Raw genomic sequence first — 48,139 nt, 5'->3', positions numbered from 1 at the left:
ATTCCGATATATTAAGGACCTACCATCAGATTGTAAGTGAGTGTATTGGCGAGTTCCCATCGTATTTTAGTGGTTAAGTTGCCGTGTAATCGGGTAAGGGCGGGTGTTTAGCCCGCCCTCCCCACACCACCTGGCATGCGGGTCCGCACCAGGCGGTTCATAAGAAGGGAGCACACGACGATTTCAGGTATAACCATGCGCTTTCATCCATTGATCGCGGATGCTGATCAAGCCTTGGCATTGCAGCCAGTCATTGGTCATCCCGGTCTGGGTGCCGAGGGATCGGGACAGGTGCCAGTAGCTTTTGGAGCTCATGCCTGTCCAGGTGGCGGCACGTTTTGGCGTTCCCAGGGCCAGCAGGTGGCGGATACGGTTTCGCACCCCGCGCCACTGTTTCCAGTAACACATGCGGATACGTCGTCGCAGCCAGTGGTCCAGCTCGGGGATAGGCCGATAGTAGTCCGAGATGCCGAAGTAGCCCATCCAACCACGGACATATTCCGTCAGCGTCTTGAGCCGGTAGTCCATGGACACGCCCCAGCTCCGGCCGGTGAGCTTTCTCAGCCGGTAACGGAAGTCCTGATAGGCGCGCTCGGACCATCGCAGCTTTGCTCCCCGGAAGGTGAATCCCAGGAATTGGCAGTCGTTGGTCCTGACCACGCGGCTCTTGTGCGGATTGACCACCAGCTTGAGGGTGCCGGTCAGGAAGCGAGACACGCTCGCCATGACCCGTTCCCCGGCGCGGTGGCTCCGCACGAGGATCAGCAGGTCGTCCGCATAGCGGACGAACCGATGCCCTCGCGCTTCCAGTTCCTTGTCCAGGTCATCCAGAAGGATATTGGCCAGCAAGGGCGACAGGGGACCACCCTGGGGTGTCCCGATCACCGTTGCCTCAAGGGTATCTCCGACCCGCACACCCGCCCGCAGATACTCGCCGATCAACGCCAGCAGCCGCTTATCGCGCACCTTGCGGCCCACTCGGGCCATCAGGATGTTGTGCTGGACCGTGTCGAAGAACTTCGCCAAGTCCAGATCGACGGCGATGCGGTAGCCATCAGCGATATGGGTTTGTATCCGCCTCAGTGCTCCATGGGCGGAGCGTCCAGGTCGGAAGCCGAAACTCGAATCCGAGAATCCTGGATCGAAGATCGGCCCCAGAGCTTGCGCCATGGCCTGTTGAATGACCCGATCCGTCACCGTCGGGATGCCAAGCAGTCGCTCGCCCCCATCGGGTTTGGGAAGGGTCACTCGTCGCACCGGTTGTGGCCGGTACGTGCCATCACGCAAGGCTTGGCGGATGACCGGCAGGTTCGAACGTGCGAACTCAGGGAAGTCCTCGATGTGCATCCCATCGACACCGGGGGCGCCCCTGTTGGCTTTCACCCGCTTCCATGCCCGTCGCATGTTCTCGCTTGCCAGCCCCCGCTCCATCAGGTCGTCGTGCAAGGCTGGCTGCGTGGTATCACGCCGCGACGCGTCTCCCCCGGACGGGTTCGACGACGCGTGCGAGCAATCCACGGCTCCGCCTTGTCTTCTCATGTTCGGCCCTTCACCGCGAGGCCCGTCCACGGGCGTGCGATTACTATGGCTTCGGCTGACCTCTGCGCCGTCACGTCGAACGTTGCCGTTGGACGCGCTGCCCGGGTCGCGGTAGGGTCCGGTGGGATGCCCAGCCCTTTCGGGCTGGCCCTCAGTCCGGCTCCCATGGCGACCACAGCCACGGTAGGGTTCGATGGCGTATCCAGTCCTTTCGGACTGGGCCTCAGTTCGACTCCCATGGCGGCACTGGCCGCATGCGGAACAGATCTCCCCGGATAAGGACATGAACTTTCAGTGCACAACCGCCGCATTTACCCTATCCCCTGCACCTGATGGGCTTTGTCACCTTGTGCTGACTCGCCCGGGGACTGAGCCTTCTATGCGGTTTACTCGCCCCATCCCTGGGGCTCGCCCTTCGGGCCAGCCTGCGGCTGTTCAAAATCGCTCCCGGCGATTTTGTCTGTCCGTCGGCTCGCACCTTTGCGCTCGGGCTTCCTCCAGACAGACCCTCACGGGGCTGCCCTTGCCGTCGGCTAGTAGTTACGTTGGTCCACAGAGTGGACATCACAGGTACTCCTACAGGGGACTTTCACCCCATCGGTTCATGCCCATGCCGGGCGTACACAAGCGCTTCCAGCCGACGGGCCAGAGGCCCGCGGCTGATGCGTAACGTTAGCCCTTTAGAACTTGCCCTCTGCTTACAATAATTACCGGTTATCCAATGGCAGACATTTTCGACTCAATTTGTCCGATCTTTTTGGACCGCAACGAAGAGGTTGTAGAGCAAGTAGGCTCAGGAGTTCTTGTCACGATTGCAGACACAATTTTCCTGCTTACTGCTGCTCACGTAGTAGATTGGTCTAGTCAAGGCGTGCTATGCATACCAAGCAACGCTGGCATTGTCCCAATAGATGGATCTTTCGTATCCATAGAAACACAAAAAGGCGTAGCCAGATCAAAAGACAAAATTGACCTGGCGTATTACAATTTGACCAAATCTCTTGGTGCAAATCTACATCAATCACTTCGCCCAATAGAAAGAAATGATTTGTGGCTAACAGATAATACTCTTGATGATGATGTTTACACTTTTTCTGGCTTTCCAGTAAATAAATCCAGAAATAAAGCGAATACCGTATCAACTGAATTGTTTTCTTACTCTGGACATGCTGCAGTTGATAAGAAATACGAAAACCTAGGCTATGACAAAGACACCAATATCGTCATAAATTATCGCATCAAAAAATCAGTATCACCCGACGGAGTGAAGCTCAACCCACCCCATCCCCGTGGGATCAGTGGTGGGGGTGTTTTTCGTTGGCCCAAAGATGTAGGCCACAGGCCACAAGAGCTCCGACGCTCACTCGTTGGTATTGCACATACTTACCTCAAGACACAGAATTGTTTGGTCGGAACGAGGCTGGACTTATACTATCAGCTTATTCAGCAAAACAATCCGCATTTATTCCCAGCAGCATCCGGACATACCGAGAGTCCAGAACGAACAATCCCACTATTTCTTTCAGTAGTTTGTTATCGCAAGGAAGAATGGCCTCTGCTCATGTCGCAATTTGCGGATGCAGACCATATGCAGAATTCTTGGAACGAATGGCGCCAAGCTGTCGAGAACGGTATAGAGCAAATGCAGAGAAAGAATGTTCTCATGATACCAATCGAGCTTACCGCAGATGAAATTATGAAACACTGCGCAAGTGAAAACATACCAAACACAGGGCGAACAAGAGCAGACTTGGCTGGCCGTAGACTTGCAGAGATGCTCAAAGAAGAAAAGGTTAGTTAACAAGCAATAGGGGCTAATCGGGTAAGGGCGGGTGTTTAGCCCGCCCTCCCCACACCACCTGGCATGCGGGTCCGCACCAGGCGGTTCACAAGAAGGGAGCACACGACGATTTCAGGTATAACCATGCGCTTTCATCCATTGATCAGCGGAACAATGTTGAGTAGCCCAGCGACTCTGGACATCTAGCGCGTGCTGCTCATTCATCTTGTTTTCACAAATACTTCTTGAACGTTGAAGCCGTCACTGCCAATGCCACTGCCGTCAGCAACGCAAACGGCAGCACCACATAGTTCGGATGCACCGACACCGGCATGCCCAGGTACACCACCCAGGTGAGGATGATGCTGGGCAGGATCAGGCGCTTGGCGTGGTGATAGACGAAGCTGGACTCGCGCCCGCCACTCCAGCGGCGCAGATCGCGCTGCACCAGGCCATCGACGATGGCTACCAGGCCGAACAGCACGAACACCGGCATGGCCAGGGTCAGCACCGCCAGGCGCACGGCGAAGACCTGCGTGATGGTCATCGCGGCCACCACATGGGCTTCGATGACGCCGTACCCTTGTCTCAGGGTGGCCTGCAGCGTGGATCCCCGGGGATCGATCGGCTGGCTCAGCCATTGGATCGCAATCTCCACCCGCGTCATCTCGAACAGCAGGCGATAGCTGGTATCCGCGAACTGACGCACATAATCAGCCGGCTCCGAGACCAGCAGCGAGCGACCAAAGTCCTGGTTCACATAGCGGATTTCCTGCTCCAGCATCTGCCGACTGTGATCCACGCCTTCATCTGGCCACCACAGCCACATCCCCGCCCATTCGGCCAGGATGGAGAACAGCAGCGCCACGAACAGCCAGAACAGGATCGACGACACGGCGGACAGGGTGCGGCTCAATAGGCCCTGCTGGACCGGATACCGGGTGTCACGGGCCTGGCGGGTAGCAGTACTCATCCGCGCTCACCCTCATCGGTCGGGAGGGCGCCGCTGTGCGAGGCCGGCGGGGTGCTGGAGGTATGGGGGGCAGCATCCGGTGTCCCCGAGACCTGCGTGCGCGGCACGGGCTCATGCACCCACCAGTGATCCCCGGTGCTGTAGTGACGGGCCATGTCGTTGGCGATGTGCTGCAGGGAGGCTGGCATCTGCGGGTCGCGGCGATGGTCCGGCAGCGGCATGCGGATCTTGAACAGCTGCCCACCCTCGATGAGCGCAAAGGCCTGGCCTTTGGGCAGGGTCACCAGGTCCGCTGGCGTCAGCAATGGCACCTCGCTGACCGAGATACGGTCCTCGTTGCGGCTGGTAAAATGCTGCTCCGAGCCCGGGTCGGCCGAGTCATTGGTCCCCGAGACCTGCATCAGGGCGTTGATCTCCACCTGCGGCAGCTGCTCGGTGAGCATCTCGGCCGTGGCAAACTCCTTCACCCGCAGCATGATCAGGGTGTTGAAGTTCCCCGCCACCTGGCCGGCCTTGGGCTTGGAGCCGATACGGGCCTCCACATCCGACCAGGTCTGGGTATAGGCGGTGACCTGAAAGCCCGAGCCACCGGCCTTGTTCAGCAGCGGGATGAACTCATCGCCGATCAGCTCGTTGAACTCATCCCCGTGCAGCGACACCGTGGGCATCCGCGGCGGTGCCTGATCGTCGCTGGGCAGGCCATGCTCGGTGCCGAACTTGTACAGCTGCCCGGCCACCGACACCAGGTCCGCGAACATGGAGTTGCCCACGGCCGTGGCCACGGTCATGTCGGACAGGGCATCCAGGCCCACGTAGACCACACATTGTTGCCGGATCACCTGCATCCAATCGAAGATCGGCCGGGGGTCGTCCAGGTCGAAGTAATCGGGGCTGATCAGTTCAGCGCTCTGGCCGGTGGTGAGCTTCTCCAGCAGCGGCAGCAGGGAGGCGACGATCTTGTCGAAATAGGTCTTGTCGTACTCCACCGCCGAGCGCAGGCCATCGGCGATGGGGTCGAACAGGGCGTTGTCCTTGAGGTACTGCACCAGGGCCACCAGGCGCCGGGAGCGGCCCTTCATGGCAAAGGGCAGGTTGCGCTCGTTGATCTGCTCCTCGCGCCGGGCCACCTCGTGCCCCCAGTCCTCGGGGGCCACACCCGGCAGCCAGTGGTTGCAGTAGTCGATGAACAACTGCTCGATGTGGGTGATGTGGCGCACGATCTGCTGATAGTCCGGGCGCCGCCCCAGCGCCACCAGGGCCTGGGCGATGATGTTGGTGAACCGCCAGCCAAACTCCTTGAAGGCCGCCGAGTTGCCCTGGTCGGGCAGGGGGTTGGTGACCCGGGTGGCCACCTCGGTGATGCGGTTGAACGAGCCGATGGCGTTGTAGCGGGCCGAGATGTCCGGATGACCCAGATGGAACATGTAAAACTGCTGCTCCCGGCCGGCCCGCTTGCACTCGGCATACATGCGCCGCAACAGGTCGGCATCCCCCTTGGGATCGAAGACGATCACCACATCGCCGCGACGGATGTCCTGGGTGATCAGGATCTCCGCCAGGCGGGTCTTGCCCACCCGCGTGGTCCCCAGGACCAGGGTATGGCCGACCCGCTCCCCCAGGTCCATGTACACCGGCGCCTCGTCCGGCTCGACGCCATGCAGGGCCGGCTTGCCACCCACCGGCGGCAGCGGCGCCAGCGGGTTCCACCAGGCCCGGATCCCGAGCAGGGTGGCGATCCAGGACAGCCCCGGGGTGTTCTCCCAGGCGACTTCCCGGGACCGGGCCCAGCGATACAGCCGACCGGGCCGGATATAGTGCTGGACCTCCGGGCGGATGGTGTCGCGCAGGCGCTGGGTATGCTTCTGGGTCCAGGCAAAGCCCAGTCCCAGGAACAGCTTGCGCCGGCTCACTGGGATGCGGTCGGCCCCCAGCCGGTATTCACGCAGGCGCCTGAGATTGCGCTGATAGTGCAGCACCTTCCAGCCTTGCCAGCCCCGGACCAGGGCAAAACCACCCAGTACCGCCGCCGCCACCCAGGCCACCGCCGGCGTCATCATCAGGGCCCAGGGGGCCACCAGGGCGATCACGGCCGCCGTGCCGGCCACAAAGGCCGACCACAACTCCACCGCCGGGCGCAGCAGGGCCTCGACCGGGTTGCGGTTCATTGCTCAAAGCCCTCGCGGGTGATCAGCACCGGGTAGACCGACAGCCCGAACTGCGCCGCCAGGTCCTCGCCGGGGATCGGGGTCAGGGGCACCCCCTCGGCTGCCTGTTGCAGCCGCTGATAGGCGGCCTCATCGGGCACTTCCACCACCAGGCAGGCCACCTGTTCACGGCGCAGCACCGCCCGATGGGTGACCAGCCACTGCAGTGAGAACCGATCAGTACCCAGGACACAGAAGGGCCGGGGCAGGTACTGCAGACGCTCCAGGACATCGCCCCGGGCATCCTCGGCCAGGCGGCCGGGGCGCAGCGCCGGCGTGGTCAGGGGCAGCCTGGATGCCAGATCGACGACACCCCCGGGTGATTGCCCGGGTGAGACTGGCGAGGTCGTCAAGCCCGGGCCCGAATCGGCCTCCTCGGCCTCCAGGGGGGCGCGATAGGGCGCGAGGGGGACGGTCTGGCCGCTATCGAAGATCACCACCGGCCCAGCCGACACGGGCAGTGAGGGCAGGCCCCACAGACAGACCAGCGTCAGCAGGCAGAGCCAGGGTCGCCGGGCAGGGGAGGGATCATTCATGGGGAGACAGCCTCTGCAGACGTTCCAGCACCCGGGCCCGGTAGCGCTCGGCACGGGCGCGGGCCGCCGGGGTATCGGCCGGGGCGTGATAGCGGCCCACGACCACGATCCAGTCCCCGTCCTCCTGGTACAACTCGTGAAGGATCTGTGCCCCCACCCGCAGGTTGTGATGGGGGTCCAGGGCCCGCCAGGGATCCTGCAGACGCTGGGCATGCCAGTGCCAGTTCACCTGCATCAGGCCGATGTCGATGGAGGTGCGCCCGGCCGCCAGGTGGCGCTGAATGGCCTCATGGGCCTCGCGCCGATTGCGGTAACGCTCCGGCTGGCCTGCCACATTCAGGGTCCAGGGCCAGGGCAACACGCGCCGGGAGGTGAGCAGCATCTCGCTCTCGGCCAGGGCCACGGCAAAGACCACCTCGGGAGGCACCTGGTAGGCCCGGGCGGCCTCCACGTAGGCGGGCGGGATGGTCGATGGCCACACGGGGCCGGCGACCAGCAGACTGCCCACCAGGGTCGCCATGCGCAGCTTTTCAGCGCAGATCCTTAAGCCCAATGGCATGGGTGGCCCCCTCGCGAGTCCGATGCAGCAGGGCCGGGGCACTGGTGCGTACTCCCAGTCGCCGCGCCGTGCCGTTGTCATGGTTCAAAGTGATGCGGCGCTGCTGCACGCGCCGGGTGGGAATCTCATGGTGAGCGGCCCAGGCCCTGACCACAGTCTCATCGCCGGGCTCGGTGTCCAGCAGATAGATGTCCAGGCCAAGGTCACGCGCGTCGGCCCTTGCCATGACCTCATCTAGCAGAGCATCACAGCGACTGCAGCCCTGGGTGCGGGTGAACAGCAGCAAACGGTCGCCCCGGCTCGGGCCTTCACTGGCCAGAGGCTGCAGGGGGGCAGGGCTGGAGGCCAGGCGCGCCACATCAATCAGCGCCTCATCGGGGTAGAGGCGCCGCCAGGCATCATCGTAGGCGCGCTGGAAGGCCAACTCCCCCTCGACCCGGGCCCGCTCCTGGGCCACGGCCCTCTCGGCATAGCGGCGCCGCTCCGATTCGCTGCGGGCATGAATACCCAGGACCATGATCGGGTCCAGGTCGGGAGACCACAGGCCCCGCTGACCGGCCATCAGGGACTCGTAGCGTTCCCATTCCTCGACACTCAGCCCCCAGGCCTCGGCGAGGCGCTCGATGCGCGTGTCGGCGCCTTCGGAGGCCGTGCGCTCGGTCTCCTGTGCCTGTGTATCACCCAGGGCCGGGCCGGCCGTGACGGCCAGGCTGGCGACCAGCAGTGACCGGATGATCAAGCGGATGGGGTGTCTCATGGCGCTGCCTCCGACCGGGCGCCCGGGACGCACCGGCGCCCATCGGGCAGCCAGTAGGTGGCAGCCTCTGCGGAGATGGTGAGGTTGCGGTACACCACGGGGCCCTCGCACGCTGGCCAGAGCGGGGCCGGCACGGGCGCGGAAGCCGGTGATTCGTGTGGATCCGAAGCCTCGGGCTCGGCAGGGTATTCAGCCACGATCACCGGCTCGGCTCGTGCCTGTTCGATGCTGAAGGCCGCCCCTGCCAGAACCACAATCAGAAACCATTCCATGCCTCAGCCCTCCACCGACAGGCTGACCATGCGCCCATCAGGCCGGATGAAACGGGCCTCACGGGTGCTCGGGTCCAACCGGTGCAGCTGCCAGCCGGAGAGATGATCCCCCTCGCTGAGCCGGGCATGACGCCCATCGCTCTCCAGGGTGGCATAAGGCCGGTTGTCCCAGTAGTCGATGGCCACCAGGGTGAACGGTGGGCGATTGGCCCGGGCCCGGGTGGCGGCCCGATGGGCGGATTCCAGACTGGCGATGCGGCGATCCAGTGCCTTCAGGGTGTTCGGCGTTCCCTGCAGGGCGGCCACCTGCTCGGAGAGGCTGGCCAGTTTCTCGTTGTTCAGGGGCGCCTGGCCGTTCCCGGCCGCTTCCCAGGGGGCCTCGTCCAGCAAGTGATCGACCGAGGTGATGAGCGTCGACATCCGCTCATCCAGGTCTGCCACCCGATCTTCGGTCGTTGACAGGCGGCGTCCCAGGTCATCAAGGCGATCGGCTTCCGGCCGGTCGGCAGATAGATCGACAGGGAGCGGGGGCAAATCGTCAGCCTCGAAAGACTCGGCGTGTGCGTCCCTGATGGAGGCCTCCTCACCGGCCTCTACGTCCCCGGCCAGGGCACCGGCGCCGTTGCCCTCATAGGTCACCGGATCGGCATCACCACCCCCGCCGAAGAGCATGACCGCACTCACCACCAGCAGCACGATGATGGCGCCACCGCCGATGATCAGGGCCTTGGGTGGGGGATGCAGCTGAGGGGGTTCACTGCCGGATGCCTCGAGGTCATCCAGCGGCGGCAGTAGGCGCGGATGCTCAGTGGACTCAGCGCCGGACACCTCGGGGCGCGGGGGGTGGTCATATGTTTCCTGGGACTGTGGATCGTTCGCCATGACGGGTCTCCTGGGGATCAGTCATCGGTCTGAGCGGATTTGGTCGCTGGACGCCACCGGCCGAATTGCGCGCGGATGATGGCCTCGGCGTCGGCCGGCGGGATGGAATCGACAGTGGCCGAGTCGGGGACACGCAACCACACCCCCTCACGCAGCAGGTTCATGTTGGGCTCGCCGCCCAGATGCAGGAAGGCCTCGGGGTTGGCCTGCCAAAGGGCCACCAGCCCCTGGCGTGTGAGGGTGCGATGGCCCGGCCACAATTCGGTGGCGATATCCAGGAGGGTCTGCTGCGGCCGAACGGGACCGTAGTCACCGGCCGTCGCCGGGGCGTCCACCCAGCGGGGCGCATCTCGTGGCTCGCTACGCTCTGGCGGTTCCCGGAGCGCCGCGGGCGGGGTATCGCCGTAACGCTCTACATACCGGGCTTGGTAGTCCGGTCTCAGCTCGAACGACACCAGGCGATGAACCGGGTCCAGGCTCACCTGCCAGGCCTCGCCGGCCAGGGTGGCCAGGGCTTGATTCAGGGGCAGGGGCCCCAGATGACGATGCACCTCGGGCAATGGCTGATTCAGCAACACCGGCCGATAGGGATCTGCATGGGCCGCATCAGCCAGGGCAAACCCGCTGGGCGATAACAGGTGGCGCACCGCGTCCCCCACGGTCTGCACGCTACGCCGTGGGAAGCGCACATCCACGATGACCGAAAGCGGCCGCACCTGCTCTGCTGTGGGGATCGGTGCCAGGGTCTGATAGCGACCGACACGCACATCGCCGCTGGCCTCAGCCGTCGCGGCCCCGAGGGTCGCGGTGATCACCAGGGTGGTCAGGAACCGTTGTCGCATGTCCATCTCCGGGTAAGAGGCGGGCCCGCGCCCAGGGCAACAGGCCCGCCGTAGAGGCAGTCCATGGCTGGCAAACCGTGGACGCCACCATCTTTCCGAAGGGGTAGGGCAGGGACAATGGAAAACCGTTTATCCGGCGGGGGGTGGTTTTTTTACCCGGGCATGCGGTTGGGAAGTCGTCCGCTTCGAAGCGTTGGCTCATAGAGCCTCAAGGGCCGCTTCGCTCAGGGATTTGTCTTTTCTCAAAAGGTTATTTCGAGTCCGATGGCGAGTCCGGGGATGTCATCTGGGATTCAAGGGGGTCTGGCACCATCGACCAAGACATTCGATAAGCGAAGGGCTAAACTGCCGTTGAAATTCCGCTATGGAAATTGGGTGGCAAGGTGCTCCTCCTGGGTTGAGATGAGGCCGAGCTGCTCCAGTACGCCGAGGAGAAGGTATGGTAATCGGGGAATCGCATCCGTTGGCGCGCACATTGTCGCGTCTGCCGTCGATGATCTTTCAATATCGAGTGGAACCGGATGGGGCCTGCCGGTATGAGTATGTCAATCGGGCCATTGAGGCGATTTTCGGGGTGACACCCGATCAGGCCCTGAATGATCCGATGACGATCCGCGGCCGAATGCATCCTGACGATGCCTCTCAGGTGCAGCGCTACTATGAGCATTGCGCCGCTTCCCGAACTCCCTTGCGGCTCCAGTACCGCATTCAGCATCCGGGTCAGGGTCTTCTTTGGGTCGAGGAGTATGCCGAGCCAGAGTTGTTACCCAATGGGGCCATGCTCTGGCACGGGCAGGTCTTTGAGATCACGGATTACAAGATCCTTGGTTCCGAGTTGTCCCTCAGCCGCGCCCGGCTCCGTGAAGCCTGCGACATGGCGAAGCTGGGGCACTGGGAAGTGGATCTGCGTTCCGATGACGTGTGGTGGTGTCATGCCACGTATGAAATGCTCGGGTGTGACACCTCAGACTTCAACCCCACGTCGGAGGAATACTGGGGGCGCGTGCATCCCGATGATGTGGATCGGGTGAAAGCAAACCACGAGAGAACCTTGAAGGCCAAATGGCCTGACATTCCTACGATCGAATACCGTATCCGCCGATCCAATGGAGAGTTTATCTGGGTAATCCACAGGGCACGGGTTCGTTTCGACGACGATGGCGAGCCCGTGCAGATCTTTGGCACCATCCAGGACATTTCTGATCGCAAGCAGCTTGAAGAGGCCCTCGTGGAATCCAAGAGCGCAGCGGACCGGGCCAACCAGTTCAAGTCGGATTTCATTCTGGGGATGAGCCATGAACTGCGTACACCCCTGAATGCCGTGCTGGGTTTTGGGCAACTGCTCCAGTACGATCCCGATCTGACGACCGAGCAGGCCATCTGCGTGGAAGAGATCCGCGCAGCCGGACAGCATCTGCTGGGGCTGATCGACGAGATCCTCGATCTGTCGAAGATCGAAACGGGCCGTGTGGAACTCACCATCTCCACCGAGGATTGTCGGGCCCTCGCCGAGGAGGCCATCAGTCTGGTGACCTCCCTGGCCGAGGCGCGGCAGGTCAGACCGGAGTTGAAAGTGCAGGACGAACTCCAGGTGGATTGCGATCCCATGCGACTGCGTCAGGTAATGGTCAACCTGCTGTCGAACGGCATCAAATACAATCGCCCGAATGGTGCGGTCACGCTCACTGTCAGTCACGATACCGATGGGACGAAGGACAGTGTCAGGATCGATGTCCAGGATACAGGCATCGGCATACCCGAGGACCGGATCGCCGATGTCTTCCGGCCCTTTGAGCGGCTGGGACGCGGGCATGTGGAGGGAACCGGTATCGGCCTGGCCATCAGCAAAAAGCTGGTGGAGACCATGGGCGGGACGCTGTCGGTGGAGAGCAAGCGGGGGGTGGGCAGTCGATTTTCCATCCTGCTGCCGCCGGGGAATGACGTTCAGTCTGCGGAGCCGTCAACGCCATCGGTCGCCCTCAACGCGGAAAGGGCCCGCGGACTGGTGCTGCATATCGACGACAGCATGACCAACCTGAGGCTATTGCAGCGTGTGCTCTCACGTCTGAATGACGTGGATTACATGGGATCACCGACGGGCTCCCTGGGGCTGGACCTGGCCACCGCCTACAAGCCCCGCTTGATCTTTCTGGATCTCGAGTTGCCTGACATGCACGGTTTTGAGGTGCTGGAGCGACTCAGGTCCATGGCATCGACCCGCCATATCCCCGTGGTGGGCCTGACGGCCCGGGCCTCGGCCAAGGATGTGTCGAAGGGGATTGAAGCGGGCTTTGACCGTTACATCGGTATGCCCTTCGATATCGATGAAGTGATGGCGGCCATCCAGGCGTACATGGTCGATCATGACGGAGACCGCCCCTGAAGAGAAGTCGCGGTGCAAGATCGGAGTAGGGGGCGGCACGACAAACAACCCGATGGTGGAATTCGGCGGGTGCCCTGCTGGGTCGGGACTGTGCCGATGGGATAGAATGGCACCTTCCCCCGGAATAGGGACGTTGAGGTGGTGTGGGCTCCGTGATGATGCTTGAGCGACGTCAGTGGGCATTCGCCGGCGGGTCGGCTCTTGTCATCCTGAGCATCCTGTTGATGTTCTTGTGGTCCTGGCCGGGCGCGACCGGCCTTGGCTGGCCGGAGGCCATTGATGTGGCTGGCCAGGAGCGGGTGCCGCTGGCGCCTTACAGCGCGGTGTATATGGACACGGCTCGGCGAACCACCCCCGAGGCCTTGCTGGACAGGGATCCGCCCGATTTTGTGGAGCTGGATTCGCGCTCCTTCAACCAGGGCATGTCGCCAGGGGTGCTCTGGGTGGCGTTTGCCTTGCAGGAACTGGATGCCCGTCCGCGCCTGCTCTCGCTGGACAACCCCCTGTTTGATTCCGTGACCCTGTTCGCACAGGAGGAGGGCGGGCAATGGCGAGAGGTGCCCCGACACCAGGCGGTGGCCTGGGATCAACAACGGCGCCCGGCCTGGCGCCATGTCTTCCACATTGAAGCGGATAGCCCGGCAAGTCGCTACCTGCTGAGGGTGGAGACGGGCCAGAACCTGCGTTTTCATGCCGAGATCCAGACCTTTGAGGGGCATCAGGCCCAGGCCACCCGGTTCTGGCTGGCGCAAGGGGGGTATCACGGCATCATCCTGGCCTTGGCGGTCTATAACCTGTTCCTGCTCTTCAGCCTGCGGGACGCCAGCTACGCCTGGTACATCGCCTTCATTCTCTCCACCGCGGGCTACTTCTTGTTCCAGCGCGGTGTCCATCTGGAGTTTTTCCCCGAGTGGGGGAGCCAGACCACCCAACTCCTGATGTTTCTGTGCGTGGCGTTGCTGTCCACGTTTGCATTGCAGTTCACCCGACGTTTCCTCCTGATGCGCCGCCGTGATCCGGATTGGGACCGCTGGTTGCGCGCGGCCCTGCCGCTGCCCCTGGCCGGGATTCTGTTGCATGTCTGGCTGGGTACGGCCGGCAGCGTGCTGTTCTTCTCACTGGTGGCGCTGGCGGTCATCGTGCTGGTGGTGGGCGCCAGCTTGCGCGCCTATCATCTTCACGACTTCCGCCCGGCGCTGTATCTCCTCCTGGCCTGGGCAGCCATGTTCGTCGGCGCCTTGCTCTTCGTCCTGGGTGCCCTGGGGATACTGCCCAATAATCTGATCACCTACTATGCCGTCCAGGTGGGATCGGCTCTGGAAACCATGCTGCTGTCACTGGCACTTGCGGATCGTATCCGTGAGCTGCAATCGGAACGTGAGATCCTGGTCCGAAGGGGGGATCAATTGGAGCGGTCCACCTTGCTGGATGATCTCACCGGCCTCTACAACCGTCGTCACCTGGACCGCTGTTTTCCGGATCTGGTGGCCCGTGCCCACTCTCTTGGTTCACCGCTGTCGGTGGCCGTGATTGATGCGGACAACTTCAAACAGGTCAATGACGTCCATGGCCATGCAGTGGGTGATCAGGTGCTGATCCGCATGGGGCAGGTCATGGCCGACTCGGTACGCCGGGGGGACATGGTTTGCCGTTACGGTGGGGAAGAGTTCGTGGTCCTGATGCCGGGCGCCGACGAGGCCATGGCCGGGGAGATTGCCGAGCGGCTGCGTCGGGCGGTGGCCAGTCAGCCTCAGCCCTTGGGGGAGACGAGTATCAGGCAGACCGTCAGCATTGGACTGGCCACGTTGCAGGCCGAAGAGTCCGCGGATTCCCTTTTCCTGCGGGCGGACAAGGCACTGTATGAGGCCAAATCCGGGGGCAAGGATCGCGTGGTGGGGTGAGCCCCTGGTGGGTGGGTTGGTGTAGGCGGCGAGGTGGCTGGGTTGTCTGGATCCATTTCCGCCACCTGGGTGTTCGGTTCCTTTGAAGCGCGACGAACGCGTCGCGCAAGTCACTCTGACGGAGGCATCCCATGTGTGGCCGCTTTGCGCTCCATACGCCGCGCAGTCGCGTTGCAGCACGCTATTTCGACTCCCGGTTGCCGGTTGGCGACGTGCATGCCCAGTACAACGTCACGCCAGGGATTCAGATCACCTGCGTCCTCGCGACGCCCGACGATCCGGTTTCTTTCGCGTTCTCGCACTGGGGGTTTCGTCCGCCCTGGGCGAAGGAGGATGCGCCAACCCCGATCAACATCCGCGCCGAGAAGGCGGCCACCAGCCCGTATTTCCGGTCCGCGTTCGCCCACCGGCGCTGCCTGATTCCTGCGAACGGCTGGTACGAGTGGCGCAAGACCGAATCCGGCAAACAGCCGTACTACATCACCCTGAAGGACCCTGACCGGGACGAGGTGGTGTTCTTTGCGGGGCTCTGGGAACCGGCGGGGGAGGGGCTGGAGACCTGCTGCGCGATCCTGACCGAACCGGCGTGTCCGGCCTTCGCGTTCATCCACGATCGTCAGCCGGTGGTGCTCGATCCCGAGTGCCGGTGGCAGTGGCTGGATCCGGAACTGTCGGACCGGGAAACCATCCGTAAGATTGCCCGGCGGCTGGACCCGGACCGACTGATCGCCTATCCCGTCTCGCCCCGGGTCAATCGTCCCGCCAACGATGATCCGTCTCTGATCGTCAAGGTCGAGGGGTAGGGGGAGCGTCGGTGACGCCCCGGCGATGTCCTGGGAGTTTTCTTTTTTCGATCGGAGACCACGCGGCGTAGCTCTGGTCACGCTGCCCGACGGCCAGCCAGCGGGACCGGATGAGTGCCTGCAGTCGACCCTGAGCGGGCACTCAGTACACGCTTCTCGAGCGACTGCTGACCCTCTCACTCCGGACGCTGATCCCACACCCGCCAATCGGCCCTCGCCAGGGGAGCCTCTCTGGGTGGCGCCAAGAACTGCAGCTTAAAAAATGTGTTCGCTACGGCTTGACCAGAACAAACTCGAGCGGACTCCGGAAGGCGGCGGTGCTCTTGCAGGTGATGTTCGAACAGCTGCTGGATGGTCTCGAGGATGGGGGCTATGTGTGTTCTAGTTTTCTGTAAACCAGTGTCAAAGTTTTGGGGTTCAGTATCGTTGGTGGTAAGAAAACTAAACGTTTTAGGATACTGACACTTGATTACGCCCCCCGTGTTTTGATTGATAAAGCCGTTCATCAGCCGCGTTCACCAAGGCACCAATATCCAAGGCATCAAGACGAGCTAAGGAAACCACCCCAAAGCTGCCCGTCAATTTAATCCCGCTCTCATAATTATAATCTTCGATGCTTCGCCGAATCCGCTCAGCAACCAAAACGGCGGTATCAAGCTCTGTAGCCGGTAACAGCAGGATGAATTCCTCACCGCCCCATCGCGCCACGGCATCCTGTTTTCGTGAACAGTGCAGCAGAATTTCAGCCGTCTGTTTGAGCACAAGATCTCCCACATTATGGCCATACTGATCATTAACCTGCTTGAAATGATCCAGGTCCATCAAGATAATACTGAAATCCCTTTGATAACGTTCATATTGCAGCAGCTCCCGTTCAGCAATGTCCAGAAATTTACGCCTATTCATCAAGCCAGTCAGGTTATCCGTGCTGGCTACATACTGCAATTTCTCATTAGAGTCCAGCAGTTGCTGGTTAGCCTGAGTAAGGCGCCGCTCAGCCGCAACCAATTGACGGGCGATCACTACACCCAGCAGCATGGCCGCTAGGGTTGCTGCCAACGTGATTCCCAGTGTGATGCGTAGTGTTGTATGGGTATTGGACATCAGGGTAGCTTGCGGCATACCGGTGACGATCACCCAATTCAGACCCCGCGAGTCATCCATGCGAGTTACAGAGAGAAAATAACGTTGATCTGCAACCTCAAAGGCAGTATAAACCGGTTTGTCCAGCCCGTTGACCACATCAATGTGCTGGTCAAGATACTGAGCAGCTGCTTGGGTAAAGGGATCGGTACTACTCAGCATAGAAACACGCTCAACACCCTGATTTTCAATCTTAACCACCGCTTCTGTGGCTGATGTGCCCACTAGCAATCCATTGGGTTCCACGATAAAGACTTTTTGGTCTAGGTTGCCAGCTAATTCTTGTAAATGGTCGCTGATGAAATCCAGTGATAAGGCCGCCTGCTGTACACCTAGCAATCGACCATCGGCCTCCTTAATCGGCAGTGCAGCCGTCAAGCCAATCGATGTGCCAGCAGCCCAAATATAGATCGGACTCCAAATGGCTTGATCCGCTTGCACGGCAGCTTGATACCAAGGGCGTTCTCTGGCGTCATAGTTCCGAATTTCAGTTAATGTTTTAATGGGCTGTCCTTGGGTGTCAACCTGAAACACACGATAGTGATTGTCCGCATCCAGATTCCTACTCGCTATAGTGAAATGGCCGTCTGCCGCTCGCCCGACCCCAATAAAATTGCCCTGTTCCTCTATGCCAACAGCGATTGTTTGCATACTGTCAAAGGCGTGAAGCTGATTTAACCATGAGGTGCTCAAAGCGTGGGGATCATCTAAAGAAGCAGGGTTTTCTATAACTTTCAAACCATTCATATGCGTTAATACATGAGGCCGTTCCAGAAATGCCTGCACTCGATCCTGAACCGTGTCTGCTATTTGCCCCTGTAATTGTGCCGCCATATCCGTAGCAGCCTTGTGGCCTCCAGAAAAAGAAACAACGCCGATGACGGTGGCGGTTATGGCCATCAAGCCAACAAGCGTTAAAACTATGCGCACATAGGATCGATTTATGCTGAACATCGGAATACTTGCTCATAACGTTCGGTGCCCACCAGTGTTCGAAAAAGGGCCTGGGTGAGGCTGAGCATTGCCTCCGGAAGGCGAGTCAGTCCGAAGGATAGGAAAAGGATAGTAGCTACTCAGGCTGTCGCAGCCAGCCGCAGGACTTCGAATGAGTTCTGCCCGCGTAGCTTGCTGCTTTCCCAAACGGAGCGGATGATGAAGGATGCAAAGCTGCCCCCCTTGCCCCGGAACCCACCGATGACCTTCAGTTTCACCCTGATGGGGCGGACCATCCGCTCGGCGAGGTTGTTGATGAAGGGGACTCGCCAGTCGGTCACAAAGCGCCAGATGGCGTCGGGAAAGTCCCGCAGCCTCAACAGCAGGTTGGTGGCCGGTGCTGTTTGACGCGCCGCCGGCTGCTGTCCTCGGGGACCTGGTGTTGCTTGGCGGCCGACCTGCTCGTCATAGACCTCGAGGAATGCTTCGATCTGATCCCTCGGTAGGTGGGTCAGGCCCTGTTCCTTGGCCTGCGCCACTTGGGTGGGGCGCTGGAGCTTCATGCAGGGCAGGATAGCCTATCGGGGGGGGAATGGGCAGACTGTGGGCAGGGAGCCTGAACAGTTAAAAAGGTAAAGGATAGGAAATCCAACCGCCTTCACCGCAATATCCCTTCGCCTTGGGGCGGCGGCTGTCAAGGCGTAACTGGGAGTGGGTGGGAGTAACCTGTCCGGTTCAGACGGGTTTGCGGCCGCTGGTCAGTGCAGGCCGAATGCCCGCTCTGGGCCGGTCAACCCCCTGGCCGGGGGAGCGCTGACCGGCCCTAGCATATCAGCACTCGGTGCGTTCGGCCATCTCCAGGGCGTCATTGAAGTGGACCCCATCTGCTGGACCACCTGACAGGGGGTTTAAGCTCTAACCGGGTTGTATCTCTCAGGCGTCAGGCCGCCCGAGTCAGAGGTTGGTTGAAGTAGACCTCATCCGGTGTTGCATCGTCCAGCCCTTGTGGGGCCGCTCTGCGTTGTACCAGGCGAAGTACTGCTTCAGGTCCTGGCGTAATGGGCTCCATTTTCAAAGGCCTTCAGGTAGACGCACTCGTACTTCACGCTGCGCCCAGAGCCGCTCCACGAAGATGTTGTCCTGGTAACAGCCCTTGCCGTCCATGCTGATCTGGATTTTATGGTCTTCGAGCACCTGGGTGAACGCCTTGCTGGTGAACTGGCAGCCCTGGTCCGTGTTGAAGAGTCTCGGGCGCCCATGGCGTGTCAGAGCCTCCTCAAGGGCATCAATGCAGAAGTCGGTGTCCAGGGTGTTCGACACACGCCAGGAGAGCACACGACGACTGTGCCAGTCCATGATGGCCACCAGGTACATGAACCCCCGGGCCATCGGGATGAACGTCACATCGGTCGCCCAGACCTGATTGGGACGATCGATCACCAGATCCCGCAACAGGTAGGGATAGATCCGGTGGCCCTCCCCCGGTCGACTGGTGCGCGGCCTCGGATACACTGCGTGCAGGCCCATCTGGCGCATCAGCCGCTGGACTCGCTTGCGGTTTACCGGGTGGCCCAAGCGGTTGAGATAGGCCCTCATCCGCCGTGAACCATAGAACGGCCTTCGCAGGTATTCCTCGTCAATCAGGCGCATCAACTCCAAGTCGCTATCCTGGGCTGGCTTGGGCCGGTAGTAGACCGAGGAACGACTGATGTCGAGCAACTGACACTGTCGCCGCACGCTGACATCAACCGCCCGTGGCTCCACCAAGGCCTGTCGCTGGGCCCGGCTCAACGACCGAGCCTGCGCGATAAAAAATCCCGTTCCACCGTCAGCTTGCCGATCTCACGGTACAGGGTGTCGATCTCCTCCTGGGTCTTCTGGGCCGCTTTGCCGCCGCCCTTGCCCTCGAAGATCCCCGTCGCCTTGTCCAGCAACTCACGCCGCCACTGACTCACCATGGTCGGATGGATCTCGAAGCGGGCTGCCAGCTCCGAGGTGGTCTGCTCCCCTTTGAGGGCCTCAAGGGCCACCTTGGCCTTGAAGTCGGCACTGTATTGCTTGCGTTTCCTGCTCATGATCAGATTCTCCTGTCGGAATGATCAGAGCTTAACCCCTGGTCCGAATTTTGGGGTCCACCTCAATCACTGCTCATCGCCACCTCCAGCGGCCATACGGCTACCGGCAACTCTATAAGCTCCGACCATGCAAGTCAAAAATGCGACACCTTCACCGCTGAGCAATAAGGTGAATAACCTATAAATTCAAAAATTTAAATGGATATCGAGAAGGAAATAATGTCGCAAAGCGCACCGCTGCAAAGAGATACCGGCTTCACCAACGTCCTCCCCTCACCAGCGCCACCCGGCTGCAGCCATCTCGGCATCGGAGCCCTGCGGTCACACGGCTCATGCCGATGTGAATGCAGCCAACAACATACTGGCGGCAGGGCATGCCGTCATGGCCTGTGGAGGGGATGTAAGACCGCACTCACACCTCGGTGTAGGCGCGGCAGCCCCGATGAAGCAGGCGGAACCCACCGAAGCGACTCAAATCGCATCAGCGAATTGAGCGCCGTAGGAATACCCGGTCTTCAGGCCGGGGTGGTTGACGGTTTTCCAACTTTGACACCGAGAGGGGGGGAGGGTAAGCTACAAAAGTAGCAAACTCAATCGGGAAAAAATCATGGGCATGCCTGTCCGCATCGAAGACGAACTGTACGAAAGCGCCAAGGCCCAAGCCCGGGCGGAATGCCGCACCATCGCCGGTCAGATCGAGTTCTGGGCCAGGGTGGGTAAGGTGGCTCTCGACAATCCCGATCTGCCGGTCGAGTTCGTACGCGACTTGCTCATAGCTCGCGCAGAAGGCCGCGAGCAGGCCACACCATTTATTCCGCAGGGCCTTTCCCGGGAATGATCACGGTCCTCCAGACCAATGCCTTCAGCCGTGCCTACAAGCGCCTTCAGCGCAACCAGCAGGCCGCCATCGACGCTGCAGTCGCAACCATCGTCGACCAGCCTGAGCGAGGTGAGGCCAAGAAGGGCGATCTTGCCGGTGTGTTCGTCTACAAGTTCCCATGCGTTGGTCAGCAATTCCTGCTCGCTTACGAGTACGACCCGACCATCCGACTGCTTTTGCTGGTCGGCACCCACGAGAATTTCTATCGCAACCTCAAACGCTGATCATCTCGCTGCCCTGAACGGCAGGGCTTGTCGCTGTTGTTTCCCACCCCCAATCGCTCCCCCTGATAGCTGCCATCCAGCACACGCTGCCACCAGGCTGGGTTGTCCAGATACCACTGCACCGTCTTGCCCAGGCCGGGAGAGCAGGGACAGGCACTCTTGACGTATATGGACTCCTCCTCGTTTGCAAGCATGATGTTCGATAGCGTGTAGGTACGACTGCACATTGCTTACTGCCCCTTGGACGTCCACTTCGCGTTATAAACGGCTAGTTGGATCGTCTTTTCAGCTTCCTTCCAAGGCAAGCGCCTACCTCGCCCCTTCATCTTTCCAAGAGCTTTTACCGCCTCGGCTTTGGTCAAGAGCCCGAACTCGATCAGCTCGGAGAAAATCCATAAAGTACCACGTACATCAGCGTCTTCGTTCGCGGCCAGCAAGCGAAGATTGCCATCACCGGTCAGCAGCGGGCACGACTCTTGCTTTGCCAAGGCCGGTGCTAGGCGATCATTAAAGCCAGGTTCATCGCCATACTGTTCCCCAAGCCTTATCGCGTATTCCAGATACTCGCCACTGACCACCAGAGGCTGTAGCCCCATATCGATCAGGTGTGGACTTCCATCAGCCACCTCCTCTTCAAAGAGCACATCCGGCATGGCAAACTGATAAGGTAGCTGGAAAAGCTCCGCCAATATCTCACCAGCCTCCAGATCGATAATGATATTGGCATCACTGATCAGCAGCAGCATCCACGGTCTCCATCCAGGGCGGCTCCATCCAACGTTGGCGGCAGAACTGTAGACGCGGGATGCCAAGTAGCTCGGCGGCCTTGGCCTCGGAGATCAACTGCTCGGCCAGGGCACGGTACACCAGTTGCTCGAACAACTGCGGCGTTTCGGTGGGTAACGGATCACCCGGCTCCGCTCGATGCCACCGGTTGACCGAAAACCACTTCATCAGAGACTCAAAACAGGCGTGCGGGATCACCCCGCATTGCAAGGCGCGAATCGTCCAGCCTTTCATGGAAAGGCCGTATTCATGCTTGAGACGGTAAAGCTCACGCGGCTCCAGGCGGTGGCGACGCTCACCCAGCTCGTGTTTCACTGCAGCTTGCGGTACCAGGAAGGCCCCGGCAAAGCGGTCGCAGGCCTTCTCTTCGCTCACTTCATCGGCCAATCGCCCAGCCAGCAATACATGGCCAAGCTCATGAGCCAGCGTGAAGCGTTGACGATCACCCGGCCAGGTGGATGATACCGCCACCACGGGATACTGCTGGCCATCTGCCGCAACGGCGGTCGCCGTCATCCCGGAAAATGCCGCGTGATCTTCACAAACCGTGAGCACCAGTATCCCAAGGGTTTCCAAGGTGTCCGTCAGGTCCCCGATCGGGTTCAGACCCAACGACCAGGCATGACGTACTTCATCGGCGACGGCTTCCAGAGCCTCCAGGTCGGTAATCTGTTCGGGAACGGGGGCAGGGACGGCAAAGCGAGAAATGGGTGACGTTGGGAAGGCGTTGAGCAGCGCGATACGCTTCTCGACCTGCTCTGCCACGCGAATCTTTACCGCCTGAGCGCGCTTCGCGCCAAAGGTGCTGGTCTTGCGGAACTCGACATTGACCAGGTCCACAGACTCCCTGCGGAAGAAATACTCCGTGCGCACGCCGCACGCCTTGGCGATCTTGAGCAGCTTCGCCGAGTCTGGCGTGACCGTGCCCTTCTCATACTTCTGAATCGCCGCCTTGGTGACACCCAGCTGCTGGCCCAACGCCTCAAGCGTCAGACCGGCGGCAAGTCGCGCGTGGTGTATGCGTTGCCCCAGCATGAAGGCTCCCCCGGGTTTACTTGGTCCGCAACCTTACACGAAAAGTAAACCTCGGTGGTAATAACCTCTGGCCCCAAGAATCAGAGTATTCACGCCCCGGCCCCCACCCCCAATCGCTCCCCCTGATAACTCCCATCCAGCACACGCTGCCACCAGGCTGGGTTGTCCAGATACCACTGCACCGTCTTGCCCAGGCCGGATTCAAAGGTTTCCTGCGGTGTCCAGCCCAGCTCCCGCTCGATCTTGCCGGCATCGATGGCATAGCGCCGGTCATGGCCAGGGCGATCCTGCACGAAGGTGATCAAGTCCCGATAATGCCCCCCAAAAGCAGGAGGACGCACCACCTGCAGCAGGTCACACAGGGTATGCACCACCTCCAGGTTGGTCTTCTCATTGTGGCCGCCGATATTGTACGTCTCGCCGGGCTGCCCCCGGGTGGCCACCCGGATCAGGGCGCGGGCATGGTCCTCCACATACAGCCAGTCACGGATCTGACCGCCATCGCCATACACCGGCAGAGGCTTGCCCGCCAGGGCATTGAGAATCATCAGCGGAATGAGTTTTTCCGGGAAGTGATAGGGCCCATAGTTGTTGCTGCAATTGGTGACCAGAGTCGGCAAGCCATAGGTGCGCTGCCAGGCCCGCACCAGGTGATCGGAACCGGCCTTGCTGGCGGAATAGGGGGAGCTGGGGGCATAGGGCGTGGTCTCGGTGAACAAACCCTCCGGGCCCTCCAGATCACCGTACACCTCATCGGTGGAAATGTGGTGAAAGCGAAACCCGGCCGCCTGGGTGGGCCGCTCGGCCTGCAGGCCCTTCCAGTAACCCCGGGCCACCTCCAGCAGGGTGTAGGTGCCCACCATGTTGGTCTCGATGAAGGCCGCCGGGCCATCGATGGAGCGATCCACATGGCTCTCCGCCGCCAGATGCATGACGATATCCGGCGCATGGGCACGAAAGGCCGCCGCCATGGCCTGGGCATCGCAGATGTCGGCCTGGATGAAGTGATACCGGTCACTGCCCGCCACGGGAGCCAGGGATTCCAGATTGCCCGCATAGGTGAGCTTGTCCACCACCACCACCCGATGATCACTGGCCTGGATGAGCTCACGCACCACGGCCGAGCCGATGAAACCGGCACCGCCGGTGACCAGAAAGGTTTTCGGCGTCATGCAAACACCTCCGCCTGCGCCAACGGCAGCCCTTCCCGATCCTTGCCGGACAACAACGGCTCCCCCTCAAAGGGCCACTCGATACCGATATCCGCATCATCCCAGGCAATACAGCGCTCACACTCGGGCGCATAGACATCCGTGGTCTTGTAAAGGAACTCGGCCGTCTCACTCAAGGTGACAAAGGCATGGGCAAACCCGGCAGGGATCCACAGCTGCTGCTTGTCCCGGGCGGACAGCACCGCACCCACCCAGCGCCCGAAGGTGGGCGAAGAACGACGGATATCCACCGCCACATCGAACACCTCCCCCTGAACCACCCGCACCAGCTTGCCCTGGGCATGGGGTGGCAGCTGATAATGCAGGCCCCGCAGCACGCCCCGCACCGAGCGCGAGTGATTTTCCTGCACGAACGCCGCCTTCACCCCGGTGGCGGCCTCGAAGGCACGGGCGTTGTAGCTTTCAAAGAAAAAACCCCGGTCATCGCCAAATACCTTGGGGGTGATCAGGATCAACTCGGGGATGGCCAGGCGCCTTGCCTCCATCATCACACCTCGCCCTGCAGCAGGTTCATCAGATACCGCCCATAGCCCGTGCGGGCCAGGGGAGCGGCCAGCGCTTCCAGTTGTGCCGCATCGATCCAGCCGGCCCGGAAACAGATCTCCTCCGGACAGCACACCTTCAGCCCCTGGCGCTGCTCGATGGTGGCAATGAACTGCCCGGCATCCAGCAGACTCTCATGGGTGCCGGTATCCAGCCAGGCATAGCCGCGCCCCATGATCTCCACATGCAGCTCACCCTGTTCCAGATAAAGCCGGTTCAGATCGGTGATCTCCAGCTCCCCCCGGGCCGAGGGCCGCAGGCCCCGGGCCAGTTCCACCACCTGCCGGTCATAGAAGTACAGCCCCGTCCCCGCATAGCTGGAGCTGGGGCAGGCGGGCTTTTCTTCCAGAGACATCACCCGCCGATCCTGGTCGAATGCCACCACCCCATAGCGCTCTGGATCCTGCACATGATAGGCAAACACCGTTGCCCCCTGGGCCCGCTCCATGGCGCTTTTCAGCATGGGCGGCAGGTCATGGCCATAGAAGATGTTGTCCCCCAGCACCAGGGCAGAGAGATCATCACCGATGAAATCGGCACCGATGGTGAAGGCTTGCGCCAGACCATCGGGGCTGGGCTGCACTGCATAGGAAACCTGAATCCCCCACTGACTGCCGTCCCCCAGCAACTGCGAGAAGCGGGGCGTATCCTGGGGCGTGGAGATGACCAGGATCTCCCGAATCCCCGCCAGCAGCAGGATGCTGAGGGGGTAATAGATCATTGGCTTGTCGTAGACGGGCAGCAGCTGCTTGGAGACGGCCAGAGTGGCGGGATGAAGCCGGGTGCCGGAGCCGCCGGCGAGGATGATGCCTTTGCGTTTTGGGGGATTGGGGGTTGGGGGCGTCATGTTCCGACGTAGCGTAAGCAGCGCGACACCACGTAGTACCCAGGCGGGTCGCTGACGGATACCAGTACTGGGCGGGCTCGGGCCATAGTAGAGAGTTTAAGGTAGGGTGGAGAGGGAGGGTTAATGAAGAGTGGGCGTCCCTTGTTTCATTTGATGTGCAGGGGAACATCGCAAAGCGGCTTCGAGAACAGCTTATTAACCCGGTTACCATTCAGGTTCATCGTGGCGCTGATAAGTATCTGATTATTAATAAATTAAATTAAAAATAAGGTGATTTATTTGATTGCCCCGTCAATACCGCCGATACCGCAAGTGGGTCGGTTTTTTGGCGTTTGCTGTGAAGCGACGAAGAGTCTTAAATTGGATTTTCTGGTTTACCCATGCGAAGATTTCGGGTTTCTACAGACAGCCGATACCTATATTCAATGAACCTATGATTCTTCGCCCACCATGTCCCCGCATCTGCTTCTTCAATCTTAAAACCTGCTCTATAGAAAAGCATCACCCAGTTGTCATGCGGAAGGCAGTTGTGATGTGTTTCAAACCATACCCAGTCTCTTGAGTGAGAAGGGACAATGACAAACAAATGACCATTATCCTTCAAAAGCCTGTTATAAGCCCAAAGTTGAAATAAGGGCAAAAGGCAATGTTCGAGAGTGTGCCGAGTTGTTATCCAGTCGAGAGATCTCTCCGGAAAATGGGCGAGCACATTCTCCATGTCATCTTTTATAAAGCTGGTAATGGTTTTTGGAGGATCAGTTTTATCGTAATATACCGGATCACACCCTTTCTCTTGGAGTTTACGGCATATGTACTCTGTACCGCCAATGTCGACCCCTCGGGTTTTTCTTTGAATTCTATTTATTAGCCAATCGCAGCTCTTTTCCTTCTCTTTCGACCAGCCGTATTGAACGGAAGGCGATGTGTTTTCAAGTTCCTCGAGGAAGGTTTCGAACTCAGTCATAAGCATTGAAGTAAACCTCTTTTTATATGTCTTCAGAGAGAACTTTTAGCGCTTCCATAATGCGTTTCATTTTACGTGGAACAACGGACTGCCATTGACGGTCTGGTGTTTTCCAGTTATCTCCATACATCATTTTGACAAAGGCTTCTATCGGCTGTGGCGCAATAAATATTTCACCCTCAAGCTCTATCTTCTCGAATAGGACTTGTCCAGGGGCCTTCTCCAAAATTCTCGGGTAGCAAAAAAAATTATCTTCTGGCGAAAGCCAGCTTGCGAAAATATCGACGCCCGGTAAATTCGAGTCACGCAATGATAGGTTGCAATGACCAGTGTCTACAATCGTAACTTCGTGACCAAGATTTTTCATATCACGCATGATGTGCCAAAACTCGGCTGCCACGCCCTCTAGGGACTGTTGTCTTGAGAGATAAGCGGTATCGACATCGTCGTCATGATCAATAAGCGATCCGTCTCTTGCATAGCCGAGGAGAGTTCCATATGCAGGGAATAAAGGAAGACCGTAACGCAGCATGAAGAATTCTGAAACCTTGCGCATGCTTTGGATATATTTTGCTTTACGGCCCGGGTCGTTGCCAAACGGGATCTTCATATGCCCCCATTGGTCGATATGCCATCCTTCATTCAATCGAGTTCTCAGGGCATTACCATCGTCTTTGGCTCGACCGATGGGTCTGATATTCGTTTCCTTAAGTGGGAGGACCGGAGTCCCTGATGCTGTTGTTACCCTGAGAACCGAATTCTCAGGCAAAAGCTCAAGAAGGTCTGGTCTTAAGGAAAAGAGGAATCCAGCCTCACCAACATGGTGGCCTCGCCTAATGTCCTCTCGTGGCCTATTAGTGTATGCCTCGCGCAGCAGAAGGTCACCAATATAAAGCTGGAGTGAGACAGGAGTGGAGCGCATATCGGGATCTGCATGGATGCACCATCCGCTTACTCCACGATCATTGTGGTGTTCGACGAACCCAATGATTTCCATTTGTACTCCTTAATTAATAAAGTGGGGGCGGCCTATAATAGGTTTTTTGCTCGCGGTTCTATCCCATAGATTTTATTACGTCACCAAGTTGTGCGTAGCTATTACGCAACTGCTGTAGGCGCTCCTCGAATCTTGCGTTCACAAGCTGCTTAATCTCTGTGGTAGAAATATCTTTGGTGCGGGAGAGATATACGACTTGACAAAGGTTTGAAAGATCGTCAAATTGTCCAGACCAATCATCGCCCATTGCAAAAATATCAGCCTTTTCACGTACTATGTCCTCTGGCTTTTGCCCCCAGCTTTGCTCTGGGAAAACGGCGTCAACGTATCGGCACGCTGTAAGTATTTCTACCCTCTGTTCATAGGGCATTATTGTCGACTTTCCTTTAATTCCGTTAAACTCGTCCGTCGAGCAGCCTACCACTAAGCGAGTGCCGAGTCTCTTTAATCTCTTCAAAAGCCTCACATGGCCAGCATGGAATAAATCGAACGTGCCGTAGGTTATTACAGTGGGCATAGTAACATCCTAAATTAAAAAAACATGTCGCCTTGTCTGATGTTTCAAGAATGAGGCATGAAGTCAGTATCTACTCGGGCGACTCATTCTTGGGTCTCAGCCCGTATTGCTATATGTGGTTTTCATGTGGTTGCACTGCTAAATCTAGTGGCTGAATAAAGCCTACTGGATTCCTGTTTAATGTTTCTGGTTTTTAAAAAATAATTATTTAGTATTTCGTGATCTTCCTTCTATCCTTCCATGCTTAAAATAGTGATCAAATCCGCATTTAACAAGACCATCCTGGATTGCCTTCACAACGTCAACGTATTGGTCTAGATACTTCTTTTCGTTAAAGTCTGGAGGTGAGTGGAGTGGCGTTGATTGAGCATATTCTTCTACTAGCCCAGAAATTTGTTCGAGTAAAGTAGGAATCTGCATGTTAAGGTTTCTTGCACGGATAATCTCCGAAGCCGCCATGTGTAGCATGACCCAGCGATGGTCGAGTGTTTCTTGAAGCTGCTTTGCTGTGATCTTGGCGGAGACAGCTTCTTGGCGGAGTTGATCGACGTCTTTGTTTAGCGTCGATTCAGGCCTACCGATGTGATCAAGCTTCTCTTTTAGCCCTTCTGCAGCGGCCGTGGCCGCGAGGACTTCCTGCCGCAATGCGGCGATATCCTTACTCTGTGTCTGTAGAGGCTGACCGCTCCGCGCGATAATCTGCTCTCGCGCATTGTCCAGCCGGTGCCTTACATCCTGTTGTCCAAAGCCCGTGCCCATCAGAACGGCGAGCGCGGCATAGTCGCCATTGGTGCCGGCCAAACGAATATATTTGTTGCGGACGATGGCGTTGTAAGCTGCGTGTCGATTTAGCCCACCAATCACTGAGTTCGAGTATGTGCCACCGCTGTTGCCGCGATCACGATGATGATAGTAGGCCAGTGGTTTGGGTAGCACACCAATGTCAGACTTCATCAGGAAGCGGATATTGAAATCCCAATCACCCAGCACCGGCAGGTTTTCGTCGAATCCTTTGATCTGTTCCCAGATGTCCCGGCGGAACACGAAAGCAATCGGCGCGAAAATGTTTCCAACGACCATCTCGGAGATCTGGATATTCTGGACCCAGTCGTTGTAGGGCCATCGCCCATGCTCAATCACGGCATGGCCGCGGATCTCCTCGGAGACATAGAGGGTCTTCGTGATTACACCAGCATATACACGACGGTTTTGGCTAAGGAACGCTACAGTCTCCTTCAGAAAATCCGGATGCCAGCTGTCATCATCGTCGTGGATCACGACGTACTCCGACTCGGACGCCCGGATGCCAACATTGGAGGCTGCCTCCATCCCGAGGCTTCTGGAGTTGGAACAGATGGTCACTTTGCTGGGGTCAACAGCCGCATCCTCAAGGACCTTCTGTACATCCTCGACACTGCCCCCGTCATTGACAATAACCCAAGAGTAGTCGTTGTAGGTCTGGCTGGCGACGCTTTCCGCGGCGCGGCGTAGCAGCAGCGGGCGATTCTTGGTCCGAGTGATGATCGCAACGCGACCGACCGCCGCTGCTTCTTCGGTACCATCTGTGGGGGCAGCAAAATATTGCCCGGCGGGGTTGCCCATCAGGCCACCAATGATCTTCTTCTGTGCGGCCTTGGCCAGTTCTACTGGGTGCTCCAGTGCTGCTTGAGCCGTTTGCCAGATAGCCTCCTTGATGCGAAGTTCAGGGCTATCGCCGTCAAAACGGTCCTTTGGGGGCATAACGGACGTCACTTCTCCCAATCGGCCTAGGTCGTGTGAGCGCATTTTCCCGCAAGCATATACGATGTCGTCCTCGGTAGGGTGGCAGAGGAGATCTGCCAAGCGTTCCATTGCAAGCCTGTAGTCGGTTGCAATCTTCGAGAGCGGGTCGGTGGCGTGAGCGCACAGGTAGGTGCGAACACCATCATAGGCATTGTCCCAGTTCTCTCGTAGTTCGTTCTCCAGTAGATCGGAAACCTGTAGGTGGCTTCCAATATCCTCGGGCTCGATTTGTTCAATCGAGGGAATCCCCGGCTCGAAAAGGCTCTCAACCAAGTGCCGGTGGATCAGGAAGGCCGTCTCGGGCTTGTCAGGTTGATAGAGATCGCTGTCAAACATGAGGCCGTGCATTGGGCCCGGGCGAAGACCAAGAATTTCGTTCTGGCCGCTACAGCCGAAGTACACACCCTCCCAACCATAGTTGGGGAAGGCCTGCTCCAGTAAGAGTTGGGTGGTACCGCGCCAGCCTGAATCGACCAGGATAAGACGCTCGGCGCTACCTGCAAGTCGGTTGAGGTAGCTGGCATAGAGGTCCGATTGCCGGTTTAGATAGCGTCGGACAAATTGGGCCACTTGATCTCCCTGATTGAGGAAATCGTGCAATGGCATCTGCCGCACCTGCGGTGGCTCGGGGCATCGTCCAGACGTGATCTCACGGTTCAGGACGCTGCGGATAATGTCGTTGAGGGGTGCACCGTCTAGTTCTCGGCCAAGTGCGGTGACTGCAATCGTGGGGGCGGCTAAATAGGCAGCCTTGATTGCCATCATACGAGACGTCCTGAGCAGAGCCATATTTTCCGGTGGCTCCGCTTCCCGCGCGCTTAGCCAAGTCTGGTAGAGATCCTTGATGCGCAGCCCGGCGCGCAAGGCGAAGAGGATCTTGTGATCCGCATCATCGCATTGGCGGAGATACGCGTGGAGTCTCGCCATGAAGACGTTGACAACCGGGCCGAGCGCGTCGTGCCCGAATTGATGGGTAGAGGTCCATTTCATGATGACTAAGCTCACAGGTTGAAATGCAGATACTTTTCCAGGGCGATGCCCGATTCGGCAAAGCGCTCCTTCATGGCGTCGTAGCAGTCCCGGCGTTTCTGCTTCTCGTCGTCTGGTAGCGGCAGGTAGAAGGAGTTCCAACCGCTAGCCTTCGGCATCTGGTAGTCGGACAGGAGGTTGTCTCCGACGTGAAGGATTTTTTCCCCTGTCAGCCGCAGGGTCTTCTCCAAGTGTGGGAAGATACCTCCGTTTCTTTTGCTCCCGAATCCATCGGCGGAAGAGTAGACCCGTCCGGCCACCTTAGGACCGAACTTTCCTATAAGCAGGTGCGTGATATTGTCGCCCTCCAGGTACATGTCCGAGACGAAGATCGCGCGTGTCCGCGGAAGGGCTTCCGCCACCATCCCAAGAATTGGGTTGGCCATGAGAGCGCCTGCTTCGTACGCCAGTTCGTTAGCGACATAGGTAGTCGTCAACTCCGGGCAGCCGAGCAGGTCACAGGTCGTTCGCGCGATGTCCTCGAACCTACCTTCTCTGGTGCCGGCGATGCTGCGCGAAATTGAATAGGCTGCCCTGGCCGCTGTGATGCGTGCCAGGAAAGCGTCCTCTGGCTTGAAGGCCACCGATTTTCCGTCCTCGCGACACTGGGCGATGAAGCGCTCGGAGATGTCCCAGAATCGCCGCGCCTCCGACTTGCATTCCCGGATGAGCGCCGTATCAAAAACGTCGTACGAGATGACTTGAACTTTCTTCTTGGTTGCAACCTTGCAGATTGCGTTGACGATAGCCTCGCAACGGGTGCGCTCGCTGTAGAACGTCCGCACGTCGTTGGTTTTCTGAAGGTCTTGATAGTGACGGTCGATACGCAGGATTTGAGTCACCGGTTGTTTCCTCTGCGCTTCAAGGTCTACCGCAATCGCTCTGTTCATCATTCCCTCTCTTCCACTTCAATCCAGCAACAGAACACAATAGTCCTGCTGCTTGGCCGCGGCGGCGGCATGTGTTGGTAGCTCGAAAAGCTTTTCATACTTGGGCGTCTAGTTGAGGGCTTGGTGTGCCTGGTACACCTTGGCCACGAGTACTGCTGGGTTTGGGTTGCCGGTATGCTGTTCCACCGCCCACACCTTCACGCGAAGCCTAGCCGCATTCTCGACGGTGCGCTGGATGAGCAACTTGTCGACAACGTGGGGTATGGCCTTCACCCAATCCTCTCCATGAGCATCCCCTCAGTACCGCTTGAATCGGAATCCTGCGGCTGCATGTAGGCATAGGCCCAGAGATCGTAACAGTCGCCCTTGCGCACTCGCACTTCGGCAAAGCCGGCCTCAAGCAGGGATTCGGCCAGGAACTGGGCGTCGAAACCGCTGCGGTGGGCCATGTGTTCATTGCCGGCGGCCACGGCACCTGCATGGCCAAACAGCATGTCCAGGGCGCGAACGGGGCCGGCGGGGGACTGGTAGGCCACCTCGGTGAGTTTGCCCTCCACCACCAACTGTGCAACCGCCTTGAGGTCGGGCAGGGTGATCAGTGCGAAACCGTTGGGCTTGAGGACGCGGCGCATCTCGGCCATGGCCAGGGGGATGTGGTGGATGGGCAGGTGTTCCAGGTTGTGAGAGGACCAGATGGCGTCCACGCTGGCGTCTGCCACTTTTTCCAGGTGGATGATGGAGCTGATGATGTCCGGTTTGACCTGGGGATTGATGTCGATGCGAACCTGTTGCCATTGGGGCCCGCGAAAGACCGAGGGCAGCCGGTCGGCGCCGGCGCTGCCGCAGCCCAGGTTGAGAAACACGCGCGTGCCCGCTTGTGGCGGCTCCGTGGAGGCGCCCTGAGGTGAGCGTGCAGAAAAGCGGGGGTGGTTCATGCGGGACAGGGTTCCTGGTTGATGGGTAGGTCCAGCGGTTGGGCACCGGCCTCACGGGCACGGGGGCTTTTGGGTGCGAACAGCGGCAGGCCGCAGGCACGGGCCTGGGTGGGGGCATGCCAGTCTGTGGGCGGATCGGTGTCGAGGCTGACAGCGGCCCGACATCCCGCCAGTGTCAAAGTATCGCTCATGCTCAGCCCTGGTGGGGCTTGCAGGTAGATGACCTGGCTGCTGGCCTGCAAGAGGCGTTGCCAGGGGGTATCTGCCGTGAGCACCAAATAGGGACTGCCCGGATGTCGGGCCAGTTGGCGGGCCAGGTGGAGCCAGCGCTGTCCGATTTCGGGGGTGTTCAGGGTGTCTGCGATGAGCAGTGCTGTGCCGTCGAGCAGTGACGGGGTGGCCTCTTGGGGAATGGGATGCGGGCTGGCCGGCACGGCGCTGTCTTCAGGCGCGCTTGGGCTGCTGTGGCCGAGGTCGTGGGGCTGGAGCAGGGCTTGCAGCCGTTCACGGTGTGGCTTGACCGGGTCGCTGGCCAGGTGTGCCTGATAGCTGCGCTCGGCGTGGGGGTAGCGACGGCGTAGCAGGGCGTTGTGACGCGCCACCCGCCAGCGTTTTTCCGGGCCAAAGGAGAGGCTGCCGGCATGGGCCACATAGATGTTGGGCGCGCCCAGGTGCTTCAGACCTTGGGCGCGGGCGCGAAGTGACCAGTCGGTGTCTTCGCCATAGCCGCCCTGGAGGTGGATCTCGTCGAGATAGCCTGTGCGGGCCAGGGCCTCGCGGCGAATGTAAAGGCAGAAGCCGCAGGCCACATCCAGGGTGGGGTAGTCGCCATTCCAGGCCTGTTGGGCCAGTTCATCCAGTTGGCGGTGGGCGCTGGGTTCGGGCATGGGATGGCTCATGGCTGGCTGCGGGAAGCTCATCAGTTCGCCATGATTGCTCAGGGGGGTGACCGAGGCAATGTTGGGGGCGCTGTGGGCGGCCTGGTGCAGGCGGTCCAGCCAGTTGCCCTGTACCCGGGTGTCGGCGTTGAGCCAGACCACATGCCGGTCGGGGTGACGGGCCATGGCCCGGTTCATGCCACGGATGAAGCCCAGATTGGCGGGGTGTTGTACCAGCTGGATGTGCCCCGCCTGGGCCAGGGCCTGGAGGGCGTTGACCAGCGCCGGCTCGGGTGAGGCATCTTCAAGCACGTGGATCTCGAAGGGGGTGCGGTTGTGGGCGCGGCTGTCGATCACGCTGTGCAGGCATGCCAGGGTGGCCTGCTCTCCCCGGTAGACGGGCACGATGATGTCGTGAACGGGGCTGAGCGATTCCGGGCAGGGCGGGTGTGGGGGCAGGGGCTCGGGCAGCACCAGGGGGCTGCCGATCAGGGGCGTGCCATCTTCCAGGGTGAGCTGGATCGGGTGAGGTCCGGGTGGCAATTGCAGGCGGAAACCTCCGGTGGGGCTCAGGCCTGCGCCCCGAAGCAGGGGATGAGGGCGGTCAGCCGGCAGCCGGGTGCTTTTGTGGTTTTGTTCCACCACCAGCATGGGGGCGCTCTGGGGCTGATCGGGCTGGAAGATCCAGCCGGTGATGTGACCTCGCTCGGTATCCAGGCTGGCCGCGCCGATCCTGGATGGGGGCAATAGGGCGAGCAGGGTCTTGAGTTCGTGGGGGTGTTGCACGTGGGGCAGGTATTGGAGGATGTCCCGGCGCAGGGTGTGGGCAGAGTCCTGCCGTGCCCGTGCCTGCCAGGCGGCGGCATTCAGGCTGGGGTCCTCGGGGTGTTTTTCCTGGGCCTTGATCAGCAGCTGATCGGCCAATGCATGGGCGTTCTGCTGTCTGGCGGCTTTGGCGAGCAGCAGAAAGATGTCGGGTGTGGATGGGAGTAATGCGTTTGCACTGCACAGAAGCAGCCAGGCCGTGTGTGCCTGGTGGCTCTTGAGTGCCTGGGCCGCTTGCCACAGCAGAGCTTCGCCACCGGTGGTGGCATTGGCGCAGGATTCGCGCAGCAACGACATGGCCTGATCCAGGTCGTTTGCCTGGATGAGTTCCGCGATCTGCTGGAATCGTTCTGTGTGGATGGTAGGGGTAGGCACGGGAATCCCTTATGCGTGTGTCCTTTGTCCCTGGAGAGGTCAGGGATCCCCGACCCCAAAGGGGCCGGGGATGTCTTCAGGGTGTGTTACACCCAGCCGTCAATGAACTTGACGGTTGCATCGTTGACGTCGACTGCTTCTTCGGAGCCGATGATCCAGATGGCCACATCGTTACGACCGTAGCCTTGCTCCAGTACATCCACCCAGTAATCCAGGCCGGTCTCCGCTTCCGGAGCACGTCCATGGACGTTCTGGTAGAGCATGGTGACGAACTCTTCGTCGGTCATCGGGTCGGGGTTGTTGGCCGCAAATTCTTCCGAACTGAGGAAGTACTGAGCAATTTCACTCAGGCTTGCTGCGCCACTGTTGGCCACTTCCGCCCAGTACTGAGCACCCTCGAATTCCGCGGAGCGGCCGAGGAGGCCTTCGTACAGACGCATGACGGTGGCGGTGCTCTCGCTGCCGGACACGGTCAGGGTCTCACCATCGGCGAAGCTGATGAACTCGGCATTTTCGATGGTGGCGACATTGCCATTGCCGTCATCGACGACCAGGGCGCCGTCAACAACCTCTACATCGAAGTCGCTGCTGTCACCGCGGATCTGCACCTTGTCATAGCCTTCGCCAGCGTCGATGGTGTCGTCGCCTCGGCCGGTGACGATGGTGTCGTTGCCTTCGCCGGAAGACAGGCTGTCATCACCGCTACCGCCGATGATGCTGTCGTCTCCGCCGGAGGTGGTGATGGTGTCGCCGCCGCCTGCACTTTCGACGGTGGTGTTGGCATCGCCATTGACGGTGATCTCGTCATCACCGCGACCGGTCACGATCACGCGCTCGACGGTGTTGAACTCAAGATCCACCCCTACGTCGGAGTCGATCACGACGGTGCTGGCCTGCTGCATGTTTTCAGGCAGCTGGATTGACTGACGACCAGTGGCTCCGGAGAGGTCGAGGAAAACGGCCTTGACTTCGGCGTCTTCCTGGCCTTGGAATTCGACCTGGCCGGTTGCGGAGTCGAAAGAGCCCGCGCCCACGTTGATCTGGCTGTCGGCCTGGTCGGCCCCCAGCACACTTTTCAACGCGGTACGGGTTCCTTCGCTCACAGTGGAGAGGCTGTCGATGGTGCTTCCGACATCACTCCCTGAGCTGGGTTGATCATATTGCATTCATTATCTCCGTGAAGGTTTTTAGGAGGGCTTTTGTTTTGCCCTGAAGATCTGCGTGACTTCAGGGTTGTTCCACGGAGAGGGGGAACGGGGAACGGTAACCTCTCCTTGTTTGCATGCAAGGGTGACTTGCATGGCTACCAACTGTTCGGTGCCCTTTGCACCGGACAGCTTTTTCCCCGGTTCGATGGCCAGCGGGGGGCAGCCCGCGAACACCACCTGGCCGGAAAGTTGATAGCGCTGTGCCTCAGTGCCTACCAGGCCCAGGGACAGCGAGGTAATGGGGGATGCCTGGGCGCGGCTGCCGGCAAAGCCACCGGAGTAGATGGCGGGGGTTTGCCCGGCGCGCGAGGAATAGCAGGTGTAGGCGATATCGACCTCGGCGGGCCGATCGGGCCATTCGATGCTGAAGCCTTCAATGCGGGCGCGGCCTTCGGGGTTGCCCAGCCAGTTGGGGGCAGTGACGGTGACATCGCCACGCCCTTCCAGGTGCCCAAGCAGCTTGAGGGGGAGCGGCTGGGGTTGCCCCTCCACGTTAGCCGGTTTTACAGGCTCGGGTTCCTTCGACGTGGGACTTGTTCGACCGAAGTTTTCCGATGTATCGACGCGATCGATATGCAGGTTGACCGGATGCGCATGTTCCGCCTGTGCCGGGTGATATTCCGAAACCACCAAGCCGGCTTGATGTGATTTGACGCGCGCCACCAAGCAGTCGCCCGGGTGGCGAAGGGTGTTTTTGGTCACCCCTTCCGCAGGAAAGAAGTCGATACTCCCTTTACCTACGGGGGCAGCGTGTATGGTGATCGGGATGGATACGGCTGCACCATCCTTGGCCCCATAGCGAAGGAGGTACATGCCGGGGGTGAGTGTCACAAGTCGACTATTGACTTTGAAGCCAGGGGCCATCTTTTGCGGCATGTCCATGAACGAGCAATCCTGTGTGGCCGGGGTAGGCCAGTGCAAAGGTGGTTTTTATGGGCGCTATGGTATCAGGCCGGAAAGATAGCGCAAGGCAGACTGTAGCGGATCTGATACAGGGGGACGGGCGTGCCTCATTCCCTGATGAGTGGCAACTGGTTGATAGCATGGAGCCCTTGATACGGCCCTGATGCCCAGTCGTGATTGAGGCATGGATGGTAATAGCGATCCGCCTCGGTTTGTTTTGGCCAGCGCTCTCTGAGGTGCTGTTGTTCCCGGCGGGCCCTTGCCGCCTGCTGAGCTTGTTCATCCTTGCCACGGCTGGCGGATTCGGCATGGATGAGGCGGGCTGCGGGGGTCCATAGGATTTCGTGGCCACTTTGGCGGATTTTGAGGCACAGGTCCACGTCGTTGAAGGCGACCGGGAAGGCTTTTTCGTCCAGCCCTCCAACATTTTGATAGACGGCGCGAGGCAAGAGCAGGCAAGCGGCGGTCACGGCGGTTTGTCGGCGCGTGAGTTGGTTGATGCCCAGGTAGCCCGGGTCGTCTTCATGCCAGAAATTGCCGGTGTGCGCCGCCAGCCCGTTGATGCCCAGTACCACGCCGCCATGCTGAACCATGCCATTGGGCCACAGCAGCTTGGCGCCCACGGCGCCGACTCCCGGACGCTGGAGGTGCGCGACCATCTGGCCGAGCCAGTCGGGATGCTGGACCACAACATCATTGTTGAGCAGGCCGATGAGGGTGCCGGTGGCTTGGGTCACGGCATGGTTGTTGATGGCGGAGTAGTTGAAGGGGTGGGGATATTTCAGTACCCGGACGCCATGTTGAGTGAGTTCTTCCAGGTAGGCGAGGGTGGCTGGGCAGGTGGATTCGTTATCCACCACGAGGATTTCCAGGTTCGGGTAGTCGGTGCGCCCCAGTAGCCCTTCCAGGCAGGGGCGCAGCAGATCCACGCGGTCGCGGGTGGGGATGATCAGGCTGACCCGGGGTGGGTTGGGTGGCAGTGGCCAGTGGGTGCGGTGCAGGGCGGGGAAGCCGGGTACCTGGGAGACCGTGGCGTTGGGGTTCATCTGGCGGGCCATCCAGTGGATGGCACGCTCTCGTCTGGGGTCTGCCGGGTAGCGGGATGGGCAGTGGGGGCGTTGTGAAGAGCGGTGGTAGACCACCTGGGGTACATGGATGACACGGGCCTGCGTGTGTGTGGTGTTCAGTGCGATGGCGGCAAGCAGTGCTTGCCAGTCTGGGGGCTCGGGGATGTCCCAGTGGTCTTTCAGGGTCTGGAGTGCGGAGTTGATGATCTCGGCACTGAAAATGGCACCGGGGGTGAATAGGTCGGCCCCCATGAACAGGTCCGGGTCCCAGCAGGGCTTGAACCAGGGATGGGTGCGTTCGCCATCGGGCCCGTCCTGATCGCAGTCTCCGAACAGCCAGGCCGGTTCTTGTGTTTTGCTGGCGGTGTGCCAGGCATACAGCAGTCTGGCCAGGCCGTGTTTTGCGATACGATCGCCGGCTTGAAGGGGCAGAATCATCTGCGCACCGCGCTCCAGCAGCATGCGGGCGGCCTCGGGGGCTTGATTCAGCGGGGCGCGAACGACACCGCCTTCCAGGCGGATATCCGGCTGTTGCAGGCTTTGCTGACTGCGTTGCAGTGCGGGATCCTGACTGTCTGCAAGCAGCATGACCCCGATGCGGGGTGGTCGCTGGCGCTTTTGAGGCGCGCCGTGCAAGGTGGCTTGATGACATGCGTACCACTGGGGGTACAGGGCGAAGCCGAGGGTGCGTGGAGCCCGCAGATCCTGTTCATGGGCCAGCCGCAGGATCAGTTCCCGCGCTGGGGCATGTTTGCTGGAGGTGGGCCAGTGCTGGCGCAGCAGCCCCTCAAGTCCCGTTGGGTGTTCACAAATCCTCAGGGGGGCGCGGGTCAGCGAGGTTCCCAGGTCGGATTCCAGGTGCAGTTCATGCAGTGTGCCGTCTGCCAGTTCCCAGGGGAGTTGGATGTCGAAGCCATGGTCGTGGCTGGGGCGATGTTGCAGGGCGGGGTAGGGGCGGTTGGCCACGGCGCGAGCCAGGATGCGATCCTGCTCGCGTACGACCAGATGCACGTGTCTTTCCGGTTGGTTGGGGTCGATGACCCAGCCACTGAGCCGCAGGCCGGGTGATTGCCAGACCTGGGTGAGGGGGAGATGGCTGGTGTGGGGGAGTGCGTCTCTGGTTTCCGGGCTCAGCGACAGAGTGCCGTCGAGCCAGGGGCCCTGGTTGGCGATACGCGCGGTGATCTGGCGGGCATTTTCCAGCCAGCGCTGGGCCAATGCGATGCTGAAGCCGTGAAACCCGTCGCCTTCGATGGGGTGGGATTCATATTGATCCGCGCGGGCCACACTGACGCAGGCCCCATCCAGGTAGATTTCCACGGCCAGTCGTACGTCGGGTGCATGGCGATCATAGGCCCACCCCTGGAGGATGTCGGCGTGCAGGGCGGTGAGGGCGCCTGTGTAGCGGGGCTCGGTATCGGTGTGGTGCGACTGTTGGGATGGCTTCATGCCGGGTTTTCCAAAAGGTCAAGCAGTTGGGGCAGGCAGTGCTGCTGTAGATCAAAGCGCTCAAGTATGGTCTGGCGAGCGGCTGTTCTGCAATGTGACATCGCCAAGGGGTGGGCGAGGGCTTCCACCACTGTATTGGTCAGGGCCGGGACGTCGAAAAAGTCTACCAGCAGGCCGTTTTCATTGTGCTTGATGACTTCTTCAACGGGCGGCGTCCGGGAGCCGACGACCAGCGTGCCACAGCTCATGGCTTCCAGCATGGACCAGGACAGTACGAAGGGATAGGTGAGATACACGTGGCAACGACTGATCTGCAGCAGGCGACGATACACGCTGTAGTTGATCCGGCCCATGAAGAATATGCGTTTGGGGTCCAGTTCGGCGGCGACTTCGTCAAGATAGATTTGCCGATAGTTGCCGGAGGCGGGCGGCGACCCGTAGCTGACGCCGTCTCCCCCCACGATGAATACCTTGGCCTTTGGGCGACGGGCCAGGATGCCCGGCAATGCCCTCATGAAGATATGGTAACCCCGCACAGGCTCGAGATTACGTGCCACGAAGGTGACCACCTCGTCGGTTGGGGTGACCGTGATTTGCCGGTCCGGCAGTGTGACGGAGGCGGTTTCGTCTGGAGACATGAGATCGGTGTCGATCCCCTCGTGGATGACTCGAAGTCTGTCACGCACCCAGTGCGGATGGGTGGAGGCCTGCCATTGGGTGGGGCAGATGCCTTGGTCCATCTGGTCGAAGGCGGCGCAGAGGTTGGCATTTTTGGTGCGTATGCGGGCCAGGTCTTCCAGTGTGGGGGGGGGAAACTCCGGGTCGAAGCCCATATCCTGCCCCTGGGCCCGGTAGTAGTACTCGGTTTGCAGAATCTGCCGCGCCTTGGGGAACAAGTCCTTGAGGTACAGGGGTTCTCCCCAGCCTGGGTGTGCAAGGATGAGGTCCGGGATGAACCTTTCCTTCTTGAGTGCTTGGGCGATTTGGGCGCACGCCTGGGCGCGGATCACCTTGGACTCGAACTCCTGCGCGAACGGGTGTACCCCGGGTGTGTTGCCTTTTTCCAGGGTGTATTCACGAATGTCGACCCCGGCCAGATGGGGGCCCTGCCCCTTCTGACGAATGGCCTTGAGTTGATGGCCCCGGGCCGCGAGCGCAGGGGCGAGGCGAAGGAATTGGCCCGGGAAGTTCTGGTGGATGAACAGTACGCGCATGGCGCGAATGATACGCGGAAACAGGAGGTTGTGGGGTGTGGGTAGGCAGGTTGATGATACGGAACGACCCCGGCCAGGGGTCCTGGGTGACGGCCTGGCCGGGGGCGCTGAGGGATTATGATGGTATGGCAGGGTGATCTGTCGGAGGCGACCAGGTTTGCCCGCTACTGCCAGCACGGTAACCGCATCCATCCACCCAGTAACTGCGAGCTGAAGCTTGGCGACGTCCCCGGGTCTCGACATCCTGCTGGGCGCTGACCCCATCCAGTCCGGACACCACTTTCGCCAATGGGGCATCGAAGTAGTTTTTGGTCTGATAGGCATGCATGGCCTGCCAGAAGGCCCAGTAGGCATCGGGATCCAGCCATTTCAGCATGGAAAGACTATCATCCAGGACGATCCCGATCAGGTCGGGGTGATGGGTAAACCTGCATGGGAGTGTCCGCGCCTTGTCCTGGGCCAGAAGCACCTTGCCCACATCGTGGAACAGGCCGAGCAGAATACCCGCGTCGCGCTTGAGCGGATGCATCTTGAGGTTCAGCGCCTGGATCCCTTCCGCCACCTCCAGGCTGTGCCTGAGCAGGCCACCGGGTTCTGCATGATGGCAACGATATGCGGCGGACAGGGTGAGGAAGTCGGCAGCGAAGGGTGGATCGGAAAATACCGAGATCATGAACTGCCGGTAGGCCTCGCTTTCAAGGCTTTCTGCCAGCGAGACCAGCCTGGGCAGATCCTCGGGTCTGGGCACGCGGTGAGCCGGCAGCAGTTCAATGCTGGACCGGGGTGGCATGACCTCCTGTTTCACTGGCAAGGCCACTGGGACGAGATCGCCATTGCGGGAGAACTCGAACTGGATGGCCAGGTTCGCGTCTGTCAGTTCTTGGGGCAAACTGCCTCCCCAATGCTCGGCCAAGGTATAGACCCGGACAGAGCCGGTATAATCGTACAGGTGGGCTGCGCCATACAACTCGCCGTTCTGGGCGGTGGCGGTGTTGATGAGTTCCAGGCCGAACCGCCCCATGAGCACGGTGTCCACCTCCATTTCCGGGTGTTTCAGCACCCGCTGCACGTCTTCTACTTTCAGAGCCATGACCGTTTCTCCTCGCGTCTCAGTACTTCGTCCAGTTCTCCCACCAACTGGCTCATGACCGCCGTCCAGACGGTCGGCTCCAGTTGATCCACCTGTTGTTCCACCCAGTGCACCAGGGCCTCCCGATTGTTGTCGCAATTCGGGGCGCCGAGGGCCTGGCAGAGTCCAACCCCCTCGGGGATCTGGAAGGTGGTATGCAGTGCGGAGGCCATCCTCAGCACGACACGGTCGGGTGGGTATGTGTGCGATGCGTTATGGTTGATGCCTGTCATTCCGGTGCCCTCCATGCCTGTTCGTCGAACCGTGACTTGAGCAGACGGTCCATGGCGGACCCGTCCTGGCGCGTGAGGTTGGGCACGTAGCGGGAATACGTGGTGAAGAGCATCTTGGTGTTGGCATGGCCCATTTGCCGGGCAATCCACTCGGGACTTTCACCCGCGGCCAGCCAGAGAGTCGCAGCGGTATGACGGGTCTGGTACGGATTGCGCCGCTTGAGACCGGCCTTTGCCAGCGTGGGATACCAGACTCGATTGTTGACGTTCCGGTAGGTCAGCGGATAGCCGTAGCGGGTGCAGAAGACGTACTCGCTGAGCTCGGCCGTGTGGGCCTTCTGGTCCTCGAGCGCCTGAAGGACGATGTCGGACATCTGGATCGCCCGTTGTGACCCGTCGGTCTTCGGGGTGTCTTCTTCACCCTCGACGCGGGTTTCCATCACGATGATCTCGCGACGTTCGAAGTCCACGTACTTCCACTTCAGGCCGTCGATCTCGCTTGTCCTCATGCCGGTGAAGAAACGCACCAACCAGTAGGGCCGCCAATTGGCAGGCACGGTGGCCAGGAACTGCTGGACCTCTTCCAGCGAGAAGGGGTCGATCTGGGTGCGGGGGATCCGGAGCGGCTTGATTCCCTTGAACGGCGTGTTAAAGTCAAACCGGTCGGCGGCTTCTTCCAGCAATTGCTCAAGCAGATTCATGATCTGGTTGATCCGGGAGGGTGAAAGGCCTTCCTCCTTTCCGCGACGGACTTTGGCGAGTTGTGCGCGGAACTGGAGGATCTCGGGTTTGGAGATGTCGCTGACCTTTTTCTCTCCGAACTGCGGATGCAGTTTCTTCTCCCAGATGTCGTGCAGCTTCTTCCGGTAGGAGCGCTTCCAGCGAAGGTCGTTCTCGGCGAACCAGGTTTGGGCGAATTCCTTGAGCTGCGGTGAGTCAGGAGTTTCCACATCCCCCTGGTGGTCCCCCGTGTTACCAACGGCCTGCGGTTGCTGGAACTGCTGGGCACGCTTGCTGTTCGGGAAGACCTTGGAGTAGTCAAAGACCCCCGCCGCAATCTCGGCATCAATCCGCTTTGCAAGTTTCTCCAGTCGTTTCCGGTTAACGCCCGTGTCGTCCAGGGCGGTCAATTCGCGGCAGCGCTTGTTTTGGTAGCGGAAGTCAATGAAGAGCTTTCCGTTATCCGGTCGGGCTCGCACCTTAGCCATTGCACACCCCCCCGTTTGCCATGGGGATGCCCACGGGCTGGTCGCAGAACATGTCCTGCTCAATGTTCTCCCAGATGTAGAGCACCTTGCGGCCACCAAACGGCCGCACGTAGTGCCTGCCTTCATCCAGGTGCTTCGGTCGCAGCACATTGTTGATGTAGCGGGGGTTGTAGCTGAGGCGCTTGGCCAGTTCTTCGGTCGTCAGGTACGTCATTTGCCACCTCCTTTGTATAGCGGATATACGGATTGTCAAGTGGCTATACGCCTACACATGCAGATGAGTAGGGGGTACACTTGGAGTGACACACACGAGATCGAGGACGGGAGCCCCCTGTGGTGAAGCGCACGCAGCAACGACAAGTGAACATTCGCCTGGACGACGAGACCCTTGCGCTGCTGGATGAATGTCGCGCTGAGCAGCGGACGACTCAGGGAAATATCCCGACGAGATCTGATGTCGTAAGACAGGCCATAGAGGCGTACCTTCGCGGTCTGGGGAAATGCCCACCCGCGCACGATTGAGTCGCCGGCCTTACCCTGATCTCCCAATCATCTCGCGCCATTGGCGGTCGTGGTGTCTTGCTCTTGGCCTGTGACGCCAGGGGCGCACCTCGGCGCGTGGCGGTCATCCATGTCGCGTCCGCGAAACCTCCCATGAAACTTTATAAATGCAGGTTGGTTGGCGAGTCGGCCTGCCATGTTGCTTCAGCGTGACCGCGCCATTTTTGGTGCAACCTGGCGGGGGATGTCATGTGGTGGCGGGAGGTGTGTGCCCAATCTGGGTGGTGTTCAGGTAAAAGCTGGGGTTTTGGGATCCTGGCGGGCGGGTTCTTCGTCTCTTGGGCACAATTTGGGCACGGTTTGGGCACGAACTCGGATTCGCTCCCTTGGTTGACCTGGGAGTCGCTGCTGGAGGCGTTGGATCGGGGGGAGGGTTATCCAAAGGGAAGGACTGTTTTTTTCTATCAAAAACAATGCTCTGAATTGGGTGTTGACACCCCGAAGGCAGCCTGTATAATGCCGCATTCGAACACGACAGGCGCGTAGCTCAGCTGGTTAGAGCACTACCTTGACATGGTAGGGGTCGTTGGTTCGAGTCCAATCGCGCCTACCATATCGTTTTGAATCAACTTGAAAAGGCCCCTTCCACCTTGAGGAAGGGGCCTTTTCGTATGTGTCGAATCCGTTATCCTGATGCTGAAATCGGGCACGTCGAGGGTAGCGTCATGGACATTCATCAAGCGAGCATCACCATCAATACCCAGGGTCGGGGGCAGTCGGAGATTACGGCGGCGGTGAATGACGCTCTAATCGCATCGGGCTTGCAGGTCGGTATCTGCCAGATCTTCTGTCGTCATACCAGCGCCTCTCTTGCCATCACGGAAAATGCTGATCCCACAGTGCTCAAGGATCTGGAAGGGTACATGACCCGCACGGTGCCGGATGGCGATCCCAGGTATGCCCATGATATGGAAGGGCCGGACGACATGTCGGCGCACATCCGCAGCATTCTCACGGGCAGTGGCCTCACGGTGCCATTTGCTCAGGGTCGGCTCATGCTTGGCACCTGGCAGGGGGTCTTTCTCTGGGAACATCGCGCCCGTGGGCATGCTCGCGAGGTTGTGGTGACTTGTCTGGGACGTGGGTCAAGGACAAGGACAAGGGCAGAGTAAAGCCATCGTAGGCACCCCGCCACCCCGTCGCCAGTGAGGGCAACCAGGGATGAAGGGCAGTGCATCACGGAGGGTCCATTGGATGGATTTATTGCCGCGCGACATGGGGTCCCGCCACATGGATTGCCGAAGTTGCTGCGTGCCTTCCAGCAGTTCTTCCGCGAACAGGCTGATGCCTGGCTGGAGCGCTTTGACTACAAGGAGGCGGGCCCGCAGTTGCTGATGCAGGCCTTTTTGCAGCGGATCGTCAATGGCGGTGGCCGCATCAGCCGGGAATATGGCCTGGGCCGCAAGCGCACGGACCTTTTCATTGAATGGCCGACGGACCCGGCCAGGGGTTTTCATGGACCGATGCAGCGTATTGTCATCGAGCTCAAGCTGCAGCGTGGCACCCTGGAGGGCGTCATCAGCCAGGGGCTTGTCCAGACGGTCGCCTATGCCAGCCAGGGTACGCGTCCGGTAGGGCACGTATACCCACTCCTCACTCCCCGCTGGCATTCTCTCCGCAGGCCTGGGTGCGCGGCTCCCAGTGATAGGGCAGCAGTTCGTGGAGACGGTTGGTGGGATGGATCCTGGATGCGCTCAAGTGCGTATTCCGGAGCAAGGTTGCCACTGATTCCACGGCAAGCCTGCCACCCATTCCAGGGGAAAGCTGCCACTGATTCCACGGCAAGGCTGCCACCCAGGCAGAGGCGCTGAGTCGACTCATCGAAGTGTCCAGACGCGGGATAACTTACCGGTAGGCTGGTCCTTTCCATCCGGGGAAGGTCAGATGCCAGCGAAGAGGTTATCCATGCGGAAGATCAAAGAAGTCCTACGCCTCAAATGGGAGCGAGGGCTGAGCAACCGCCAGGTTGCATTGGCCTGCGGTATCAGTCGTCCCACCGTGAGGGAGTATCTTCGGCGTTTTGCCGAGGCGGGTTTGAGTTGGCCATTGCCAGAGGACCTGGGCGAAAGTCGCCTGGAGCAGTTGTTATTTCCGCCCCCTCCAGACCTGCCAGCCCATGCCCGGGTCGTACCGGACTGGCATCGGGTCAAAGAGGAGTTGAGGGGCAAGCACGTCACCCTTTTCCTGATCTGGCAGGAGTACCGGGAAGCCCACCCAGAGGGGTATCAGTACAGCTGGTTTTGCGAGAACTATCGGGCCTGGCAGGGCAAGCTGGACATGGTGATGCGTCAGGACCACCGGGCTGGAGAGAAGCTGTTTGTGGACTATGCCGGCCAGACTGTGCCAGTCATTGATCGCAATACCGGGGAGATCCGCGAGGCTCAGATCTTCGTGGCAGTACTTGGGGCGTCCAATTACAGCTATGCAGAGCCGACCTGGAGCCAGACACTGCCCGACTGGATTGGATCCCACATCCGGGCCTTCGAGTTCTTCGGAGGTGTGCCAGAGCTGGTGGTGCCGGACAACCTGAAATCGGGCGTCACCAAGGCGCATCGTTACGATCCGGATCTCAACCCGACCTATCAGGACATGGCCGCCCATTACGGTGTGGCCGTTGTCCCCGCACGATCCCGAAAACCCCGGGACAAGGCCAAGGTGGAGGGTGGCGTGCTGATCGTTGAGCGGTGGATACTGGCGGCACTGCGCCACCGTCAGCACTTCTCTCTTGGGCAACTCAAATCCAGCATCCGTGAACTGCTGGAGAAGCTCAACAACCGCCCGTTCCGGAAGTTGCCCGGTTGTCGGCGCGAACACTTCGAGCAGTTGGACAAGCCGGCCCTGCAGCCTCTGCCGGCAGAGCGTTATGTCTATGCCGAATGGAAGAAGGCCCGGGTACATATCGACTACCACGTGGCCATCGGGGGGCACTACTACTCGGTGCCTTACGCCCTGATCAAGAAGGAGGTCGAGGTCCGGATCACCCACAACACCATCGAGTGTTTTTACCGGGGCAACCGCATTGCCAGCCACCCTCGCTCCGATCAGAAGGGTCGGCACACCACCGTGGCCGCCCACATGCCCGAATCCCATCGGCAGTCAGGTGAGTGGACGCCCAAGCGTCTGATCGCATGGGCCGCCAAGACCGGGCCTGCAACAGAAAAGCTCATCTGCACCGCCCTGGGTGCCCGAAAGCACCCCCAGCAAGCCTACCGTTCCTGTCTGGGCATCCTCCGCCTGGGGAAGACGTTTGGTGATGTTCGCTTGGAGGCCGCCTGTCAACGCGCGCTGACGCTTGGGACGTGCCGCTATAAGAACATCGAATCCATCCTCAAACACCGCCTGGATGAACAGCCTCTGGAAGAACAGCAGGAGCTGGCCTTACCTGATGGCCACGACAACATCCGCGGCCCAGCCTACTACTCTGAGGGGGTCTGACATGCTCAAACATCCCACCCTGGATAAACTCCACGCCCTCAAGTTAACCGGCATGGCGGCCGCCCTGGCCGACCAGGTGGCCACACCCGACATCCAGGAACTGAGCTTCGAAGAACGCCTTGGACTGTTGGTGGACCGCGAAACAACCGAACGGGAAAATCGGCGCATGGCGAGCCGGTTGCGCCAGGCCAAGCTGCGACACACAGCGAGCCTCGAAGACCTGGATTATCGGAACCCGCGCGGCCTGGACAAGGGGTTGATCCAATCCCTGGCGGCCTGCCAGTGGGTGAAGGAACACCTCAATATCCTCATCACCGGCCCCACCGGGGTTGGCAAAACCTGGCTGGCCTGTGCCTTGGCCCATAAGGCCTGCCGAGAGGGACACACCGCCCACTACGTTCGTCTAACCCGTCTGTTGCGGGAGCTGAGCATCGCCAAGGGGGATGGTCAGTACGCAAAGCTTCTGGCCAACTTGGCCAAAGTGGATGTACTGATTCTCGACGACTGGGGGCTCATGAAACTCAATGCTGAAAACCGCCGTGACCTCCTGGAGGTGTTGGAAGACCGCCACGGCAGACGATCCACCATCGCCACCAGCCAACTGCCCATGGACCAATGGCACGACGTCATCGGTGATGCCACCCTGGCTGATGCCATTCTGGATCGCTTGGTTCACAACGCCTACAAGATCAATCTCAGAGGGGAGTCCATGCGAAAAACCCAGTCCAAGTTGACCGACACCGCAACGTCGGAGTAAGAAGGAAAACCCCGCGTCGCTACGCTCCGATGGGTGGCAGCTTTGCCCCGGTCCGGGTGGCAGGCTTCACGTGGAATGGGTGGCAACCTTCAGCGGTCTACGCAGCTCAAGCACATCGATCAGATAGTGACGGGGGTTCACCCCGTTCTGCTTGCAGGTCTCCAGGAGGGTGAGCAGGATCGCCAGGGCGTGGCCTCCGTTCTCGGAGCCAGCGAAGTTCCAGTTCTTCCGATTATGCTGTGCTCCGCATAATCGGAATTATGACGAGTCCCCGATTATGTGGAGTAGGCGGGGTGGTGGCTCGGCCGAATCTCTTTGCGATGCCGCGATGCCGCCCGTTTGTTGTTCGCATAATCAGAGAGAGTCCAAGAAGGCGAGGAGTTCCGGCTGCGGCCGATACCGGGTGGACTCAATGCTCGGTGGTGCGAGTCGGGCCAGGGCCTGCTCTTTCAAGGCCAGGTCCGCTTCCACGTAGCCGTGCGTGGTTTCGATGCTCTCGTGTCCAAGCCAGAGGGCGATGACGGACAGCTCAACACCAGACTGCAGGAGATGCATCGCGGTCGTGTGACGGATCACGTGCGGTGTGACCTTCTGTTGTTTCCCAGATTATTCCACGCCCCTTTTCCCACACAGATCCTGGCTACAGGCCGAGTG

44 protein-coding genes, 1 tRNA gene and 2 pseudogenes are annotated in these 48,139 nt (G+C 59.9%); 12 read left to right on the top strand and 35 right to left on the bottom strand.

The window, feature by feature from the left end:
- Positions 1-183: 183 nt before the first annotated feature.
- Entirely contained in the window at positions 184-1,446 is a 1,263-nt protein-coding gene (ltrA, locus tag ECTHA_RS0102220; RefSeq protein ID WP_244875610.1) for a group II intron reverse transcriptase/maturase, read from the bottom strand.
- Between the two features lie 814 nt (positions 1,447-2,260).
- Between ltrA and ECTHA_RS19790 the strand changes: the two genes are divergently transcribed.
- Entirely contained in the window at positions 2,261-3,340 is a 1,080-nt protein-coding gene (locus ECTHA_RS19790) for a hypothetical protein (RefSeq protein WP_156946799.1), read from the top strand.
- Positions 3,341-3,551: 211 nt separating this feature from the next.
- Here the strand turns inward: ECTHA_RS19790 and ECTHA_RS0102215 are convergent, their stop codons facing one another.
- Genes ECTHA_RS0102215 through pilL2 form a run of 8 tightly spaced genes read right to left on the bottom strand, consistent with a single transcriptional unit; the run spans position 3,552 to position 10,344 of the window.
- The gene (locus ECTHA_RS0102215; RefSeq protein WP_025282643.1) at positions 3,552-4,292 is read right to left on the bottom strand and encodes a TIGR03747 family integrating conjugative element membrane protein; all 741 of its coding nucleotides are present in this window, start codon (positions 4,290-4,292) and stop codon (positions 3,552-3,554) included.
- Positions 4,289-6,457 carry a type IV conjugative transfer system coupling protein TraD gene (gene traD / locus ECTHA_RS16720; protein WP_025282642.1) on the bottom strand — a complete coding sequence of 723 codons (2,169 nt, stop codon included), beginning with the start codon at positions 6,455-6,457 and terminating at the stop codon, positions 4,289-4,291. The genes ECTHA_RS0102215 and traD overlap by 4 nt, the downstream gene beginning before the upstream one ends.
- Positions 6,454-7,032: an integrating conjugative element protein gene (locus ECTHA_RS18800; RefSeq protein ID WP_025282641.1), complete on the bottom strand. Its 579-nt coding sequence runs from the start codon at positions 7,030-7,032 to the stop codon at positions 6,454-6,456. Before ECTHA_RS18800 ends, traD begins: the two co-directional genes overlap by 4 nt.
- Positions 7,025-7,591, bottom strand: coding sequence for a transglycosylase SLT domain-containing protein (locus ECTHA_RS19245; protein ID WP_238984766.1), 567 nt, complete (start codon positions 7,589-7,591; stop codon positions 7,025-7,027). Before ECTHA_RS19245 ends, ECTHA_RS18800 begins: the two co-directional genes overlap by 8 nt.
- On the bottom strand, positions 7,563-8,348 hold the full coding sequence (locus ECTHA_RS16710; RefSeq protein WP_025282639.1) for a TIGR03759 family integrating conjugative element protein: 786 nt from the start codon (positions 8,346-8,348) through the stop codon (positions 7,563-7,565). Before ECTHA_RS16710 ends, ECTHA_RS19245 begins: the two co-directional genes overlap by 29 nt.
- The gene (locus ECTHA_RS0102190) at positions 8,345-8,620 is read right to left on the bottom strand and encodes a hypothetical protein (protein WP_025282638.1); all 276 of its coding nucleotides are present in this window, start codon (positions 8,618-8,620) and stop codon (positions 8,345-8,347) included. Before ECTHA_RS0102190 ends, ECTHA_RS16710 begins: the two co-directional genes overlap by 4 nt.
- A 3-nt stretch (positions 8,621-8,623) precedes the next feature.
- The gene (locus ECTHA_RS0102185; RefSeq protein WP_025282637.1) at positions 8,624-9,502 is read right to left on the bottom strand and encodes a hypothetical protein; all 879 of its coding nucleotides are present in this window, start codon (positions 9,500-9,502) and stop codon (positions 8,624-8,626) included.
- Positions 9,503-9,519: 17 nt separating this feature from the next.
- Positions 9,520-10,344 (bottom strand): PFGI-1 class ICE element type IV pilus protein PilL2, encoded by an 825-nt coding sequence (pilL2, locus tag ECTHA_RS16705; protein WP_025282636.1) that lies wholly within the window; start codon positions 10,342-10,344, stop codon positions 9,520-9,522.
- 439 nt (positions 10,345-10,783) lie between these two features.
- Here pilL2 and ECTHA_RS16700 point away from each other — a divergent pair, with 439 nt between their 5' ends.
- The 3 genes from ECTHA_RS16700 to ECTHA_RS0102165 all read left to right on the top strand — a co-directional run bounded on the left by ECTHA_RS16700 (position 10,784) and on the right by ECTHA_RS0102165 (position 15,431).
- Complete coding sequence (locus tag ECTHA_RS16700) at positions 10,784-12,727, top strand: PAS domain-containing hybrid sensor histidine kinase/response regulator (protein ID WP_084306638.1); 1,944 nt, start codon at positions 10,784-10,786, stop codon at positions 12,725-12,727.
- A 155-nt stretch (positions 12,728-12,882) separates the two neighbouring features.
- Entirely contained in the window at positions 12,883-14,628 is a 1,746-nt protein-coding gene (locus tag ECTHA_RS0102170) for a sensor domain-containing diguanylate cyclase (protein ID WP_025282634.1), read from the top strand.
- 131 nt (positions 14,629-14,759) lie between these two features.
- Positions 14,760-15,431, top strand: coding sequence for an SOS response-associated peptidase (locus ECTHA_RS0102165; RefSeq protein WP_025282633.1), 672 nt, complete (start codon positions 14,760-14,762; stop codon positions 15,429-15,431).
- A gap of 450 nt (positions 15,432-15,881) precedes the next feature.
- On the opposite strand, the gene ECTHA_RS0102160 is transcribed toward ECTHA_RS0102165, so the two are convergent.
- The 3 genes and pseudogenes from ECTHA_RS0102160 to ECTHA_RS19785 form a co-directional block, all read right to left on the bottom strand.
- A complete protein-coding gene (locus tag ECTHA_RS0102160) occupies positions 15,882-17,528 on the bottom strand; it encodes a sensor domain-containing diguanylate cyclase (RefSeq protein ID WP_026623464.1) in 1,647 nt (548 codons plus the stop codon).
- A gap of 119 nt (positions 17,529-17,647) precedes the next feature.
- Positions 17,648-18,070: an IS66 family transposase gene (locus tag ECTHA_RS0102155; protein ID WP_084306636.1), complete on the bottom strand. Its 423-nt coding sequence runs from the start codon at positions 18,068-18,070 to the stop codon at positions 17,648-17,650.
- 377 nt (positions 18,071-18,447) lie between these two features.
- Positions 18,448-19,582, bottom strand: a pseudogene (locus ECTHA_RS19785) (IS3 family transposase).
- Between the two features lie 607 nt (positions 19,583-20,189).
- Here ECTHA_RS19785 and ECTHA_RS0102140 point away from each other — a divergent pair.
- Positions 20,190-20,420: a ParD-like family protein gene (locus tag ECTHA_RS0102140; protein WP_025282254.1), complete on the top strand. Its 231-nt coding sequence runs from the start codon at positions 20,190-20,192 to the stop codon at positions 20,418-20,420.
- Positions 20,417-20,686 (top strand): type II toxin-antitoxin system RelE/ParE family toxin, encoded by a 270-nt coding sequence (locus tag ECTHA_RS0102135; RefSeq protein ID WP_025282253.1) that lies wholly within the window; start codon positions 20,417-20,419, stop codon positions 20,684-20,686. Before ECTHA_RS0102140 ends, ECTHA_RS0102135 begins: the two co-directional genes overlap by 4 nt.
- Here ECTHA_RS0102135 and ECTHA_RS0102130 read toward each other — a convergent pair.
- From ECTHA_RS0102130 to ECTHA_RS0102030, 21 genes are all read right to left on the bottom strand, one after another.
- Positions 20,665-20,913 carry a hypothetical protein gene (locus ECTHA_RS0102130; protein WP_025282252.1) on the bottom strand — a complete coding sequence of 83 codons (249 nt, stop codon included), beginning with the start codon at positions 20,911-20,913 and terminating at the stop codon, positions 20,665-20,667. The two genes, ECTHA_RS0102135 and ECTHA_RS0102130, sit on opposite strands and share 22 nt — an antisense overlap.
- A gap of 3 nt (positions 20,914-20,916) precedes the next feature.
- Positions 20,917-21,432, bottom strand: a complete 516-nt coding sequence (locus ECTHA_RS0102125) for a PIN domain-containing protein (protein ID WP_025282251.1) — start codon at positions 21,430-21,432, stop codon at positions 20,917-20,919.
- Positions 21,413-22,507: a helix-turn-helix domain-containing protein gene (locus ECTHA_RS0102120; protein ID WP_025282250.1), complete on the bottom strand. Its 1,095-nt coding sequence runs from the start codon at positions 22,505-22,507 to the stop codon at positions 21,413-21,415. The genes ECTHA_RS0102125 and ECTHA_RS0102120 overlap by 20 nt, the downstream gene beginning before the upstream one ends.
- Positions 22,508-22,596: 89 nt before the next feature.
- Entirely contained in the window at positions 22,597-23,679 is a 1,083-nt protein-coding gene (gene rfbB / locus ECTHA_RS0102115; RefSeq protein WP_025282249.1) for a dTDP-glucose 4,6-dehydratase, read from the bottom strand.
- A complete protein-coding gene (rfbC, locus tag ECTHA_RS0102110) occupies positions 23,676-24,224 on the bottom strand; it encodes a dTDP-4-dehydrorhamnose 3,5-epimerase (RefSeq protein WP_025282248.1) in 549 nt (182 codons plus the stop codon). Before rfbC ends, rfbB begins: the two co-directional genes overlap by 4 nt.
- Before the next feature lie 2 nt (positions 24,225-24,226).
- Positions 24,227-25,129: a glucose-1-phosphate thymidylyltransferase RfbA gene (gene rfbA, locus ECTHA_RS0102105; protein WP_026623463.1), complete on the bottom strand. Its 903-nt coding sequence runs from the start codon at positions 25,127-25,129 to the stop codon at positions 24,227-24,229.
- 355 nt (positions 25,130-25,484) lie between these two features.
- Positions 25,485-26,093: a methyltransferase domain-containing protein gene (locus ECTHA_RS19780; RefSeq protein ID WP_158407563.1), complete on the bottom strand. Its 609-nt coding sequence runs from the start codon at positions 26,091-26,093 to the stop codon at positions 25,485-25,487.
- Positions 26,094-26,115: 22 nt separating this feature from the next.
- A complete protein-coding gene (locus ECTHA_RS19775; protein WP_156946797.1) occupies positions 26,116-27,090 on the bottom strand; it encodes a hypothetical protein in 975 nt (324 codons plus the stop codon).
- A gap of 58 nt (positions 27,091-27,148) precedes the next feature.
- Positions 27,149-27,607, bottom strand: a complete 459-nt coding sequence (locus ECTHA_RS0102095) for an FAD synthase family protein (protein WP_025281314.1) — start codon at positions 27,605-27,607, stop codon at positions 27,149-27,151.
- Between the two features lie 204 nt (positions 27,608-27,811).
- Positions 27,812-30,379 (bottom strand): glycosyltransferase, encoded by a 2,568-nt coding sequence (locus ECTHA_RS18795; RefSeq protein ID WP_128571882.1) that lies wholly within the window; start codon positions 30,377-30,379, stop codon positions 27,812-27,814.
- 11 nt (positions 30,380-30,390) lie between these two features.
- Complete coding sequence (locus ECTHA_RS0102085; RefSeq protein WP_025281316.1) at positions 30,391-31,311, bottom strand: hypothetical protein; 921 nt, start codon at positions 31,309-31,311, stop codon at positions 30,391-30,393.
- Between the two features lie 266 nt (positions 31,312-31,577).
- Positions 31,578-32,243 (bottom strand): class I SAM-dependent methyltransferase, encoded by a 666-nt coding sequence (locus tag ECTHA_RS16685; protein WP_025281317.1) that lies wholly within the window; start codon positions 32,241-32,243, stop codon positions 31,578-31,580.
- A complete protein-coding gene (locus tag ECTHA_RS16680) occupies positions 32,240-34,321 on the bottom strand; it encodes a glycosyltransferase family 2 protein (RefSeq protein WP_025281318.1) in 2,082 nt (693 codons plus the stop codon). Before ECTHA_RS16680 ends, ECTHA_RS16685 begins: the two co-directional genes overlap by 4 nt.
- A gap of 86 nt (positions 34,322-34,407) precedes the next feature.
- Positions 34,408-35,487, bottom strand: coding sequence for a DUF4214 domain-containing protein (locus ECTHA_RS18790; protein ID WP_084306632.1), 1,080 nt, complete (start codon positions 35,485-35,487; stop codon positions 34,408-34,410).
- Positions 35,488-35,508: 21 nt separating this feature from the next.
- A complete protein-coding gene (locus ECTHA_RS0102060; RefSeq protein WP_051582541.1) occupies positions 35,509-36,411 on the bottom strand; it encodes a hypothetical protein in 903 nt (300 codons plus the stop codon).
- Positions 36,412-36,539: 128 nt separating this feature from the next.
- Positions 36,540-38,948, bottom strand: coding sequence for a glycosyltransferase family 2 protein (locus tag ECTHA_RS16670; protein ID WP_025281321.1), 2,409 nt, complete (start codon positions 38,946-38,948; stop codon positions 36,540-36,542).
- Positions 38,945-40,162 carry a glycosyltransferase gene (locus tag ECTHA_RS0102050; RefSeq protein ID WP_025281322.1) on the bottom strand — a complete coding sequence of 406 codons (1,218 nt, stop codon included), beginning with the start codon at positions 40,160-40,162 and terminating at the stop codon, positions 38,945-38,947. Before ECTHA_RS0102050 ends, ECTHA_RS16670 begins: the two co-directional genes overlap by 4 nt.
- 115 nt (positions 40,163-40,277) lie before the next feature.
- Positions 40,278-41,252, bottom strand: a complete 975-nt coding sequence (locus tag ECTHA_RS16665) for a hypothetical protein (protein WP_025281323.1) — start codon at positions 41,250-41,252, stop codon at positions 40,278-40,280.
- Positions 41,243-41,524 carry a hypothetical protein gene (locus ECTHA_RS16660; protein ID WP_025281324.1) on the bottom strand — a complete coding sequence of 94 codons (282 nt, stop codon included), beginning with the start codon at positions 41,522-41,524 and terminating at the stop codon, positions 41,243-41,245. The genes ECTHA_RS16665 and ECTHA_RS16660 overlap by 10 nt, the downstream gene beginning before the upstream one ends.
- Positions 41,521-42,732: a site-specific integrase gene (locus ECTHA_RS0102035; protein WP_025281325.1), complete on the bottom strand. Its 1,212-nt coding sequence runs from the start codon at positions 42,730-42,732 to the stop codon at positions 41,521-41,523. Before ECTHA_RS0102035 ends, ECTHA_RS16660 begins: the two co-directional genes overlap by 4 nt.
- Positions 42,725-42,946, bottom strand: a complete 222-nt coding sequence (locus tag ECTHA_RS0102030) for a hypothetical protein (RefSeq protein WP_025281326.1) — start codon at positions 42,944-42,946, stop codon at positions 42,725-42,727. The genes ECTHA_RS0102035 and ECTHA_RS0102030 overlap by 8 nt, the downstream gene beginning before the upstream one ends.
- A gap of 119 nt (positions 42,947-43,065) precedes the next feature.
- On the opposite strand from ECTHA_RS0102030, the gene ECTHA_RS19240 reads away from it, so the two are divergent.
- From ECTHA_RS19240 to istB, 6 genes are all read left to right on the top strand, one after another.
- Positions 43,066-43,254, top strand: coding sequence for a ribbon-helix-helix domain-containing protein (locus tag ECTHA_RS19240; protein ID WP_425305683.1), 189 nt, complete (start codon positions 43,066-43,068; stop codon positions 43,252-43,254).
- A gap of 515 nt (positions 43,255-43,769) precedes the next feature.
- Positions 43,770-43,846: transfer RNA gene (locus ECTHA_RS0102025), tRNA-Val, on the top strand.
- Between the two features lie 112 nt (positions 43,847-43,958).
- Entirely contained in the window at positions 43,959-44,405 is a 447-nt protein-coding gene (locus tag ECTHA_RS0102020; protein WP_026623438.1) for a secondary thiamine-phosphate synthase enzyme YjbQ, read from the top strand.
- 132 nt (positions 44,406-44,537) lie between these two features.
- The gene (locus ECTHA_RS20190; RefSeq protein ID WP_026623439.1) at positions 44,538-45,104 is read left to right on the top strand and encodes a hypothetical protein; all 567 of its coding nucleotides are present in this window, start codon (positions 44,538-44,540) and stop codon (positions 45,102-45,104) included.
- Positions 45,105-45,177: 73 nt separating this feature from the next.
- Complete coding sequence (gene istA / locus ECTHA_RS0102010) at positions 45,178-46,728, top strand: IS21 family transposase (protein ID WP_035368902.1); 1,551 nt, start codon at positions 45,178-45,180, stop codon at positions 46,726-46,728.
- 1 nt (position 46,729) lies between these two features.
- Positions 46,730-47,485, top strand: a complete 756-nt coding sequence (gene istB, locus ECTHA_RS0102005) for an IS21-like element helper ATPase IstB (RefSeq protein ID WP_025280968.1) — start codon at positions 46,730-46,732, stop codon at positions 47,483-47,485.
- A gap of 66 nt (positions 47,486-47,551) precedes the next feature.
- On the opposite strand, the gene ECTHA_RS20635 is transcribed toward istB, so the two are convergent.
- On the bottom strand, positions 47,552-47,650 hold the full coding sequence (locus tag ECTHA_RS20635) for a transposase domain-containing protein (RefSeq protein ID WP_420834496.1): 99 nt from the start codon (positions 47,648-47,650) through the stop codon (positions 47,552-47,554).
- Between the two features lie 189 nt (positions 47,651-47,839).
- Positions 47,840-48,076 (bottom strand): annotated as a pseudogene (locus tag ECTHA_RS16655) (tyrosine-type recombinase/integrase); the annotation flags it as partial.
- Positions 48,077-48,139: the final 63 nt, after the last annotated feature.

The organism is Ectothiorhodospira haloalkaliphila ATCC 51935, from assembly GCF_000633935.1.
Lineage (GTDB): Bacteria > Pseudomonadota > Gammaproteobacteria > Ectothiorhodospirales > Ectothiorhodospiraceae > Ectothiorhodospira > Ectothiorhodospira haloalkaliphila.
The sequence above is the reverse complement of the archived record's forward strand: the minus strand, read 5'-3'. Positions and strand labels throughout refer to the sequence as shown.

Coding starts and splice junctions, on each gene's coding strand:
- ECTHA_RS16670 (WP_025281321.1), bottom strand. CDS start 38,948: ATGAAGCCATCCCAACAGTCGCACCACACCGATACCGAGCCCCGCTAC.
- ECTHA_RS19780 (WP_158407563.1), bottom strand. CDS start 26,093: ATGACTGAGTTCGAAACCTTCCTCGAGGAACTTGAAAACACATCGCCT.
- ECTHA_RS0102165 (WP_025282633.1), top strand. CDS start 14,760: ATGTGTGGCCGCTTTGCGCTCCATACGCCGCGCAGTCGCGTTGCAGCA.
- ECTHA_RS0102160 (WP_026623464.1), bottom strand. CDS start 17,528: ATGTTCAGCATAAATCGATCCTATGTGCGCATAGTTTTAACGCTTGTT.
- ECTHA_RS16700 (WP_084306638.1), top strand. CDS start 10,784: ATGGTAATCGGGGAATCGCATCCGTTGGCGCGCACATTGTCGCGTCTG.
- rfbB (WP_025282249.1), bottom strand. CDS start 23,679: ATGACGCCGAAAACCTTTCTGGTCACCGGCGGTGCCGGTTTCATCGGC.
- ECTHA_RS19245 (WP_238984766.1), bottom strand. CDS start 7,591: ATGCCATTGGGCTTAAGGATCTGCGCTGAAAAGCTGCGCATGGCGACC.
- rfbC (WP_025282248.1), bottom strand. CDS start 24,224: ATGGAGGCAAGGCGCCTGGCCATCCCCGAGTTGATCCTGATCACCCCC.
- ECTHA_RS18790 (WP_084306632.1), bottom strand. CDS start 35,487: ATGCAATATGATCAACCCAGCTCAGGGAGTGATGTCGGAAGCACCATC.
- ECTHA_RS19790 (WP_156946799.1), top strand. CDS start 2,261: ATGGCAGACATTTTCGACTCAATTTGTCCGATCTTTTTGGACCGCAAC.
- ECTHA_RS0102060 (WP_051582541.1), bottom strand. CDS start 36,411: ATGGACATGCCGCAAAAGATGGCCCCTGGCTTCAAAGTCAATAGTCGA.
- ECTHA_RS18795 (WP_128571882.1), bottom strand. CDS start 30,379: ATGAAATGGACCTCTACCCATCAATTCGGGCACGACGCGCTCGGCCCG.
- ECTHA_RS0102155 (WP_084306636.1), bottom strand. CDS start 18,070: ATGAAGCTCCAGCGCCCCACCCAAGTGGCGCAGGCCAAGGAACAGGGC.
- ECTHA_RS16665 (WP_025281323.1), bottom strand. CDS start 41,252: ATGGCTCTGAAAGTAGAAGACGTGCAGCGGGTGCTGAAACACCCGGAA.
- ECTHA_RS0102120 (WP_025282250.1), bottom strand. CDS start 22,507: ATGCTGGGGCAACGCATACACCACGCGCGACTTGCCGCCGGTCTGACG.
- ECTHA_RS0102215 (WP_025282643.1), bottom strand. CDS start 4,292: ATGAGTACTGCTACCCGCCAGGCCCGTGACACCCGGTATCCGGTCCAG.
- ECTHA_RS0102135 (WP_025282253.1), top strand. CDS start 20,417: ATGATCACGGTCCTCCAGACCAATGCCTTCAGCCGTGCCTACAAGCGC.
- ECTHA_RS18800 (WP_025282641.1), bottom strand. CDS start 7,032: ATGAATGATCCCTCCCCTGCCCGGCGACCCTGGCTCTGCCTGCTGACG.
- ECTHA_RS0102035 (WP_025281325.1), bottom strand. CDS start 42,732: ATGGCTAAGGTGCGAGCCCGACCGGATAACGGAAAGCTCTTCATTGAC.
- ECTHA_RS0102140 (WP_025282254.1), top strand. CDS start 20,190: ATGGGCATGCCTGTCCGCATCGAAGACGAACTGTACGAAAGCGCCAAG.
- ECTHA_RS16710 (WP_025282639.1), bottom strand. CDS start 8,348: ATGAGACACCCCATCCGCTTGATCATCCGGTCACTGCTGGTCGCCAGC.
- ECTHA_RS0102085 (WP_025281316.1), bottom strand. CDS start 31,311: ATGATGAACAGAGCGATTGCGGTAGACCTTGAAGCGCAGAGGAAACAA.
- traD (WP_025282642.1), bottom strand. CDS start 6,457: ATGAACCGCAACCCGGTCGAGGCCCTGCTGCGCCCGGCGGTGGAGTTG.
- ECTHA_RS0102050 (WP_025281322.1), bottom strand. CDS start 40,162: ATGCGCGTACTGTTCATCCACCAGAACTTCCCGGGCCAATTCCTTCGC.
- ECTHA_RS0102030 (WP_025281326.1), bottom strand. CDS start 42,946: ATGACGTACCTGACGACCGAAGAACTGGCCAAGCGCCTCAGCTACAAC.
- pilL2 (WP_025282636.1), bottom strand. CDS start 10,344: ATGCGACAACGGTTCCTGACCACCCTGGTGATCACCGCGACCCTCGGG.
- ECTHA_RS0102130 (WP_025282252.1), bottom strand. CDS start 20,913: ATGTGCAGTCGTACCTACACGCTATCGAACATCATGCTTGCAAACGAG.
- ECTHA_RS16685 (WP_025281317.1), bottom strand. CDS start 32,243: ATGAACCACCCCCGCTTTTCTGCACGCTCACCTCAGGGCGCCTCCACG.
- istA (WP_035368902.1), top strand. CDS start 45,178: ATGCCAGCGAAGAGGTTATCCATGCGGAAGATCAAAGAAGTCCTACGC.
- ECTHA_RS19775 (WP_156946797.1), bottom strand. CDS start 27,090: ATGGAAATCATTGGGTTCGTCGAACACCACAATGATCGTGGAGTAAGC.
- rfbA (WP_026623463.1), bottom strand. CDS start 25,129: ATGACGCCCCCAACCCCCAATCCCCCAAAACGCAAAGGCATCATCCTC.
- istB (WP_025280968.1), top strand. CDS start 46,730: ATGCTCAAACATCCCACCCTGGATAAACTCCACGCCCTCAAGTTAACC.
- ECTHA_RS16660 (WP_025281324.1), bottom strand. CDS start 41,524: ATGACAGGCATCAACCATAACGCATCGCACACATACCCACCCGACCGT.
- ECTHA_RS0102185 (WP_025282637.1), bottom strand. CDS start 9,502: ATGGCGAACGATCCACAGTCCCAGGAAACATATGACCACCCCCCGCGC.
- ECTHA_RS0102095 (WP_025281314.1), bottom strand. CDS start 27,607: ATGCCCACTGTAATAACCTACGGCACGTTCGATTTATTCCATGCTGGC.
- ECTHA_RS0102125 (WP_025282251.1), bottom strand. CDS start 21,432: ATGCTGCTGCTGATCAGTGATGCCAATATCATTATCGATCTGGAGGCT.
- ECTHA_RS0102170 (WP_025282634.1), top strand. CDS start 12,883: ATGATGCTTGAGCGACGTCAGTGGGCATTCGCCGGCGGGTCGGCTCTT.
- ECTHA_RS0102020 (WP_026623438.1), top strand. CDS start 43,959: ATGGACATTCATCAAGCGAGCATCACCATCAATACCCAGGGTCGGGGG.
- ECTHA_RS0102190 (WP_025282638.1), bottom strand. CDS start 8,620: ATGGAATGGTTTCTGATTGTGGTTCTGGCAGGGGCGGCCTTCAGCATC.